General features: G+C 69.8%; 49 protein-coding genes (2 of these 49 cut by a window edge). 27 read left to right on the top strand and 22 right to left on the bottom strand.

Features of this window, described 5'->3' with window-relative positions; all coding sequences use genetic code 11:
* On the top strand, nucleotides 1-776 hold the 3' portion of the coding sequence (locus tag V5F61_RS12940) for a baeRF11 domain-containing protein (protein WP_393989400.1). 346 nt of this gene lie to the left of the window's left edge; the window shows 776 of its 1122 coding nt (coding positions 347-1122); its start codon lies beyond the left edge, outside the window; it ends in the stop codon at nucleotides 774-776.
* A gap of 142 nt (nucleotides 777-918) precedes the next feature.
* Here the strand turns inward: V5F61_RS12940 and V5F61_RS12935 are convergent, their stop codons facing one another.
* Complete coding sequence (locus V5F61_RS12935; RefSeq protein ID WP_393989399.1) at nucleotides 919-1350, bottom strand: hypothetical protein; 432 nt, start codon at nucleotides 1348-1350, stop codon at nucleotides 919-921.
* A gap of 146 nt (nucleotides 1351-1496) precedes the next feature.
* Complete coding sequence (locus V5F61_RS12930; RefSeq protein ID WP_393989398.1) at nucleotides 1497-2144, bottom strand: glutathione S-transferase family protein; 648 nt, start codon at nucleotides 2142-2144, stop codon at nucleotides 1497-1499.
* Between the two features lie 253 nt (nucleotides 2145-2397).
* Between V5F61_RS12930 and V5F61_RS12925 the strand changes: the two genes are divergently transcribed.
* From V5F61_RS12925 to msrP, 5 genes are all read left to right on the top strand, one after another.
* Nucleotides 2398-3600, top strand: a complete 1203-nt coding sequence (locus V5F61_RS12925; RefSeq protein ID WP_393989397.1) for a pyridoxal phosphate-dependent aminotransferase — start codon at nucleotides 2398-2400, stop codon at nucleotides 3598-3600.
* A gap of 133 nt (nucleotides 3601-3733) precedes the next feature.
* A complete protein-coding gene (locus V5F61_RS12920; RefSeq protein WP_393989396.1) occupies nucleotides 3734-4201 on the top strand; it encodes a DUF992 domain-containing protein in 468 nt (155 codons plus the stop codon).
* Between the two features lie 170 nt (nucleotides 4202-4371).
* Complete coding sequence (locus V5F61_RS12915; RefSeq protein WP_393989395.1) at nucleotides 4372-4896, top strand: DUF992 domain-containing protein; 525 nt, start codon at nucleotides 4372-4374, stop codon at nucleotides 4894-4896.
* A gap of 77 nt (nucleotides 4897-4973) precedes the next feature.
* Nucleotides 4974-5660 (top strand): DUF992 domain-containing protein, encoded by a 687-nt coding sequence (locus V5F61_RS12910; RefSeq protein ID WP_393989394.1) that lies wholly within the window; start codon nucleotides 4974-4976, stop codon nucleotides 5658-5660.
* 164 nt (nucleotides 5661-5824) lie between these two features.
* Complete coding sequence (gene msrP, locus V5F61_RS12905; RefSeq protein WP_393989409.1) at nucleotides 5825-6796, top strand: protein-methionine-sulfoxide reductase catalytic subunit MsrP; 972 nt, start codon at nucleotides 5825-5827, stop codon at nucleotides 6794-6796.
* A gap of 94 nt (nucleotides 6797-6890) precedes the next feature.
* Here msrP and V5F61_RS12900 read toward each other — a convergent pair whose 3' ends face one another.
* On the bottom strand, nucleotides 6891-8087 hold the full coding sequence (locus V5F61_RS12900; RefSeq protein ID WP_393989408.1) for an alanine racemase: 1197 nt from the start codon (nucleotides 8085-8087) through the stop codon (nucleotides 6891-6893).
* A gap of 312 nt (nucleotides 8088-8399) precedes the next feature.
* Here V5F61_RS12900 and V5F61_RS12895 point away from each other — a divergent pair, with 312 nt between their 5' ends.
* From V5F61_RS12895 to V5F61_RS12880, 4 genes are all read left to right on the top strand, one after another.
* A complete protein-coding gene (locus tag V5F61_RS12895) occupies nucleotides 8400-8909 on the top strand; it encodes a hypothetical protein (protein WP_393989393.1) in 510 nt (169 codons plus the stop codon).
* The gene (locus V5F61_RS12890) at nucleotides 8906-9646 is read left to right on the top strand and encodes a ribonuclease T2 family protein (protein WP_445329454.1); all 741 of its coding nucleotides are present in this window, start codon (nucleotides 8906-8908) and stop codon (nucleotides 9644-9646) included. Before V5F61_RS12895 ends, V5F61_RS12890 begins: the two co-directional genes overlap by 4 nt.
* A 114-nt stretch (nucleotides 9647-9760) precedes the next feature.
* Nucleotides 9761-10606, top strand: coding sequence for a 23S rRNA (adenine(2030)-N(6))-methyltransferase RlmJ (locus V5F61_RS12885; protein ID WP_393989392.1), 846 nt, complete (start codon nucleotides 9761-9763; stop codon nucleotides 10604-10606).
* 164 nt (nucleotides 10607-10770) lie between these two features.
* The gene (locus V5F61_RS12880) at nucleotides 10771-11364 is read left to right on the top strand and encodes a glutathione S-transferase N-terminal domain-containing protein (RefSeq protein ID WP_393989391.1); all 594 of its coding nucleotides are present in this window, start codon (nucleotides 10771-10773) and stop codon (nucleotides 11362-11364) included.
* Nucleotides 11365-11437: 73 nt separating this feature from the next.
* Here V5F61_RS12880 and V5F61_RS12875 read toward each other — a convergent pair whose 3' ends face one another.
* A complete protein-coding gene (locus V5F61_RS12875) occupies nucleotides 11438-12859 on the bottom strand; it encodes an aspartate aminotransferase family protein (RefSeq protein ID WP_393989390.1) in 1422 nt (473 codons plus the stop codon).
* A gap of 291 nt (nucleotides 12860-13150) precedes the next feature.
* Between V5F61_RS12875 and V5F61_RS12870 the strand changes: the two genes are divergently transcribed.
* Complete coding sequence (locus V5F61_RS12870; RefSeq protein WP_393989389.1) at nucleotides 13151-14074, top strand: hypothetical protein; 924 nt, start codon at nucleotides 13151-13153, stop codon at nucleotides 14072-14074.
* Between the two features lie 16 nt (nucleotides 14075-14090).
* Here V5F61_RS12870 and V5F61_RS12865 read toward each other — a convergent pair whose 3' ends face one another.
* The 4 genes from V5F61_RS12865 to V5F61_RS12850 form a co-directional block, all read right to left on the bottom strand.
* On the bottom strand, nucleotides 14091-15569 hold the full coding sequence (locus V5F61_RS12865) for an aldehyde dehydrogenase (RefSeq protein ID WP_393989388.1): 1479 nt from the start codon (nucleotides 15567-15569) through the stop codon (nucleotides 14091-14093).
* A gap of 333 nt (nucleotides 15570-15902) precedes the next feature.
* Nucleotides 15903-16127, bottom strand: coding sequence for a DNA gyrase inhibitor YacG (gene yacG, locus V5F61_RS12860; protein ID WP_393989387.1), 225 nt, complete (start codon nucleotides 16125-16127; stop codon nucleotides 15903-15905).
* Nucleotides 16124-16750: a Maf family nucleotide pyrophosphatase gene (locus tag V5F61_RS12855; protein ID WP_393989386.1), complete on the bottom strand. Its 627-nt coding sequence runs from the start codon at nucleotides 16748-16750 to the stop codon at nucleotides 16124-16126. The genes yacG and V5F61_RS12855 overlap by 4 nt, the downstream gene beginning before the upstream one ends.
* 107 nt (nucleotides 16751-16857) lie before the next feature.
* Nucleotides 16858-17982 carry a bile acid:sodium symporter family protein gene (locus V5F61_RS12850; RefSeq protein ID WP_393989385.1) on the bottom strand — a complete coding sequence of 375 codons (1125 nt, stop codon included), beginning with the start codon at nucleotides 17980-17982 and terminating at the stop codon, nucleotides 16858-16860.
* Nucleotides 17983-18552: 570 nt separating this feature from the next.
* Here V5F61_RS12850 and V5F61_RS12845 point away from each other — a divergent pair.
* The 6 genes from V5F61_RS12845 (at nucleotide 18553) to V5F61_RS12820 (ending at nucleotide 24277) form a co-directional block, all read left to right on the top strand.
* On the top strand, nucleotides 18553-19470 hold the full coding sequence (locus tag V5F61_RS12845) for an ABC transporter permease subunit (RefSeq protein ID WP_393989384.1): 918 nt from the start codon (nucleotides 18553-18555) through the stop codon (nucleotides 19468-19470).
* On the top strand, nucleotides 19470-20957 hold the full coding sequence (gene livM, locus V5F61_RS12840) for a high-affinity branched-chain amino acid ABC transporter permease LivM (RefSeq protein WP_393989383.1): 1488 nt from the start codon (nucleotides 19470-19472) through the stop codon (nucleotides 20955-20957). The genes V5F61_RS12845 and livM overlap by 1 nt, the downstream gene beginning before the upstream one ends.
* Nucleotides 20957-21886, top strand: a complete 930-nt coding sequence (locus V5F61_RS12835; RefSeq protein WP_393989382.1) for an ABC transporter ATP-binding protein — start codon at nucleotides 20957-20959, stop codon at nucleotides 21884-21886. Before livM ends, V5F61_RS12835 begins: the two co-directional genes overlap by 1 nt.
* The gene (locus V5F61_RS12830; protein ID WP_393989381.1) at nucleotides 21883-22620 is read left to right on the top strand and encodes an ABC transporter ATP-binding protein; all 738 of its coding nucleotides are present in this window, start codon (nucleotides 21883-21885) and stop codon (nucleotides 22618-22620) included. Before V5F61_RS12835 ends, V5F61_RS12830 begins: the two co-directional genes overlap by 4 nt.
* A gap of 1 nt (nucleotide 22621) precedes the next feature.
* The gene (locus tag V5F61_RS12825) at nucleotides 22622-23086 is read left to right on the top strand and encodes a DUF6867 family protein (protein ID WP_393989380.1); all 465 of its coding nucleotides are present in this window, start codon (nucleotides 22622-22624) and stop codon (nucleotides 23084-23086) included.
* A gap of 90 nt (nucleotides 23087-23176) precedes the next feature.
* A complete protein-coding gene (locus V5F61_RS12820) occupies nucleotides 23177-24277 on the top strand; it encodes a branched-chain amino acid ABC transporter substrate-binding protein (RefSeq protein ID WP_393989379.1) in 1101 nt (366 codons plus the stop codon).
* Between the two features lie 126 nt (nucleotides 24278-24403).
* On the opposite strand, the gene V5F61_RS12815 is transcribed toward V5F61_RS12820, so the two are convergent.
* On the bottom strand, nucleotides 24404-25135 hold the full coding sequence (locus V5F61_RS12815; RefSeq protein ID WP_393989378.1) for a cytochrome c biogenesis CcdA family protein: 732 nt from the start codon (nucleotides 25133-25135) through the stop codon (nucleotides 24404-24406).
* Between the two features lie 185 nt (nucleotides 25136-25320).
* Here V5F61_RS12815 and V5F61_RS12810 point away from each other — a divergent pair, with 185 nt between their 5' ends.
* Nucleotides 25321-26334: a P1 family peptidase gene (locus tag V5F61_RS12810; RefSeq protein WP_393989377.1), complete on the top strand. Its 1014-nt coding sequence runs from the start codon at nucleotides 25321-25323 to the stop codon at nucleotides 26332-26334.
* A gap of 414 nt (nucleotides 26335-26748) precedes the next feature.
* Here V5F61_RS12810 and V5F61_RS12805 read toward each other — a convergent pair whose 3' ends face one another.
* The 7 genes from V5F61_RS12805 to V5F61_RS12775 all read right to left on the bottom strand — a co-directional run bounded on the left by V5F61_RS12805 (nucleotide 26749) and on the right by V5F61_RS12775 (nucleotide 34842).
* Nucleotides 26749-29046, bottom strand: a complete 2298-nt coding sequence (locus tag V5F61_RS12805; RefSeq protein ID WP_394104042.1) for an FAD-dependent oxidoreductase — start codon at nucleotides 29044-29046, stop codon at nucleotides 26749-26751.
* A 160-nt stretch (nucleotides 29047-29206) separates the two neighbouring features.
* A complete protein-coding gene (locus V5F61_RS12800; RefSeq protein WP_393989375.1) occupies nucleotides 29207-30202 on the bottom strand; it encodes a branched-chain amino acid ABC transporter permease in 996 nt (331 codons plus the stop codon).
* A 10-nt stretch (nucleotides 30203-30212) separates the two neighbouring features.
* Nucleotides 30213-31094: a branched-chain amino acid ABC transporter permease gene (locus tag V5F61_RS12795; protein WP_393989374.1), complete on the bottom strand. Its 882-nt coding sequence runs from the start codon at nucleotides 31092-31094 to the stop codon at nucleotides 30213-30215.
* Between the two features lie 69 nt (nucleotides 31095-31163).
* Entirely contained in the window at nucleotides 31164-32375 is a 1212-nt protein-coding gene (locus V5F61_RS12790; protein ID WP_393989373.1) for an ABC transporter substrate-binding protein, read from the bottom strand.
* A 148-nt stretch (nucleotides 32376-32523) separates the two neighbouring features.
* Entirely contained in the window at nucleotides 32524-33237 is a 714-nt protein-coding gene (locus tag V5F61_RS12785; RefSeq protein ID WP_393989372.1) for an ABC transporter ATP-binding protein, read from the bottom strand.
* Between the two features lies 1 nt (nucleotide 33238).
* Nucleotides 33239-34012, bottom strand: coding sequence for an ABC transporter ATP-binding protein (locus V5F61_RS12780; RefSeq protein ID WP_393989371.1), 774 nt, complete (start codon nucleotides 34010-34012; stop codon nucleotides 33239-33241).
* A 287-nt stretch (nucleotides 34013-34299) separates the two neighbouring features.
* A complete protein-coding gene (locus tag V5F61_RS12775; RefSeq protein WP_393989406.1) occupies nucleotides 34300-34842 on the bottom strand; it encodes a peroxidase-related enzyme in 543 nt (180 codons plus the stop codon).
* A gap of 293 nt (nucleotides 34843-35135) precedes the next feature.
* Between V5F61_RS12775 and V5F61_RS12770 the strand changes: the two genes are divergently transcribed.
* Nucleotides 35136-39992, top strand: a complete 4857-nt coding sequence (locus tag V5F61_RS12770; protein ID WP_393989370.1) for an NAD-glutamate dehydrogenase — start codon at nucleotides 35136-35138, stop codon at nucleotides 39990-39992.
* Nucleotides 39993-40290: 298 nt separating this feature from the next.
* On the opposite strand, the gene V5F61_RS12765 is transcribed toward V5F61_RS12770, so the two are convergent.
* A complete protein-coding gene (locus tag V5F61_RS12765) occupies nucleotides 40291-40899 on the bottom strand; it encodes an NAD(P)-dependent oxidoreductase (protein WP_393989369.1) in 609 nt (202 codons plus the stop codon).
* Nucleotides 40900-41063: 164 nt separating this feature from the next.
* Between V5F61_RS12765 and V5F61_RS12760 the strand changes: the two genes are divergently transcribed.
* Entirely contained in the window at nucleotides 41064-41486 is a 423-nt protein-coding gene (locus tag V5F61_RS12760) for a winged helix-turn-helix transcriptional regulator (RefSeq protein WP_393989368.1), read from the top strand.
* 138 nt (nucleotides 41487-41624) lie between these two features.
* Here V5F61_RS12760 and V5F61_RS12755 read toward each other — a convergent pair whose 3' ends face one another.
* A complete protein-coding gene (locus V5F61_RS12755) occupies nucleotides 41625-43226 on the bottom strand; it encodes a PEP/pyruvate-binding domain-containing protein (protein WP_393989367.1) in 1602 nt (533 codons plus the stop codon).
* Nucleotides 43227-43239: 13 nt separating this feature from the next.
* Entirely contained in the window at nucleotides 43240-45168 is a 1929-nt protein-coding gene (locus V5F61_RS12750) for a coiled-coil domain-containing protein (protein ID WP_393989366.1), read from the bottom strand.
* On the opposite strand from V5F61_RS12750, the gene V5F61_RS12745 reads away from it, so the two are divergent.
* Nucleotides 45167-45394 carry a hypothetical protein gene (locus V5F61_RS12745; protein ID WP_393989365.1) on the top strand — a complete coding sequence of 76 codons (228 nt, stop codon included), beginning with the start codon at nucleotides 45167-45169 and terminating at the stop codon, nucleotides 45392-45394. The two genes, V5F61_RS12750 and V5F61_RS12745, sit on opposite strands and share 2 nt — an antisense overlap.
* A 292-nt stretch (nucleotides 45395-45686) precedes the next feature.
* Here V5F61_RS12745 and V5F61_RS12740 read toward each other — a convergent pair whose 3' ends face one another.
* Nucleotides 45687-47084, bottom strand: a complete 1398-nt coding sequence (locus V5F61_RS12740; protein WP_393989364.1) for a diguanylate cyclase domain-containing protein — start codon at nucleotides 47082-47084, stop codon at nucleotides 45687-45689.
* A gap of 289 nt (nucleotides 47085-47373) precedes the next feature.
* Between V5F61_RS12740 and V5F61_RS12735 the strand changes: the two genes are divergently transcribed.
* The 4 genes from V5F61_RS12735 to V5F61_RS12720 all read left to right on the top strand — a co-directional run bounded on the left by V5F61_RS12735 (nucleotide 47374) and on the right by V5F61_RS12720 (nucleotide 52925).
* Entirely contained in the window at nucleotides 47374-48750 is a 1377-nt protein-coding gene (locus V5F61_RS12735; protein ID WP_393989363.1) for an MFS transporter, read from the top strand.
* Nucleotides 48751-48791: 41 nt separating this feature from the next.
* Nucleotides 48792-49169, top strand: a complete 378-nt coding sequence (locus V5F61_RS12730) for a cupin domain-containing protein (protein ID WP_393989362.1) — start codon at nucleotides 48792-48794, stop codon at nucleotides 49167-49169.
* Nucleotides 49170-49275: 106 nt separating this feature from the next.
* Entirely contained in the window at nucleotides 49276-51756 is a 2481-nt protein-coding gene (locus V5F61_RS12725; RefSeq protein WP_393989361.1) for an ATP-dependent helicase, read from the top strand.
* Between the two features lie 269 nt (nucleotides 51757-52025).
* Nucleotides 52026-52925, top strand: a complete 900-nt coding sequence (locus V5F61_RS12720) for a 50S ribosomal protein L11 methyltransferase (RefSeq protein ID WP_393989360.1) — start codon at nucleotides 52026-52028, stop codon at nucleotides 52923-52925.
* Between the two features lie 449 nt (nucleotides 52926-53374).
* Here the strand turns inward: V5F61_RS12720 and V5F61_RS12715 are convergent, their stop codons facing one another.
* Together V5F61_RS12715 and V5F61_RS12710 are read right to left on the bottom strand one after the other, a co-directional pair.
* A complete protein-coding gene (locus V5F61_RS12715; RefSeq protein ID WP_393989359.1) occupies nucleotides 53375-53662 on the bottom strand; it encodes a hypothetical protein in 288 nt (95 codons plus the stop codon).
* Nucleotides 53663-53882: 220 nt separating this feature from the next.
* Nucleotides 53883-54392, bottom strand: a complete 510-nt coding sequence (locus V5F61_RS12710; protein WP_393989358.1) for a thioesterase family protein — start codon at nucleotides 54390-54392, stop codon at nucleotides 53883-53885.
* Between the two features lie 221 nt (nucleotides 54393-54613).
* Here V5F61_RS12710 and V5F61_RS12705 point away from each other — a divergent pair, with 221 nt between their 5' ends.
* On the top strand, nucleotides 54614-56026 hold the full coding sequence (locus tag V5F61_RS12705) for an FAD-binding oxidoreductase (protein ID WP_393989357.1): 1413 nt from the start codon (nucleotides 54614-54616) through the stop codon (nucleotides 56024-56026).
* A gap of 237 nt (nucleotides 56027-56263) precedes the next feature.
* Nucleotides 56264-56677 carry the 5' end (the start) of an AsmA family protein gene (locus tag V5F61_RS12700; protein WP_393989356.1) on the top strand. It continues 3621 nt past the right edge of the window, so 414 of the gene's 4035 nt are visible here — the first part of the coding sequence; the start codon lies at nucleotides 56264-56266; its stop codon lies off the right edge, out of view.

The following is a 56677-nucleotide window of genomic DNA, read 5'->3' as shown; positions in this document are numbered from 1 at the left end:
GCTTCCACATCGCCCCGCTCATCCGCTCGGTGACCTTCGCCCACGAGGCCTATGTGCTCGCCATCGGCGTCGGCCGCGCCCGCCTCATCGAGGTGTCCGCGGACCTGCCGCCCCACCACGTGCCGGTGCACGGCATGCCGCACAACTTCAGCGACGCCCTGGGCCGGCGCAGCCACCTGGAGCGCGACAGCGGCATGCGCAGCGGCGAGGGCACCAGCGAAAGCGCCCTGCTCACCCGCTACGCCCGTATCGTGGACCAGTCCCTGCGCGCGGTGCTCACCGGCGACGAGCGCCCGCTCGTCATCGCCGCCGCCGAGCCCATGGCCTCGGTCTATAAGTCGGTCTCGAGCTATCCCCACGTGGCCGAGGGCGTGATCTCCGGCAGCGCCGACGACACCCCCGACCACGCGCTCGCCGAAGCCGCCCGCAAGGTGCTCGACGAAGTCTACGCCGGGCAGATCCACGACTTCGGCGCCCTTTATGCCGCGCGCGAGGTCCAGGGCCGCGCCACCACGGACGTGGCCCAGGCGGCCCGCGCCGCCACCTTCGGTGCCGTGGATACGCTGATGGTGGACATGGATTCCACCCTCACCGGCCTCGTGGGCGAGGAGGACGGCGCCGTGACCTTCGACTCCAAGCCCGACGCCGTGAACTATGGCATCGCCGACGAGATCGTGCGCCGCACCCTCCAGGCCGGCGGTCGCGTGCTCTCGGTGCGCCGCGCCGACCTGCCCGGCAACGGCGACCTCGCGGCCATCCTGCGCTACGCCATCTGAGGGTGGCGGGGGCTCCGGCCGGCGGCCGGGGCCTTCCGGGCCGCCCGATGGGGCACAAGAGCCACACATCCCATGAAAAAGGCGCCGGAGGCTTCCTCCGGCGCCTTTGTTTTCAGCCTGAATACGAGAGCGCCAGGGCCGATCACCCCCGGCGGCGATCGCGCGCCCGCACCCGAACGCGCGACAACGTCATGCGCGCGGCAACGAGCAGTGCGCCCCCGGCGAGGGCCAGGGCTCCGAGGGTCGCGGCATGGCCCGCCACGTCCTGCGCCAGCAGGCCAGCGGCAGCCGCGCGCCCGGAGGAGAGCACGAACGCCACCGCGCCGATGGCGAGCATGAGGGCGATGGTGAGCGCTGCCTGGGCGAAGGCATCCCCCGCCTTGTGGGCACGCACCGCCCGGGCCAGGGTGTCGGGATCGGCAGCGGAGAAGGCGGGGGCCTCCCCCGGCCAGGGCGCGGACCACGACACGAAGCGGCGGTCGATGGACTCCCGTTCCGCGCGCACCGGCTCGCGGCGCGCGCCCGTGGCGGGACGGACGGTCGAGAAGGGCGTTTCGGCGGCGAGGGGGTTCATCTGGACGCTCCCACACGATTCGAAAATGTGGCTTCCGCCACGATCAGCCGGCGAATCACCTGTGCCGGCAAGATTGAAACTGGTCGAAGAGTGTGGCCCGTCCGCGGCGGCACCCCGGTAAATCATGGCCACATCATGACACTCGCTCACGGGCGCGCGAGTTCTCCCCGTTCTACCGCCGTGACAGATGGGCGCCACGCCATGTCCACATGGCCGGGGTCCGCCGCCACCCGTTCCAGCCAGGCGCGCACCAGGGGAAAGGCGGCGAGGCTGAACTCGCCCTCCTCCGCCACATGGGTGTGGGCGTAGAGGGCGAGATCGGCGATGGTGAGCCGGTCGGCGGCAAAGAAATCGTGGCGCGCCAGGTGCCGCTCCATGATGGCGAGGGCGGCGTAGCCCTCTTCCATCCAGCGGTCCACATCGTGGGTGCGCAGGTCGCGCCCGCCGCGCACCTGGGTGAGCCAGAAGCGGGCGGCGGCGATGCCGGGCTCGTGGCTGTTCTGCTCGAAGAACATCCAGCGCAGGGTATCCGCGCGGCCGAAGGCGTCGGCGGGCAGGAAGCGGGTGCCCTCCGCGAGGTAGAAGAGAATCGCGTTCGATTCGGCGAGCAGGCGCCCGTCCGCCTCCAGCAGGGGCACGCGCCCCTCCGGGTTCAGCGCCAGGAATTCCGGCGTTCTGTGCTCGCCCGCGAAGATGTCCACTTCCGCGAGCTGGAACGGGCGGCCGAGCTTCGCGAGCATCAGCCGCACCTTGTATGAATTTCCCGACGACTGCGTGGAATAAAGCTTCAGCACCGGCCCTCTCCCCGCCCCTCGCCGCCATGTGGCGTCTGCCGGGGCGCCCCGCAAGGGCCGTGGCTGGCCCCGGCCGATCCATCACGCGCGGGCGGGGGTTTCATTCATCATCGTCGCTTGTTCCGGCACGGCGGCTGAACTAGTGTCCGCGCGCGCCAGCTGAACCTGCGGCGCTCCATTCGTGCCAAACCTTTGCGCCCCGAGGCCGCCGCGGATCCGCCGCTGCGGGCGGGCGCGTCCGGAGCAACCGGCCATGAGCCTGATTTCGTCCGCCCTGAAGCGTATCAACCCCTCCGCGACCATCGCCATCTCCAACAAGGCGCGCGAGCTGAAAGCAGCGGGTCGGGACATCATCGCGCTGTCCGCGGGCGAGCCGGACTTCGACACCCCCGAGAACATCAAGGAAGCGGCCATTGCCGCCATCCGCCGCGGCGAGACCAAGTACACCGCCGTGGACGGCATTCCGCAGCTGAAGGCCGCCATCGTCCGCAAGTTCAAGCGCGACAACGACCTCGACTACAAGCCCTCGCAGGTGTCCGTGGGCACCGGCGGCAAGCAGGTGCTGTTCAACGCCCTGGTGGCCACCGTGGACGCGGGCGACGAGGTCATCATCCCCGCCCCCTACTGGGTGAGCTATCCGGACATCGTGCAGTTCTGCGGCGGCACGCCGGTGCCGGCTCCGACCCGCCTGGAGGACAACTTCAAGCTGCGTCCCGAGGTGCTGGAAGCCGCCATCACCCCGAAGACCAAGTGGCTCATCTTCAACTCGCCCTCGAACCCCTCGGGCGCGGCCTACACCTATGACGAGCTGAAGGCGCTCACCGACGTGCTGGTGCGCCACCCCCATGTCTGGATCCTCTCCGACGACATGTACGAGCACCTCGTCTACGACGACTTCAAGTTCGTCACCCCGGCGCAGGTGGAGCCCCGGCTCTACGACCGCACGCTGACCATGAACGGCGTCTCGAAGGCCTATTGCATGACCGGCTGGCGAATCGGCTACGCCGCCGGCCCCGAGGCCCTCATCAAGGCCATGGGCACGCTGCAGTCGCAGTCCACCTCCAACCCCTCCTCCATCGCCCAGTGGGCGGCGCTGGAGGCGCTGGAGGGGCCGCAGGACTTCATCGCCAAGAACAACGCCGTGTTCAAGGAACGCCGCGACTTGGTGGTGGCCATGCTGAACCAGGCCAAGGGCCTCACCTGCCCGAAGCCGGAAGGCGCCTTCTATGTCTACCCCTCCTGCGCGGGCGCCATCGGCAAGTCCACGCCGGCCGGCGTGAAGATCGCCAACGACGAGGACTTCGCCACCCAGCTCCTGGAGACGGAGGGCGTCGCGGTGGTGCACGGCTCCGCCTTCGGCACCGGCCCGGCGTTCCGCATCTCCTACGCCACGGCCACCTCTGCCCTAGAGGAAGCCTGCCAGCGCATCCAGCGCTTCTGCGCCGCCCTGAGCTGAGGATGCAACAGGGGCGGGAGAACGGAAGCTCCCGCCCCATAGAGGCGTTGGCGTTGGGGAGGAGTCAGGCTATGGCTTCGCTGTCGTCCGGCGCGGTCTGATACCCGCTGGCTTCCCCAGGAGGAACGACATCATGAAGACTGTTTTCAAGGCTGGTCTCGCCGCCGCTGCCCTCTGCGTCCTCGGCGCCCTGCCCGCTTCGGCCCAGTCCCGCGTGCAGGTGGGTGAGCTGCGCTGCACCCTCGCGCCCAACGTGAGCTTCATCCTCGGCTCCGTGCGCGACATGAGCTGCACCTTCCAGGGCCGCAAGGGCCGGACCCGGACCTACACCGGCACGATTCGCCGCCTCGGCCTCGACGTGGGCGTGAGCGGCAAGGGCGTGCTGGTGTGGACGGTGTTCGCCCCCTCGTCCTCGGCTCGCCCCGAGAGCCTGCGCGGCAACTATGTGGGTGCCTCCGCCAATGCCGCCATCGGCGCCGGCCTCGGCGCGAACGCGCTGGTGGGTGGCAACAACAACACCATCACCCTGCAGCCGCTGTCCGTGGAAGCCCAGACCGGGCTGAACCTCGCCCTCGGCGTCGCCGACATGTCGCTGCGCTGATCGGGTCCGTCCCGAAGCCTTGCATTTGTGCCACACCCCCGGGGAAACCCTCGGGGGTGAAGGCATTTCAAGCCCCTAGCGAAATTGCAGCCACGATCTCTCCTTAAGAGGGGGTTGCGCGTATCCGCGGGGCGTCCTTTCCTCGCTTCACCGCATCATTGGGGGATCCCATGCGTACCTTGTCCGGCCTCATCGGCCTCGCCGCTGTCGCGGCTGTCTCCGCCACTCCCGCCGCCGCCGTCGAGGCGCCGAAGGTGCAGATCGGCGTGCTCGTGTGCTCCGTGGCCCCGTCCGTGGGCTTCATCCTCGGCTCCGTCCGCGACCTCGCCTGCGAGCTGCGCACCTCGCGCATCGAGCCCTACACCGTGCAGGCCGCCTACAAGGGCACCGTGTCGCGCTTCGGCATCGACCTCGGCATCACCTCGGCCAACACCCTGTCGTGGGCCGTGTTCGCCCCCTCCACCAGCGTGGGCCCCGGCGCTCTCGCCGGCCAGTATGTGGGCGTGTCGGCCAATGCGGCCTGGGGTCTCGGCGGCGGCGTGAACGTGCTGGTCGGCGGCTCCACCCAGACCGTCGCCCTCCAGCCCCTGTCCCTGGAAGGCCTGACCGGCGCCGCCGTGGCCGCCGGCGTCGCCGACCTGAAGCTGGAGCAGATCGCCGCTCCCAAGGCCGTGAAGGCCAAGATCACCAAGTGATCCGAAAGGGTCGCGGCGCAGCCTGAAGGGTCACCAAATGACCTGAAAGGCGTGCAAGATCGGGGCAGGAGATGATCATGAACAGCTTCCGCCCCGTCCTTCTCGCCGCCATGGCGAGCCTGCTGACGACGACCGCCGGGGCCCAGGGCCTCGGCAGCGTCCCCGCCCAGGGCGGCACCCAGCCGACGGGCCCGGCCACCGCCCAGGCCACACCCGCGGTGCAGGCCCTACCGCAGATGAATGTGACGCCGCCGGCCTCAAGTGCCGCGCCCGCGCCGCCCTCCACGGCGACCGCCCCTTCGGCCACCGGCCCCAGGATGCCGGCGGTGTCGTCGGGCCTCCTCGAATGCCGGGGAGACCTGGCCACAGCCACCGGCTTCGGCTCCACCCGCCGCGTGCGGTGCGAGTACCGCCCAAGCATGGGCCAGAATCACTATTACATCGGCACCCTCAACCGCACCGGCCTCGACATCGGCGTGTCGGACCAGGGCAGCATGCTGTGGGGTGTGCTCTCCACCTCACAAAGCCTTGATCGCGGGGCGCTGGCGGGGACCTATGTGGGCTTCACCTCGGGCTTCGCGCTCGGCCCCGGCTTCTCCGCGAACGTACTCGCAGCCCAGGACCCGGCCAAGCAGGTCACGCTCCAGCCCCTCAGCGTCTCCTCCGACAGCGGGCTCAGCCTTTCCATTGCCGGCGCCACCCTGGTGCTTGAGCCATCGACCCCGCTGGTCGCGGGCGATCCGCCGCCCCAGCCCGCGCGCTGAAACGCCCGCCCGCCCGCCGCCTCCCATGGCGGAGCCACACGACGGTGTGACTTGCGCCCGGCGCCGCGTGTCCCGATCCTCCCGCCGTGCCCGCCCGATGGGAAGTCCGCGCCTTGCCGGCGCGTCGCTCGGGAGGCCGGAACTGCCCCTTCCGGGAGGCCATGATGCTTGTGCGACGCCGGCGCGGCTGGGAGCTTCCCGAAGCCGCCGCTACCCCTGAATCGATCTATCTCAGCCGCCGTGCCCTCATTGGAGCCGGCGCGGGCCTCATCGGCGCCGCCGCCTTCGGCATTCCCGCCACGGCAAGCGCCGCGGCCGAGCCGGCCGGTGATCCCTCCGCCGCCCTCTACCCGGCGCCCATGAACCCGCGCTACACCCTCGACCGGCCGGTGACGCCGGAGGCCAAGTCCTCCGTGGTGAACAATTATTACGAGTTCAGCTACGCCAAGAACGTGGCGCCGGCCATGGGCCGCTTCCAGCGCCGCCCCTGGCGCATCGCCATCGACGGCCTGGTGGAAAAGCCCCAGGAGATGGACATCGACGACCTCCTGAAGAAGGTCCACCTGGAGGAGCGGCTCTACCGCCACCGCTGCGTGGAGGCTTGGTCCATGGCCATTCCCTGGACCGGCTTCCCCATGTCCGCTTTGGTGGAGCTGGCCCGGCCGACGTCAGCAGCAAAGTTCATCCGGATGGAGTCGTTCCGCGACCCCAAGATGGCGCCCAACCAGCGCGATTTCCGCTACCCCTGGCCCTATGTGGAGGGCGTGACCCTCAAGGAGGCGCAGAACGAGCTGGCCTTCCTCGTCACCGGCGCCTACGGCAAGCCCGCCCCCGGCCAGTTCGGCGCGCCGCTGCGGCTGGCGCTGCCGTGGAAATACGGCTTCAAGTCCGCCAAGGGCATTGTGCGCTTCACCTTCACCGACACCCAGCCGGTGAGCTTCTGGGAGGAGGTGCAGGGCGCCGAATACGGCTTCTGGGCCAATGTGAACCCCCGGGTGCCGCACCCGCGCTGGAGCCAGGCCAGCGAGGAAGACATCGCCACCGGCGAGCGCCGCCCAACCCTCCTCTTCAACGGCTATGCCGACGATGTGGCGCCCCTCTATGCGGGCATGGAGAGCCAGCGCATCTGGTATTGAGAGCCGAGGGCCGGTGGAAAAAACCCACAGGCCTTCGGCCAAGCCCGCTCAGCGTTGAGCGAAACCTGCCTGGTGCCTGCCGAAGGCGTGACATCTATTCCGGCGGCCCACCGCGATATTCCGGCTCAGCGAAGCCCTGCGGCGCGTCGCCCGCGTCGAAGGGCTCGTCCACCTCCACGAAGGTGTCGGGATAGAAGCCGTTGAAGCGGGTGCGCAGGGAGAGAGAATAAGCGCCCATGTGGCCGATCTCGATCCAATCGCCCGTCTCCACGCCCTGCGGCAGGTAAAAGGGGCGGGAGAGCACGTCCACGCTGTCGCAGGTGGCGCCGTAGATGCGAAACGGCTCGATGGCCTCCCCCCGCCCCGGCCGGCGGCGCCGGGCGGGATCGGGAATGTGCCGCACCGGCAGCAGGATCTTGCCCGTCCACGAATCCGAGAGCGAGGCCCAGATTCCGTCATTGATGTAGAGCCGCTGCCCCTTCTTCAGCAGCACCCGCACGATGACAGAGAAGGCGCGCGCGACGATGACCCGGCCGGGCTCCGCCACCAGCGGCACGCCGGAGAAGCCGTGGCGCTCCACAGCCTGCATCAGGCCGGAGACGATCTCCCCCAGGGGCGGCATCGCCCGCTCCTCCCGGCGCGGATCGCGGGCATAGGCGGCCGGAAAGCCCCCGCCCACGTCGAGCCCGTGAATGGGCACGCCCGCTGCCGCGCGCACCTCCGCCGCCATGGCGACGGCGCGGGCATAGGTGCCCGTATCCTCCACCTGGCTGCCCACGTGGAAGCACAGGCCGCAGCGGATGCCGAGGCCGTGGATGCGCCGCAGCAGCTCCGCCGCGTGGCCGGGCGCGGCGCCGAACTTGCGCGACAGCTCGTAGGCGGCCTCGCCCTTGGTGGCGAGCCGCACGAAGAAGGTGAGGTCCTGCGGATCGAGATCGAGCGCGCGGACCACGCGCAGGATCTTCGCCACCTCGTCCTCGTGGTCGAGGGCGGTGACGCGGATGCGGTAGCGCTCCAGCGCCAGCCGGATGTCCGACTGCGCCTTCACCGGGTGCATGTAGAAAAGCTCGGCGTCCGGCGCCAGGGCGCGCACGGCGGCGAACTCGGCGGGGCTCGCCACATCGAAGGCACTGATGCCGGCCCGCGCCAGGGTTTCGAGCACCATCGGCTCGCCGTTGGTCTTCACCGCATAGGCGGTCCTTCCCGGAAAGGCTGCGAGGAAGGCCGCCGCATCCGCCCGCAGCACCTGCGGCCGGAAGCAGTAGAGCGGATGATCGGGCCGCAGCTCCATCGCCGCCGCCCGCCCGCTGGCGAAGCGCGGCAGGCCTCCGGCGGGCAGCCCCTCGCGCGCGGCGCCGGGGCCACCGAAAGCGAAACGGGACTGGGACATGGGAGCCACCCTCCTGCGCGCCGCCGTGCTTTCTTCCTTATCCCAGCTTTCCGGCCGCGGCGCGACGGCCGCGGCGGGTAACGGGGGCCGGAAATGCGCATTGACGTTTTCTCAAGAAGTGTGGCACCCCTGCGCTTGACCGGCGTGGGTGGGGGCTCCATCGTCCGTGGCGACATGGCCGCGCGAGCGCGGCACAGACCAGTGGAGACGACCATGGGGATTGGGGTGCGCACCGCGAAAGCCAAGGCGGGCCGCACGGGCCTCGCCCGTCTGGCGGGCCTTGGAGCCGCCGCCCTCGGGCTCGCGCTGTCGCTCGGCCTCGCCGCTCCCCGCGCCCAGGCGGCGAACCTGCTGGAACTGAACTTCTGGCTCTCCGGCCCCAATTATTCCGGCAACGTGCCGGCCTGCGACGAGCAGGCCGCCCTCGGCCTCATCGCCCAGCGCTTCGGGGAGACGGAACAGCGGTTCTGGTCCTCCAATCTCACCATTACCCAGTTCGAGCGCCTGAGCGAGATCGCCTTCCGCCCCTGGGGGCCGGAATACCTGCCGCGCCGCTACTGCCACGGCACCGTCTACACCTCCGATGCCCGCAAGCGGCAGATCTATTACGCTATCGTCGAATCGGGCGGCCCCATCGGCGCCACTTGGGGCGTGGAATGGTGCATCGTCGGCCTTGATCGCGAATACGCCTTCGCCCCTTCCTGCAAGATGGTCCAGCCGTGAGGGCTGCGGCGGCCCCGCAGCCGCAGGGGCCCGCCGCATTCCAGGCGCCGGCCGCGCGCACGGGCACCGTGAGGCGCATGCTGCGCGGCGCCGCTCTGGCCGGAATGGCGCTCATCGCCGCGGCGCTCGCGCAGCCCGCGGCGGCCGAGGCTGATGCCTCCGGCTTCGATTTCTACGTGCTCTCGCTCTCCTGGTCCCCCACCTATTGCGAGGCGCGGGGCGCGCGGGCGGCCGACGAGCCGCAATGCGCTCTCACCCGCCCCTACGCCTTCGTGGTGCATGGCCTGTGGCCGCAGTACGAGCGCGGCTTTCCCGAATATTGCGAGAACCCCGCACCCTACGTGCCGAACGGCCTCGTCCGCTCCATGCTCGACATCATGCCCAGCAAGGGGCTGGTGATCCACGAGTGGAAGAAGCACGGCACCTGCTCCGGCCTCGACGCCACCGGCTACTTCAAGGCGATCCGCGCCGCGCGCGACAAGGTGGTGGTGCCTCCCGCGTTCCAGCGCCTCGACGACTACCGCATGGTGTCGCCGGCGCAGATCGAGGACGCCTTCCGCGCCGCCAATCCCGGCCTGCAGCCGGACATGATCTCCGTGGACTGCGACAAGCGCCGCCTGCGCGAAGTGCGCATCTGCCTCTCGCGCGAGAACCTCGCCTTCCGCCCCTGCCCGGAGGTGGACCGGCGCGCCTGCACCCTGCCGAGGATGGTGATGCCGCCCGTGCGCGGCAATTGAAGCCGCCTCGCCCGCATTTTCCCGCCGGAGCGGATCGAAAATGCCGCCCGCGCGCCGTATAGAGGCGGCAGCTTGAGCACCCCTCGCTCGAAACCGCCGCGGTGAACCACCCTCATGAATTATCGCCACGCCTTCCATGCCGGCAACCCGGCCGACGTGATGAAGCACGCGGTGCTCGCCCGCATCCTCGCCTACCTGGGGAAGAAGGACGCGCCCTACCGCGTGCTGGACACCCATGCCGGCGCGGGGCTCTACGACCTCGACGGCGCCAATGCCCAGCGCACGCTGGAGGCGGAAAGCGGCATCGAGGCGGTGCTGGCAGCCCAATTGCCGGAACAGGCGGCGGCGCTGCTGGCGCCCTATCTCGACACGGTGCGTGCCGTCAGGGCGGAAGGGCGGCGGCTCTATCCCGGCTCGCCGGCGCTGGCGCTGGCCCTCTCCCGCCCGCAGGACCGCTTCCTGTTCTGCGAGTTGAACAAGGAGGAGCGCGCCAAGCTGGAGAAGCGCGTGGGCGAGGACCATCGCGCCAAGATCCTGCCCCAGGACGGCTGGCAGGGGCTGGCCGCCCACCTGCCCCCGCGCGAGCGGCGCGGCGTGGTGCTGGTGGACCCGCCGTTCGAGGAGCAAGGCGAGTTCCACCGCATGGTGGAGGGACTGAAGGCCGCCCACGCCCGCTTCGCCACCGGCATCTTCATGCTGTGGTACCCCATCAAGGACCTGAGGGCGGTGGATGCCTTCCGGCGCGAGGTCGCGCAGCTCCAGATGCCCAAGACGCTGCGGGTGGAGATCGACTTCGCCGAGGTGCGCAGCCTCGACACCCTGTCCGGCAGCGGACTCATCATCGTGAACCCGCCGTTCACCCTGGCGGACGAGGTGCGCACCATGCTGGCGCCAGTCACCCCGCTGCTGGCGCGCGACGGCAAGGGGCGCCTGCGCGTCTCCTGGCTGACGGCGCACTGAGGCTCCCTTCCGAAAGTGGGCAGGCAAAGTGGAACGATCTCCCCTCCCACGCACGCCAGCCCGGTTTGCCGAACCGCAAGGCGTTCTTCCCGCAGACCGGATTCCCCTTCACCTGGAAACGCCGTAACCGGGGCCGCCACGGTCCCTCCAACCGGATGCCCCTCATGCTCCTGCGCTATTCCGCCACCTCGCCGTTCGCCCGCAAGGTGCGCCTCGCCGCCGCCGTCGCCGGCGTGCCGCTCGAACTCGAGCTCGCCGACACCACCAATCCGGACGACACGCTGCGCCTGCAGAACCCCCTCGGCAAGGTGCCGACGCTCATCACCGACGACGGCGACTGCCTTTATGATTCGCGGGTCATCCTGAGCTATCTCAACATCCTCTCCGGCGGTCGCCTGCTGCCCACAGAGCCGAAGGCCCTCATCCGCGCGATGAAGCTCCAGGCACTCGCGGACGGAATGACGGATGCGGGCGTCCTCGTGCTCTACGAGGCGCGCTTCCGCCCCGTGGAGAAGCACGAGCCGCGCTGGCTCGACCACCAGCGCCAGAAGATGGCCCGCGCGCTCGCGGCGCTGGAGGCGGCCCCGCCGCCTGCCGATGGCCCCATCGACGCGGCCGGGATCACCCTCGCCTGCGCCCTCGGCTTCCTGGATTTCCGCTTCGGCGGGGAATGGCGGGCGGGCCACCCCCGGCTGGTGGCCTGGCAGGCGGCGTTCGCCGCCCGCTGCCCCATGTTCGAGGAAACCGCCCCGCGCTGAACCGGCGATCGCGAAAAACAAAAAGGGCCGGCGGGAGATGCTCCCGCCGGCCCTTTTTGCTGTGTCCGGCCCCTCAGGCCGCAGCGTCGACGCGCGGCACCGGCACCATGAGGCCGCGGCTCTTCAGCTCGGCATAGGTGAGGTCCAGCACCTTCCAGGCGATGGCCACCAGCGCGTCCGCCTCGGCGTGGGAGAGGGTAAAGGGCGGGGCGAGGATCATGCCGTCGCGCACCGCGCGCATCACCAGCCCCTCGCGGAAGGAGAAGTCGCGGCAGATGAGGCCGACCGTGCCCTCCTCCGCCGCGAAGGCGGCGCGAGTGGCCTTGTCCGGGGTCAGCTCCAGCGCACCGATGAGGCCCACCATGCGCGCCTCGCCCACCAGCGGATGCTCGGCGAGCTTCAGCCAGCGCTCGCGAAGGTAGGGGCCGATATCGTGCTTCACGCGCGACACCAGCTTCTCCTCGTGCATGATCCTGAGGTTGGCGAGGGCCGCCGCGCAGCCGCCGGGATGGCCGGAATAGGTATAGCCGTGGTTGAAGTCTCCGCCGTTCTCGATAAAGCCTTCCGCCACCTTGTCGCCGACGATGACGCCGCCGAGCGGGAAATAGCCGGAGGTAATGCCCTTGGCGAAGGTGATGAGGTCCGGCTTCACCCCCATGAGCTGGGAGCCGAACCATTCCCCGGTGCGGCCGAAGCCGCAGATGACCTCGTCGCACACCAGCAGCACGTCGCGCTCGCGGCAGATCTTCTCCACCTCGGGCCAGTAGCTGGCCGGCGGGATGATGACGCCGCCCGCGCCCTGGATCGGCTCGCCGATGAAGGCAGCCACGTTCTCCGGCCCCGCCTCATCGATGGCGCGGGCCACCTCGCGGGCGGCAAACAGGCCGAATTCGTCGGGCTCCATGGCGCCGCCCTCGGCCCACCAATAGGGCTGCTGCACATGGATGATGCCGGGAATGGGCAGGCCGCCCTGGGCATGCATCGGCCCCATGCCGCCGAGCGAGGCGCCGCCCATGGTGGAGCCGTGGTAGGCGTTCTTGCGCGAGATGAAGATGGACTTCTGCGGTCGCCCCATGGAGGCCCAGTAGTGCCGCACCAGGCGCAGCACCGTGTCCACCGCCTCGGAGCCGCCGGAGGTGAAGAACACGCGGCTCATGCCCTGCGGCGCCACGTCCGCGATGGCGGCGGCAAGCTCGGCGGCGGCCGGGTGGGAGGTCTTGAAGAAGGTGTTGTAATAGTCGAGCTGGTGGAGCTGGGCGGCGATGGCATCGACGATCGCCTTGCGCCCGTGGCCCACCTGGGAGCACCACAGGCCGCTCATGCCGTCCAGGATCTTGTTCCCGTCGCTGTCATACACATAGACCCCTTCCGCCCGGGTGATGACGCGCACGCCTTCCGCGTTGAGCGCCTTCGTGTCCGAGAACGGATGCAGATGGTGGGCGGCGTCAAGCGCGCGCCAGTGGGCCGTCGAGTTGGACAGGGGGGAGGATGGCACGATGGAGAGTCTCCGTTTCGGTTTCAGACCGACGCCGGCCGGTTCGCGGGCGGAAGGACGGAACAGCTCCCGCCTCCCCGGCGCAGGGGAGAAAACGAGGCCTCCCGCAGCGTCCCGGCCCGTTCAGAAGATGTGAATTCCGCTTTCCCGTCAAGAAAGCCGCACGCGCCATCTCGACCGGACGCGAGCACCTTTCCCGTGCGGAAAGCGCGTTGGTTCAAGATCTTATGGCGCGCGTGCGAAGCCCGTGCGAACGATGAGGCTCCCACCTCCTCCGATTCGCAGCCCCCGATGATCGATCTGCCCCAAGCCTCCGGCTCCGCCATCGCGGCGCACGCGCCCGCAGGCTCTGCCCGCCGCGACGCCACCACACCGGCGGTGCGGATCGTCGTGTATGGCACCCACTCGGAGGACTGGAACGAGTCTCTGGCGCCGACGGCGCCGGTCTGGGCCCAGGTGGACGGCGTGCGCGAGGTGCTGCTGGCGGCGGACACGACCGCGCCCCTGCCCCCGCCGCGCGACGACATGCGCACCATCGTGCTGCCGCTGATGGAGCCGCACCTTCTGGCCTGCCCGCGCGCGGAACACGAAGGGCTGCTGCCCAGCCACGAGGCGGTCCGCACCCTCTCCGACAAGGGCGCCTTCGCCGCCTATGCCGCGCGCGAGGGGCTCGCCCACCACTGCCCGCCCGTCTTCGCCTCGCCGGAGGCGGCCGAGCTGCCGTGCGTCGTGAAGCGCCTCGACCTCAACGCCGGCGTGGGAGTGGAGGTGGCCGCCACCCGCAAGGCCCTGCGCGAGATGCTCGACACCGCGCCATGGAGCGGCTTCCCGGTGCTGATCCAGGGTTACGTGCCGCATGCGCATGAATTCGCGACGCACACCGTATGCCGGAAAGGGCGGATCGTGCTCCATCGCACATTCCGCAAGACGCTGCACGCGCAGGCGCGCATCCAGCGGCCGGGCAGCAGCGTCACCACCGCCGCTCCGCCGCCCGCGGACCGGCACCTGCGGGTATTGGAGAGCTTCCTGGCGCCGCTGCGCTACGATGGCCCCTGCAATTTCGACTACATGATCCGTGAAGACGGCTCGCCGTGCGTGTTTGAAATCAACCCGCGGCTCGGCGGCTCGCTGATGAAGACACCAAACCGCGCGGCGCTCGCAGCCGTGCTGAACGCCATCGTGCGCGGCGCCGGGCCGCTGGCCAGCGGGGCCTGACCCGCCGGCCAGGCCTTCACAGCCGCGTCCACACGGTCTTCAGGTCGCTGTATTTCTCCAGCGCGTGCAAGGACTTGTCTCGCCCGAAGCCGGATTGCTTCACGCCGCCGAAGGGCGTGGTGATGTCGTCGGCATCGAAGCAGTTCACATAGACGATGCCGGCCTTGAAGCGCCGTGCCACGCGGTGGGCTGCGGCAAGGTCCCCGCTCCACACCGCCGCGCCGAGGCCGTAGACGGTGCCGTTGGCGATCTCCACCGCCTCCTCCAGCCCATCGAAGCCGATGGCGGAGAGCACCGGGCCGAAGATCTCCTGCTGCGCCAAGGAGGAGCCCGGCGCCACGTCGTCGAACACCGTGGGCGCCACGAAGGCGCCGCCCGTCTCCTCCAGCACCGCCGCGCCGCCGGTGACGAGCCGCGCCCCCTCGGCGATGCCGCGGTCGATGGCGGACAGGATGCGCCGCTGATGCTCCCGGCTCACCACCGCGCCGGCCGGCGCCGCCGGATCGAGCGGGTTGCCCGGCATCCAGCGCGGGGCCAGGGCGGCGATGCGCGCCACCAGCTCGGCGCGGATGCGATTGTCCACCAGCAGCCGCGAGGCGGCGGTGCACATTTCGCCCTGGTTGAAGAAGATGCCTCCGGCCACCGCCTCCGCCACAGCGTCGAGGTCCGGCACGTCGTGGGCCACCACGAAGGCGGTCTTGCCGCCCAGCTCCAGGTAGACGCGCTTGAGGTTGCTGTCGGAGGAATAGCGCATGAAATAGCGCCCCACCTCGGTGGAGCCGGTGAAGGCGAGCGCATCCACGTCCATGTGGAGGCCCAGCGCCTTGCCGGCCTCCACGCCCAGGCCCGGCACCACGTTGAACACCCCGTCAGGAATACCGGCCGCGTGCGCCAGCTCGGCAAGGCGCAAGGCGGTGAGGGGCGATTCCTCCGCCGGCTTCAGCACCACCGAATTGCCCATGGCGAGGGCGGGGGCCACCTTCCAGGCGGCCATGATCATGGGGAAGTTCCAGGGCGTCACGCAGCCCACCACGCCCAGCGGCTCGCGCAGGATGAGGGCGAGATTGTCCGCGGTGGTGGGGGCGATCTCGCCATACACCTTGTCGGCGCACTCGCCGTAATAGGCGAAGCAGTCGGCCGCCGCGCGCACATCGACGGCGCGGGCGTCCGAGATGGGCTTGCCCATGTTGAGCGTCTCGGTGAGGGCCAGCTCGTCGCGGTGCTCGCGGATCAGCTCGGCGAAGCGCTGCAGGGTGCGCTTGCGCTCCAGCGGGCGCAGCCCGGCCCAGCGGCGGTCCTCGAACGCGCGGCGGGCGGCGGAAACGGCGCGGTCGATGTCGGCGGTGTCTCCCGCAGCCACCTCCGCCAGCACCTCCCCCGTGGCCGGGTTCACGGCGCTGAAGGTGCGCCCCGAGGCGGCCGGCGCGAAGGCGCCGTCGATGAAGGCCTGGGTACGGAAGGCGGGACGCTCTGCGGATTCCGCGGTCGCGGTCATGATGGCTCCTCGGCCGCGGGACGGGCCTGAAGCCTCGAAACTGGCGCGCCGGCGCGGGCGGCGTCAAGGCACCGCGGCGCCGTTCACAGCCCTTGGCCGGCAAACCTCCGTACTACGTTCCGTCACCGGAATGCCCCGATGCCGGCCCATCCGGGCGCCCGGCACAACCGACGGCGCCCACGCCGATTTGCCGGCGAAGCTTAAATTTCCCTTCATTAATCAATGAAACGTAAACAGCCGGCGCGCGTGCGCACAGCCGTTCGCCGCCCACGGCGGGGCTTCGGCGGAAAGCAGCGAGAGCCGCGTTGGAGATGAAAAGGCGCGCGCGGCGCCTCAGCGGCCCATTTCCGGCGGCTCCCCGTCCTCGTCCTCCTCAGCGGTGACGGGAATGGCATAGGCGCCGGAGAGCCAGCGATTGAGGTCCACGTCGGCGCAGCGCTTGGAACAGAAGGGGCGATACTTCTCCACCGGCGGCTTGCCGCAGATGGGGCACGGCTTCGACGCAGGCAGATTGGATTCCGGCACCTTGGGCGCGTCCTTTTCCGGATCGCCGCTCACTGGGCCAGCTCCGCCCAGCCGGCACGCACGGGATAGCCCTCGCCGGAAAGTAGGCCCACTGCCTCGATCAGCGGCAGCCCCACCACATTGGTGTAGGAGCCCACCAGCTTCACCACGAACGAGCCGGCGATGCCCTGGATAGCATAGCCACCGGCCTTGCCGCGCCACTCGCCGCAGTCGAGGTAGTCGTCCATCTCCGCCCGAGAGAGGCGCTTGAAGCGCACCCGCGTCTCCACGAGGCGCGTGTGGTCGCGGCCCCTGCGGTCCACCACGCACACGCCGGTGAAGACCCGGTGGCTGCGGCCCGAAAGCAGGCGCAGGCACTCTTCCGCCTCATCGCGCAGATCCGGCTTGGGCAGGATGCGCCGGCCCACCGCCACCACCGTGTCGGCGGAAAGAATGATGGCCTCGAGCCCCGCCTCCCGCGCACGCGCGGCGACGATCCGGCCCTTCTCGACGGCGAGGCGCTGGGCCAGCCGGCGCGGCAACTCGCCCCGCTCGGGGCTTTCATCCACGTCGGCGGGCATCAGCAGATCGGGCTCGATGCCCACCTGGTTGAGCAGCGCCAGCCGGCGCGGCGAGCCGGACGCCAGGACAAGCTTGAGCTGATCGGTCACACCCATCTCCTGATTCCGCCGGATGCCGGGGCGGCGAACCGCGCCGTCCCGACATCGCGCTCCCACGCTCTAGCGGAAAGGGCCGGCGCTGTGAACGGCGCGCAGCGCACCCCTCAATCGCGCTTCGGCGCATCCTGTGAACCCGTGCCGGGATCATCCGCCAGGAGCGAGGGTTCTGCGGCCTCCTCCTCGGCGATGGCCTCCAGCACCTCTCCCCTGGCGGCGCGGTTGCCGGCGATGACGCCGATCACCACCAGCTGGAGGAAGTGATAGATCATGATCGGGGTGATGATGAGCGAGAGCTGCGGCGAGGTACCAAACATCACCTTGGCGATGGGAAGCCCCGTCGCCAGCGACTTCTTGGACCCGCAGAACAGCACCGCCGTGGTGTCCGCGTGGTTGAAGCCCACCAGCCGGCAGAACAGGCCGATGAGCAAGTAGACCACCACGAACAGCAGGCCGACGCCCGCCACCATCTCCACCAGCAGCGCCACGCTGTGGCCGCTCCACACCCCTTCCGCCACGCTATCGCAGAAGGCGTTGTAGACGATGGCGAGAATCACCGCCCGGTCGGCGATCTTCACCACCACCTTGTGCTTCTCCACCAGCTTCAGCAGCAGCGGGCGCAGCATCTGCCCGACCGCAAGCGGCAGCAGGACGATGAGGACCAGCTTCAGGATGACGTCGCCGAGCGCCATGGTGCCGCCGGTGGCGTGCAGGTACCAGGCCATCAGCAGCGGCGTCACGAACACGCCGATGAGCGAGGAGACGGAGGCGTTGAAGATCGCCACCGGCACGTTGCCCCGCGCCAGCGAGGTCATGGCCACCGAGGACGACACCGTGGACGGCAGCGCCGCCAGGAAGAAGAAGCCGATGCCCACCTCCTCCGGCATCAGCCGGTTGATGAGCGGCATGGCCAGCACCACCACCAGCGGGAACAGGGCAAATGTGGCGAGCTGCACCACGAGGTGGAGCTGCCAGCGGGTGGCGCTCTCCAGCAGCCGCCGGGTGGCGAGCGAAATGCCGTAGAGGAAGAAAATAACGCCGATGCCCCAGGTGGCCGCGCGATCGGCGTGGAGGAAGCCGCCGGTGACGCCGGGCGCGGGCCAGAGGATGGCAAGCACGACCACGCCGACCAGCGCCGGCAGGAAGGGATCGATTTTGAATCGCGCGGACGCGGGCTTGGAAGGCGCGGAGCTGGGAGGCGTGGACTTCGGCGGCGTGGATCTGGAGGACATGGCTTGGGGCAGACGTGAGAAAGAGGAAACTTCGAAGCGGCGCTCGCCCGCGGCGACAGCGCAGTCACGAAGCAAGGTGCCGGTCGCTGCCCTGGATGCTCGGGCACGCGGACACGGGGTCCGGGCCCTGCGGGCAGGCCGCCATCCCGTGCGGGACGGGCCGGCGCAAATTGGTCTGCCTTTCCCCACCGGTCAACCTTCGCCGAACCGGGGCAAGGGAAGCCCGCGCCCCGGAAACGAACTCCCCTGGAATTGCGTCCACCAGCCAAGCCTTTCGCGCAACGGGAGAAATCTCACGCTGCGGACGCAGCCGGCGCGGGCGCCAGCAGACCAGGGGGCGGCGGGGGCGCGCCACGCGCCCGTGCATTTTTCGAAGCCGGGACAAGAACACGCGGGCGTTCGCCGCCCCACCGGGCGCCGATGGCGCGCGACGACTGCAGCGCACGCGCCATTCCGAGAATTGTCTCGGCCGCCGGGGCGGGCTATGAGTTGAAAAAACGTGCTTCGCCCAAACATCGTGCAGGATGAATTTGTAGGCGCAGCCACCAGAGCAGAGGGGTCCAGCGGCGGATGGAGATCTTCCTCCAGCAGCTCATCAACGGATTGACCCTGGGGTCGATCTACGGCTTGATCGCCATTGGCTACACCATGGTGTTCGGCATCATCGGCATGGTCAACTTCGCCCATGGCGACGTGTTCATGGTGAGCGCCTTCATCGGCCTCATCTGCGTCCTGCTGCTCACCACGGTGGTCGGCATCAGCTCCATCTTCCTGGTGCTGGCCATCACGCTGGTGGTGGCCATGCTGTTCACGGGGCTGACGAGCTGGGCCATCGAGCGGGTGGCCTACCGGCCGCTGCGCGGCTCGTTCCGCCTCGCGCCCATGATCTCCGCCATCGGCATGTCCATCTTCCTGTCGAACTTCGTGCAGGTGGCCCAGGGCCCGCGCAACAAGCCGCTGCCCCCCATGGTGCCGGACGTGATCGTGCTGATGGAGCGCGACGGCTACGCGGTCACGCTTGCCTATAAGCAGATCATCATCATGGCCGTCACGGCGGGCCTTCTCGTCGGCTTCTGGTGGCTGGTGCAGAAGACGCCGCTCGGCCGCGCCCAGCGCGCCTGCGAGCAGGACCGCAAGATGGCCGCGCTGCTCGGCATCAATGTGGACCGCACCATCTCGCTCACCTTCGTCATCGGCGCCGCCCTCGCCGCCGTGGCCGGGGTGATGTACCTGATGTATTATGGTGTGGTGAATTTCGCGGACGGCTTCGTGCCGGGGGTGAAGGCGTTCACGGCGGCGGTGCTCGGCGGCATCGGCTCGCTGCCCGGCGCGGTGCTGGGGGGCCTGCTGATCGGCCTCATCGAGACCTTCTGGTCCGCCTACTTCTCCATTGAATACAAGGATGTAGCTGCATTTTCCATCCTCGTGGTGGTGCTCATCTTCATGCCCCAGGGACTGCTCGGCAGGCCGGAAGTGGAGAAGGTGTGATGGCGGCCCACAGATCCGACCTGTGGGAGCGTGAGGAAGGTCCGCCGGAAGGCGCCGCGCCGCCGGCCGCCCCTGCCCCGCCCCCGGCCGAGGCGGTGCTGCTGCCGGCCCTCAAGGATGCGGTCGCGAGCGGCATCATCACCGCCCTGCTGCTGCTGCCCCTGGTGGGCTTCCGCGCCACCGAATCCGGTTCCGGCCCCCTCACCCTCACCTACCGCTTCGGCCTGGTGGCGGTGTTCGCGGGGCTGGTGACAGTGCTGCGGCTGATGCTGAGCCTCACCTTGTGGCGGCCGGGCCGCAGCGCGGCACCGCGGCGCTCGCCCCTGCTGGCCGGGCTCGCGGGCAGGCTGGGACCGGCGGCCAAGCCCGCATTCCTCCTGGTGGCGCTGGCCTACCCCTTCCTCGCCATCGGCCTCTCCGGCGGCCTTTCGCCCAGCCGCTACTGGGTGGACCTCGGCATCTACATCCTCACCTATGTGATGCTCGGCTGGGGCCTCAACATCGTGGTGGGCCTCGCCGGCCTGCTGGATCTCGGCTACGTGGCCTTCTACGCGGTGGGGGCCTACACCTTCGCTCTGCTCGCCACCAGCGTGCCGCTCAACGCCTTCCTCGACGCCCATCTGGCGGAGGGGTTCTGGGCGGCGTGGTCGTTCTGGGTGTGCCTGCCGGTGGCGGGCATCCTGGCCGGCCTGTGGGGGCTCATCCTGGGCTTTCCGGTGCTGCGGCTGCGGGGCGACTACCTCGCCATCGTGACCCTGGCGTTCGGCGAGATCATCCGCCTCGTGCTCATCAACTGGGTGTCGCTGACCAACGGCGGGGCGGGCATCTCCTCCATCCCGCCCATCACCTTCTTCGGCGTGCCCTTCAGCAGCGGCGACGACGGCTTCGCCGCCCGTGTCGGGCTCGAGTATGATTCGATGCACCGGATGATCTTCCTCTATTTCGTCATCCTGGGGCTCGCGGTGCTCACCGCCCTCGCCACCTTGCGGCTGCGCCGGATGCCGGTGGGCCGGGCCTGGGAAGCGCTGCGCGAGGACGAGATCGCCTGCCGCTCGCTCGGCATCAACACCACGCTGACCAAGCTCACCGCCTTCGCCACCGGCGCCATGTTCGGCGGTTTCGCGGGCGCTTTCTTCGCGGTGCGGGTGCGGTTCGTCTCGCCCGAGAGCTTCACTTTCATGGAATCGGCGGTCATCCTCGCCATCGTGGTGCTCGGCGGCATGGGCTCGCAGATGGGGGTGGCGGCGGCGGCAGTGCTGCTCATCGGCGGCATGGAGATGCTGCGTAACCTCAGCTTCCTGAAGGCGAGCTTCCTGTTCGGGCCGGATTTCGACCCCTCGCTCTACCGCATGCTCATCTTCGGCTTCGCCATGGTGGCGGTGATGGTGTGGCGCCCGCGCGGCCTGGTGGCGAGCCGCATGCCCACCATCTTCCTGAGGGAGCGCAAGGCGGTCTCCGGCGCGCTCGTGAAGGAGGGCCACGGCTGATGGCCGAGCTCGCCCTCCCCCGCAGCTGGGACCGCAACCCGCTGCTGCAGGTGGACCACCTGTCCATGCGCTTCGGCGGCCTCGTCGCGGTGGGCGACGTCTCCTTCCGCGCCGGGCGCGGCGAGGTGACGGCGGTGATCGGCCCGAACGGCGCCGGCAAGACCACCGTGTTCAACTGCATCACCGGCTTCTACAAGCCCTCCACCGGTCGCCTCGCCCTGATGCACGGCGGCCCGGCCACCGCGCAGGAGCTCGACGCCCTCACCACTGGCGGCCTCCCGCGGGCCAGCACCTCCGCCGGCGCCGCCTATCTGCTGGAACGCCTGCCGGACCACAAGGTCTCCTCCTGGGCCAAGGTGGCGCGCACCTTCCAGAACATCCGCCTGTTCTCGGGCATGACCGTGCTGGAGAACCTGCTGGTGGCGCAGCACATGTCGCTCACCGAGGCCGGCCTCATCAATCCCGCCGCTTTGCTCAACCTGCCTTCCTGGCGGCGCCGGCAGAAGGAGGCGGTGGACCACGCCCTCTACTGGCTCGACAAGATCAAGCTCACCGCCCGCGCCGACGACCCGGCCGGCGACCTGCCCTATGGCGACCAGCGGCGGCTGGAGATCGCCCGCGCCATGTGCACAAGGCCCGTGCTGCTGTGCCTCGACGAGCCGGCGGCGGGCCTCAACCCACGCGAATCCCACGAGCTGAACACCTTGCTGCTCGCCATCCGGGCCGATCACGAGACCTCCATCCTGCTCATCGAGCACGACATGAGCGTGGTGATGGAGATCTCCGACCATGTCGTGGTCCTGGAATACGGCCGCAAGATCGCCGACGGCAGCCCCAGGGAGGTGCGCGACGACCCCAGGGTCATCGCCTCCTATCTCGGCGTCGAGGACGAGGAAGAAGCCGTCGCCGCGACGGGGGTGAGCGCATGAACACCCCCGCGAAGGCCGCCCCCCTGCTCGCCGTGCGGGGCGTGAAGGCCTACTACGGCAACATCATCGCCCTGAAGGGCGTGGACCTCGACATCAACGCGGGGGAGATCGTCACCCTCATCGGCGCCAACGGGGCCGGCAAGTCCACGCTGATGATGACCATCTGCGGCTCGCCCCAGGCGCGCGAGGGGCGTGTGACCTTCGCGGGGCGCGACATCACCCGCCTGCCCACCCACGAGATCATGCGCCTCAGGATCGCCCAGTCGCCGGAAGGCCGGCGCATCTTCCCGCGCATGACCGTGTACGAGAACCTGCAGATGGGCGCGGCGGTGGAGGGCGGCACCCACTTCGCGGAGGATCTCGAGCGCATGTTCGAGATGTTCCCCCGCCTCAAGGAGCGCATCGGCCAGCGCGGCGGCACCCTCTCCGGCGGCGAGCAGCAGATGCTGGCCATCGCCCGCGCGCTCATGAGCCGGCCGCGCCTGCTGCTGCTGGACGAGCCCTCCCTCGGCCTCGCCCCGCTGGTGGTGCGGCAGATCTTCGAGGCCATCCGCACCCTGAACGCGGCCGAGGGCCTCACCGTCTTCCTGGTGGAGCAGAACGCCTACCACGCCCTGAAGCTCGCCCACCGCGGCTATGTCATGGTCAACGGCGTCATCACCATGAGCGGCACGGGCGCGGACCTGCTCGCCCGGCCGGAGGTGCGCGCCGCCTATCTCGAAGGAGGGCATTGAGATGGCGCGCGATCCGGGCAACCCCTCCTCCCCTCTGCTGGTGGTCCCCCTCGTTCTCATCGCCCTGTTCGTGCTCGCGGCGGCGCTGGCGCCGCAGGAGGTCACGGGAGGCTCGCTGGGAGACTTCCTGCTGGTGTCGCTGGTGATGGGCGGCTCAGCGGCCTGGCTCACCGGCAAGGCGGTGGCGCGGGCCTGGCGCTCGCCGGCCTCCCTCGCGCTCTATTGCGTGCCGCTGGCGGCGGCGGTGCGCTTCTGCCACTTCGCTCTGTTCGCGGACGATCTCTTTTCGCCCGCCGCCTCGCTGGCGGAAATCGTCTTCCTGTTCGCGGTGGCGGCCCTCGGTTTCCGCGCGGTGCGCCGGCGGCAGATGAGCGTTCAGTACGGCTGGATGTTCGCGCCCGCAGGCCCCCTGTGCTGGCGTCGCCTCGACGGCGACGAAGCGGCGGACGGCCCGCCGGGGCCGTGACAGGTTCATGAATTGCGGCACAATGCGCCGCGGCAGTTCCATTCCGGACGGACACCGTGTTCCGGTCCGGCACACGAGGGGAGAAACGAGATGAAGAAACTCCTGTTGGCGTCGCTCGCGCTCGGCGCCAGCCTCGCCTTCGCGGCCGGGGCCCAGGCGCAGGTGAAGATGGGCGTGGGCGGCCCCATGACCGGCGGCGCGGCCGCCTTCGGCGCCCAGCTCAAGACCGGCGCGGAACAGGCGGTGGCCGACATCAACGCCCAGGGCGGCATCCTCGGCCAGAAGGTCGAGCTTTCCGTGGGCGACGATGCCGGCAAGCCCGAGCAGGGCAAGTCCGCCGCCAACAAGTTCATTTCCGACGGCGTGAAGTACGTGGTCGGCCACTTCAACTCGGGCGTCTCCATCCCGGCCTCGACCGACTATGAAGAAGCCGGCGTGCTGCAGATCAGCCCCGCCTCCACCAACCCGACCTTCACCGAACGCAAGATGTGGAACACCTTCCGCACCTGCGGCCGCGACGACCAGCAGGGCTCGGTGGCCGGCGACTACATCGTCAAGTCGTTCAAGGGCAAGAAGGTTGCCATCGTCCACGACAAGACCCCCTACGGCAAGGGCCTCGCGGACGAGACCCAGAAGGCCATGAACAAGGGCGGCATGAAGGAAGTCCTCTACGAGGGCATCAACCCCGGCGAGAAGGACTATTCCGCCCTCGTCTCGAAGCTGAAGGCCAACGGCGTCGACCTCGTCTATTACGGCGGCCTGCACCCCGAGGCCGGCCTGATCGTGCGCCAGATGCGCGACCAGGGCATGGACACCGTGCTGTTCGGCGGCGACGGCATCGCCGACAAGGAGTACTGGACCATCGCCGGCCCCGGCGCCGCCGGCACGCTGATGACCTTCGGCCCCGACCCGCGCAACAACCCGGCCGCCAAGGACATCGTCGCCGCCTTCAAGGCGAAGGGCATCGATCCGGAAGGCTACGTGCTCTATTCCTACGCCGCCGTGCAGGTCATCAAGCAGGCGGCCGAGGCGACCAAGTCCCTCGACCCGAAGAAGCTCGCCGCCGAGATCCACTCCGGCAAGGTGTTCGATACGGTGCTCGGCCCGCTCTCCTTCGACAAGAAGGGCGATATCACCAAGATCGACTACGTGGTCTACGAGTGGAAGGACGGCGCCTACAAGCAGCTCTGAGGCGCGCCCGCCCCATGAAAAGGAAAAGCCCGCGCGGGTCGCGCGGGCTTTTTTCGTTTCGGCCGCCAGCGCGCGGGGCTTGGGCGAAGCCCGCTCGGCGCCGACCGAGGACCGGAGCCGAGGGTGTCAGCCGATGGTGGCGAGGCCGGGAAAGGTCTCCAGCAGCCAGTAGCTCGCATGGGCGATCCAGCCGGACATGAAGGCGATGCCGGTGAGCACCAGCAGGGCGCCCATCACCTTCTCCATCACCGGCAGCAGCTTGCGCACGTGCACGAGGCTCGCCAGGAACGGGCGCACCGCCACCGCCGCCAGCAGGAACGGCACGCCGAGCCCCAGCGAATAGGTGGCGAGCAGCAGGGCCCCCTTGGAGACCGTGCCCTCCGAGCCGGCAACCGCCAGGATGGCCCCCAGCACCGGGCCGAGGCAGGGCGTCCAGCCGAAGGCGAAGGCGAGCCCCATCACGAACGCGCCCCACAGGCCAGCCGGCTCGTTCACATGCGGGCGCGCGGTGCGGTGCAGGAGCTGGATGCGGAACACGCCCAGGAAGTTCAGTCCCATCACCAGGATGGCGAGCCCGGCCACCATGGACAGCACATCGAGGTGCGCCCTCAGCAGGTCGCCGATGGCGGAGGCGCCCGCGCCCAGCAGCACGAACACCAGGGAGAAGCCGCCGACGAACAGCGCCGCGCCCAGCATGGCCCGCCGCCCCACCTCCTTCACCGGTTCATCCCCGGCGAGGTCCTCCAGCGTGCTGCCGCCCAGGAAGCACAGATAGGGCGGCACCAGCGGCAGCACGCACGGGGACACGAAGCTCACGAGGCCGGCCAGGAAGGCGGCGGGAAAGGTGACGTCGGCCATGGAACCCTTAGGGCAATCTCAGTTCAAGTCGGCCCCGTCATGGTCCCGCCGCGCGCCCGCGGCAAGCCGCACTTCGCCGCGCTCCCCGCCTTGTGAGCGCCGGGGCCGGCCGAGACCGCCCTTTCCCGAAAGGCGGAAAGCCATCTACAACGCTTCCATGGCGGCATGAGCCGAAGGGGGAAGCCATGCGCAATCTCATCACCGACGTGCCCGGCCTCAAGGTGGGCCACGCCCAGGACGCGCGCCGGGCCACCGGCGTTACCGTGGTGCTCTGCGAGGCGCCCACGGTGGCAGCCGTGGACGTGCGCGGCGGCGGGCCCGGCACCCGCGAGACCGATCTTCTCTCCCCCGCCGCCACCGTGGAGCGGGTGGATGCCATCGTCCTCTCCGGCGGCTCGGCCTTCGGGCTCGACGCGGCAGCCGGCGTCATGGCCGCCCTGGCCGAGGCCGGGCGCGGCTTCGCGGTGGGCTCGGCGCGGGTGCCCATCGTGCCCGGCGCGGTGCTGTTCGATCTCCTGAACGGCGGAGACAAGGCCTGGGGCGCCGAGCCGCCCTACCGCGCGCTCGGGCGCGAGGCGCTCCTCGCCGCCGGGCTCGATTTTCCCCTCGGCACCGCCGGGGCAGGCTATGGCGCCACCACGGCCACGGTGAAGGGCGGGCTCGGCTCGGCCTCGGCCGTGCTGCCCTCGGGCCACGTGGTGGGCGCGGTGGTGGCCGTGAACGCCGTGGGCAGCCCGCTGGTCGGCGCCGGGCCCCACTTCCGCGCCGCGCCCTATGAGCGGCAGGCGGAGTTCGGCGGGCTCGGCCTGCCCGCGGCCTTTCCCGACGAAGCCGCAGCCCCCGCCCTCAAGGGCCATGTGCCGCTCTCAGCCACCACCCTGGCGGTGGTGGCCTGCGACGCCGTGCTGACCCCGGCGCAGACCCAGCGGCTGGCGGTGATGGCGCAGGACGGCCTCGCCTTGTCGCTGTTTCCCGTCCACACGCCGCTCGACGGCGACTGCGTGTTCGCCCTCGCCACCGGGGCGCGGCCGCTGGCCGAGCCGCTGGCCGACCTCGCCCGCATCGGCGCCTGCGCCTCCGCCGTGCTGGCGCGGGCGGTGGCGCGGGCGGTGTTCTGCGCCAGGGCGCTGCCCTTCCCCGGCGCCCAGCCGAGCTGGCGCGACCGCTTCGGCGCCCCTGCGGCTCCGCTCCAGCCGTAAGGCGCTGCCGGTGGGCTCCGGCGCGGTCCCCGCCATCGCGCCCTGGGGAGCGGGCCCTTCGCGGGTGAAGGGCAATATTGCGGTGATGTGCGTTTCAGGATGTCAAAGGAAAGCCGCACCGAAGTGAATGCAGTATCCTCCGGCACGCCTCCAAACCCCACATTATGGAACCTTCACTTCTTTTCCGACGTGCATCGCCTTGCTAAAACAATCCCAGCGCGAATGCCCCCCTCCGAGCGAACCGGTTGACCGGCCGCGGCTCCCGCCGCCACCGCCCTCGGAAAACGAGCTACCCGTGCCAAGCCCTGACCGGCATGGGATGGCGGGCCGGATGGTATGCCCTTCGGGGCCGCCGTCCGGCCTGTCGCCGCAGGTAGCCGCCCCACGCCGCACCGGGCGCGGGGCCGGGAAACCTTAAGCCCGGCGGAGCGTGCGCTTGGCCTCGGCATAGCCTTCGGCGGCGTTGGTCTCGATGGCGAGGTCGGAGAAATCATAGTCGCGCGAGGCGTGCTCTCCCGTCTGCCCGGCGCGCACGATGCGGGTGATGGTGCTCATGGCGCCATCGCCCATGAGCTGGATGTAGGCCGGAAGGCGCGTCACCTTGGCGGCCTCCACCTCGTCGAGACGGCTGACCAGGTGGTCCACCAGCTTTCGATAGTATTCGATCTGCGCACGATAGTGCAGGTCACTCTGCACCCGCTCCGAATACACGATCTCATCGCGCCGGGCGAACACCTCCATCATGTTGGAGGGCAGCGCACGGCGGCCTGAAAAGAGATCGACGATGAAGACGCGCTTGCCATCCGGCCCACAGCGCTCCAGCAGCAGGTCGAGCGGCGAATTGCTGATGATGCCGCCATCCCAATAGGCCTTGCCGTCAATGATGGTCCAGGGAAAGCCAGGCGGCAGGGAGCCGCTGGCGAGGACGTGGTCGGCGGTGAGGTCGTCCACATAGCTGTCGAACACGTCGAGGGTCGCGGTGGTGACGTTCACCGCGCTCACGAGCAGGCGCACCGGGCTGTCCTTGAGGGTGGAGAAGTCCACGTATTTCGAGAGCAGCGCCTTCATGGGCGAGGTGTCGTAATAGCTGGTCCAGTTGGCGGGCCAGTCCTCCGGCCCCTTGGGCGGAATCACCCAGCGCGGGGTGAAGAAGTTGGGCACCCCCATGGCCAGGATCTTGGAGGCCGCCGCCGCGCGCCGCAGCTCCACGAACGGCAAATGCGGGGTCGTCACTGAAAGGTCGTTCCAGAAAGACTCAAGCGCCTGGGTGGCGTGGCGGGGATTGCCGGCGATCACCACCCCGTTGAGCGCGCCGATGGACACCCCGGCCACGATATCCGGATAGATGCCCTCTTCTTCCAGCGCCTTCACCACCCCGAACTCATACGCACCGAGCGCGCCGCCACCCTGCAGGATGAGCGCGGTCTGAGTGGGGATGTGGTCGAGCACGAAGCCCGGCTCGGGCAGGCGGTGCTTCACCGCGCCGAGGGCCACGCGGTAGCGGATGAGGCCCTCCGTCACCCGGATCTCGTCCGGCGGGCGGCCCACGGAGAACAGCGCGCGCGGCACGTCGCCCTTCAGGTAGAACAACGCGAACGAGCCTTCCTCCAGCGAGCCGCGGGCGATCCAGTTGTCCGCTTCCTCCGTGGCGCCGAGCACGTTGAAGCCGATGTCGCCCACCTCGCAGAAGAAATAGGAGACCTCGTCATAGCGCAGCCGTCGGCCCAGCATGTTGCGGGCGGCGAGCCGGCCCTGCTTCAGCGCGTTGTCCCAGTGCTGCAGGTGGCGGCGGCGGGCGAACACGGGATCGTGGAAATTGGTGATGTCGCCGGCGGCGAACACATCGGGGACGCCGGTGCGCAGCTGCTCGTCCACCAGCACGTATCCCTCCTCATCGAGGGGGATGCCGCTGCCTACGAGGAAAGAGGTGGCGGGCGTCACGCCGATGGAGACGATCATCAGATCGCACGGTACGAGCCGCCCGCCTACGGTTTCCACCGCCTCCACGCGCCCCTGCCCGCGCACCCTGGCGGCGGTGTCGCCCAGCATCAGGGTGGCGCCGCGGGACTCGGCATATTGCTCGAAATATTGCGACAGGCGCGGCGCCTCGAGGTGAGGCAGGAGGCGCGGCCCCTTCTCGATGATGGTGACCTTGAGCCCGCTCTCCAGCAGCGACATGGCGATCTCGAGACCGAGGTAGCTGCCGCCCAGCACCACCGCCCGCTTCGCCCCATGCATGGCCGCGCGGATGGCGTCGGCATCGCTCTTCTGGCGCAGGGTGAAGACGCCCGGAAGGCCGGCGCCGGGCACGGTGAGCGGACGGGGCTTGGCACCGGCCGCGATCAGGAGCTGGCCATAGCCGATGCGCTCGCCGGAGGTGGTGACCACCGCCTTCTTCGCGGTGTCCACACGCGAGACCTTGGTATTCAGCTCCAGCCCGATCTGGTTCTCGGAATAGAAGCTCGCGGGGTGGATGTAGATCCGCCCGTCGGGGTCGTCGCCCAGGAGCAGGCCCTTGGAAAGCGCGGTGTGGTGATAAGGCGGCACCTCCTCGGCGGAGAGCACCATCACCGAGCCGCCACCCCCCTCGGCCCTCAGGGTCGCCGCGGCGGAAGCGCCCGCGATGCCGCCTCCGAGCAGAAGGAAATCAGCGTAGCGGGTGACGCCCCCCTGCGCCGGTTCCTGCGCTGGCACGCCTGCATTCATGGCCATTCCTCGCCCTTGGACGCGGAGGCCGGCGCCCCCCGGCACCGGCCTCGTGCGGCTGATCCGGACAGTGGATAGCGCAGAGACATGACGTGCAATCGAAAAATGAAGCGAAAACCTCCGCGCCCCACAGCCGGCCCCCTCACCCGGCGGCGGAGTGCCACGCTCAGCCCGCCTTGCGGGCCCCGTAGTATTTCACCAGCGCGATGATCTCGCCCACGATGCCCCTGCGGAACAGCGATACCGCGAGAACGAAGATGGCACCCTGGATCACCAGCACCCATTCGCCCAGGCCGGCGAGGTAGTTCTGCATGGTGACGATGACCGCCGCACCCACCACCGGCCCGAGAATGGTGCCCATGCCGCCCACCAGCGTCATCAGGATCACCTCGCCCGACATCTGCCAGGCCACGTCGGTGAGGGAGGCGAGCTGAAACACCAGCACCTTGGTGGAGCCCGCAAGCCCCGCCAGCGCCGCCGAGAGCACGAAGGCGAGCAGCTTGTACTGGTTCACCCGGTAGCCCAGCGAGATGGCGCGCGGCTCGTTCTCGCGGATGGCCTTGAGCACCTGCCCGAACGGCGAGTGGATGGCACGGTGAATGACCACGAAGCCGAACAGGAAGATGGCGAGCACCACATAGTAGAGGTGTCGGTCCTGGGCGATGTCGATGAGACCGAACAGCGGCCGGCGCGGCACGCCCTGCAGGCCATCCTCGCCGCCGGTGAAGGGCGCCTGAATGCAGAAGAAGAAGAACATCTGCGCCAGCGCCAGGGTCACCATGGCGAAGTAGATGCCCTGCCGGCGGATGGCGAGCAGCCCCGCCACCAGCCCGAGCGCCGCGGCGAACGCCACGCCGGCCAGGATGCCCAGCTCCGGCGAGAAGCCCAGCACCTTGATGGTGTGCGCGCAGATGTAGGCGGACCCGCCGAAGAACATGGCGTGGCCGAAGGACAAAAGCCCGGTGTAGCCCAGCATCAGGTTGAAGGCGCACGCGAACAGCGCGAAGCACATCACCTTCATGAGGAACACGGGATAGACGCCGAAGGGCGCCACCAGGAGCACGGCCACCGCCAGCAGGCCGAGCACCGTGAACGTGGAGGAGGATGCCGGCGCTGCGGCGCCGCGCGCGGAGGCGGGGGTGGAGCTGGAAGACGCGTTCATGGCAGCCGCCTCACTTGGCCGTGCCGAACAGGCCGGCGGGCTTCACCATGAGCACGAGCGCCATGATGACGAAGATGACGGTGGAGGAGGCCTCCGGGTAGAACACCTTGGTGAGGCCCTCGATGATGCCGAGGCCGAAACCGGTGACGATGGCGCCCATGATGGAGCCCATGCCGCCGATCACCACCACCGCGAACACCACGATGATGAGGTTGGAACCCATGGTGGGGCTCACCTGGTAGGCGGGCGCCGCCAGCACGCCGGCGAGCGCGGCAAGGCCAACGCCGAAGCCGTAGGTGAGCGTGATCATGCGCGGCACGTCGATGCCGAACGCCTGCACCAGATCCGGCCGCTCGGTGGCGGCGCGCAGGTATGAGCCGAGCTTGGTGCGCTCGATCACGAACCAGGTGGCGAAGCACACCACCAGGGACGCCACCACCACGAAGGCGCGGTAGTTGGGCAGGAACATGAAGCCGAGGTTGGTGCCGCCCGGCAGGGGATTGTTATAGGGCAAGCCCGAGGAGCCGTACTGCCGCCGGAACAGCCCCTCGAAGATGAGGGCGAGGCCGAAGGTGAGCAGCAGGCCGTAGAGGTGGTCGAGATTGTACAATCGCCGCAGCAGCGTGCGCTCTATCACCATGCCGATGATGGCGACCAGGATCGGCGAGATGACCAGCGCGCCCCAGAACGGCACGCCCAGGTAATTGAGCAGCATCCACGCCCCGAACGCGCCCATCATGTATTGCGCGCCGTGGGTGAAGTTGATGACGTTCAGCAGGCCGAAGATCACCGCGAGCCCGAGGCTCAGCATGGCGTAGAACGCGCCGTTGATGAGGCCGAGCAGCAATTGCCCGAACAGCGCCTGGGGGGGAATGCCGAGAAGCTCGAACATGGGGGATCCGTCTCGTCAGGGGAAAGCGGGCCGGCCTGCGGGGGAAGGCCGGCCCGGCCTCAGTTGGCCTCAGCCCTTCTTCACCAGCGGGCAGTCGCTCTCGCTCAGGGGGCGGAACGCTTCATTGGCGGGAATGGTGGCCTTCAGGGTGTAATAGTCCCACGGCCCCTTGGATTCCGACGGCTTCTTCACCTCATAGAGATACATGGGGTGGATGTGGCGGCCGTCGATGCGCACCTCGCCCTTGCCGAACAGCGGGTCGTCGGTGGGGAGCTTCTTCATTTCGGCCACCACGGCGGCACCGTCCTTGGCGGACTTCAGCGCCTCGACCGACTTCAGATAGTGCAGCACGCCGGAATAGACGCCCGCCTGCACCATGGTCGGCCGCTTGCCGCCATTGGCCTTGGCGAATTCGTCGGCGAACTTGCGGTTGGCGTCGGTCTGGTCCCAGTACCAGGCGCCGGTGAGGTTCAGCCCCTGGGCGGTCTTGAGGCCGAGGGAGTGCACGTCGGTGAGGAAGATGAGCAGGCCGGCAAGCTTCTGGCCGCCGTCCACGATGCCGTATTCGGACGCCTGCTTGATGGAGTTGATGGTGTCGCCGCCGGCATTGGCGAGGCCGACGATCTTGGCCTTGGAGCTCTGCGCCTGCAGCAGGAAGGACGAGAAGTCCGCGTTGTTGAGCGGCACCTTCACCGCGCCCACCACCTTGCCGCCGTTGTCGGTCACCACCTTGGCGGTGTCGCGCTCCAGCGCGTGGCCGAAGGCATAGTCGGCGGTGAGGAAGAACCAGGTGTCGCCGCCGGTCTTCACGATGGCCTTGCCGGTGCCGTTAGCGAGCGCCCAGGTGTCATAGGTCCAGTGCACGGTGTTGGGCGTGCAGGCCTTGCCGGTGAGGTCGGAGGTGGCGGCGCCGGAATTGATGAAGACCTTGTTCTTCTCCTTGGTCACGCCGGAGACCGCGAGCGCGACGCCCGAATTGGGCGTATCGACGATCAGGTCCACCCCGTCCACGTCGAACCACTGGCGGGCGATGGAGGTGCCCACATCCGCCTTGTTCTGGTGGTCGGCGAAGATGACGTCCACCTTCAGGCCCTTGGCGGCGGCGCCGAAGTCTTCCACCGCCTTCTTGGCAGCCCACACCGAGCCCTGGCCGCCGAGATCGGCATAGAGGCCGGACTGGTCGTTGAGCACGCCGATCTTCACGGGGACAGGGTCGGCCGCCTGGGCCGCGCCGATGCCGGCGAGGCTGGTGGCCGCCAGCAGAATGGCAGCAAAACGCATGATGTTTCCTCCGTGCCGGACTTTTGCCGGCGTTTGTTATTTCGGAACTTCAGAACAGCGGCGGGCGCGAAGGACCCCGCACGCGCAAGGTGAACACGCCCGATGCGCCCCAGGAAAAACGCTCCGCGCGGCCGGTACCGCGAGTGCCTCACACGCCCAGGAGCGCTTCCAGACGCGCCGCGTTCTCCGCGATCTTGTCATTCTCCACCATGTCCACCACGCGGCCGTGCTCGACCACATAGTGCCGGTCGGCGACAGTGGAGGCGAAGTGGAAGTTCTGTTCCACCAGCAGTACCGTGAACCCCCTCTTCTTGAGGTCGCGGATGATCTGGCCGATATGCTGCACGATCACCGGGGCGAGGCCTTCGGAAGGCTCGTCCAGCAGCAGCAGCTTGGCCCCCGTGCGCAGGATGCGGGCGATGGCCAGCATCTGCTGCTCGCCGCCCGAGAGCTTGGTGCCCTGGCTGTTGCGCCGTTCCTCAAGGCGCGGGAACAGCTCGTGGACCTCGTCCACGGAAAGCCCGCCGGGCAGCACCACCGGCGGCAGCAGCAGGTTCTCCCGCACCGAGAGCGAGGCGAAGATGCCGCGCTCCTCCGGGCAGATGGCGATGCCGAGGCGGGCAATCTTGTTGGGCGCGAGGCCCACCGTCTCGGTGCCCTCGTAGCGGATGGAGCCCGAGCGCTTGCGCAGCAGGCCCATGATGGCCCGCATGGTGGTGGTCTTGCCGGCGCCGTTGCGGCCGAGCAGGGTCACCACTTCTCCGGGGCGGACGTCGAAGGTCATGCCGTGCAGCACGTGGCTCTCGCCATAGTGGCCGTGCAGGTCCTTCACCGCGAGCAGGGGCGCGTTGGTCTCCGACATGTCAGTGCGCTCCGTGCCCGGTGCCCATGTAGGCCTCCACCACCTGCGGGTTCTTCGACACCTCCGCGTAGGGCCCCTCGGTGAGGATCTCCCCGCGCGCGAGCACGGTGATCATGTCCGAGAGATCGGCCACCACGGAGAGATTGTGCTCCACCATCAGGATGGTGCGGTTCTCCGATACGCGGCGGATAAGCTCCGCCGTGCGGGCGATGTCCTCCCGGCCCATGCCGGAGGTGGGCTCGTCGAGCAGCAGCATCTCGGGGTCGAGGGCGAGCGTGGTGGCGATCTCCAGCGCGCGCTTGCGGCCGTAGGGCAGCTCCACCGCGAGGTGGTCGCGGTAGGAGACGAGGTCCACGTCGGCGATCAGCTCCATGGCGCGGTCGTTGAGCACTTCGAGCGTGCTCTCGGACTGCCAGAAGCGGAAGGAATTGCCCAAGGGACGCTGCAGCGCGATGCGCACGTTCTCCAGCACGGTGAGATGCGGGAAGGTAGCGGAGATCTGGAACGAGCGGACCATGCCGAGCCGCGCCACATCGGCCGGCGGGGTGCGGGTGATGTCGCGCCCGTTGAGCCTGATGGTGCCGCGGGTGGGCTCCAGGAACTTGGTGATGAGATTGAAGCAGGTGGTCTTGCCCGCGCCATTCGGCCCGATGAGGGCATGGATGGTGTGGCGACGGATCTTGAGATTCACGTTCTTGACGGCCGCGAACCCCTTGAACTCCTTCGTGAGACCTGATGCTTCAACGATGTAGGGCACGTCTGCGACGGTGTCCATGATCGGTGGGCGCCCTCGTGTTGAAGCCATGGGCGCGCACGCACGCATGCTGGCGCGCGACCCTGGCGGTTTCCTCCGGACGGCACCTTGAGCGGTGCGCTATCTCTTGCGACGCACCCTAGCATGCGATGCCTTGGCTGCGTCAACTGGTCCTTCCCTGGCGTCGGCTTGTCCGCCGGGCGGCCAACCTCTTCATACCACATTGCGGAATAGAACGAGCGTACGCTCGGAAAATTTTTTGTGAGCAGGTTGGCCCCCGGCCCGCGCCGCCGGCCGGGGGTCGGCCCTCAATCGGCAAGCCCGCGCGCTTCGGCGTGATAGGCCGTGTTGGGGCGCATGTCGGTGGCGGAGGCGAGGCGGTTCGTCATGTTGAAGAAGCCGGTGACGGCGCCGATGTCCCAGATGTCGCGCTCGGAAAAGCCCGCCTTGCGCAGGGCGGCGCGGTCTTCCTCCTCCGCCTCGTGAGGGCGCTCGGTGAGCTTCACCGCGAAGTCGAGCATGGCGCGCTGGCGCGGGTCGAGCCGGGCGGCGCGATAGTTCATCACCATCTGCTCGCCCAGAACCGGATCGCCCGAGAGCTGGCGCACGGCGGCGCCATGGGCGGTGAGGCAGTAATAGCAGCGATTCACGCTCGAAACCGCCACCGCGATCATTTCCCGCTCCAGCTTCGAGAGGCCGGAGGGCGCGAGCATCAGGTCGTTGTACATGGCCGTGAAGGCGGAAAGCTTGGCGAGGTCGAAGGCGTAGGCCTGAAGAACATTGGGCACGAAGCCGATCTTGGTGCGGCACTTCTCGAAATAGGCGTCGGTCGCCGGGTCGAGCGCGGCCATGGGCAGGTCGAGCGCGATGGCCGGCGTGTCATCGGGCGCGCGGGCCGCCACGGGAGCGGCCGCCGGCGCCTGCCGGGCCTTCGGCGCGGTCGCCGCCCGCTTCGCAGGCGTGCCGGTTTTTTCGGCGACCGCGCTTTTGGTCTTTGAGCCGGCGGTGGCGCGCTTCACTGTGGGGGCCATAGGCGTTCCTCGTCATCGTTGCGTCGTGGCTCGTGACCGAACTTCGGCGGACGAGACGGACGGTTCCGCGAGGAACCGGCGCGGCACGAGGGCGTCCATTCGGGGGAGTGGCCATGACTGTTCAAGGCTTTCAGACTGCCGAAACCGATCACGACCTGCAAGGACGCATCGAGGCCATCCGCACGGCCCTTGCCGCCGCGGGCGCCGAGCTGCCGGACCTGTTCACCCGCACCTTCCTCGCCGCTATCGCCCCCGAGGACCTGATGCCCCTCGACCCGGCGCTGGTGGCAGGCGTGGTGCGCGATGCCTGGGCCCACCTGCTCGCCCGCCCGCGCGGGGCGGCGGACGTGCGCGTGCTCGATGCCGGCGCGGGCAGCGCCGCCATCACGGTGATCGAGGCCATCAACGACGACATGGCCTTCCTGTTCGATTCGGTGGCGGGAGAGCTTGCCGACCGCAAGCTGGAGCTGAAGCTCGCCGCCCACCCCATCTTCCACGTGACGCGCGACCGCGACGGGCGCGCCGCCGGGCTCGCCGAGCCTTCCGCCAGGGAGGCAGAGGACAATCGCGAAAGCCTCATCCATTTGCATGTGGCGGCCATCGAGCCCGCCGCGCAGGCGCACCTGAAGGCGGGCATTGAAGCGACGCTGGCCGATGTCCACGCCATCAACGAGGACTTCCAGGCCATGCGCCGGCAGGTGAAGGCCCTCGCCAAGGCCCTGCGCAAGGAGAAGACCCCCTACGCCGACAAGGACCGGCTGGAGGCAGCCGACGTCCTCACCTGGCTCACGGAGGACAACTTCACCTTCCTCGGCCTGCGCGCCTACGCGCTCGACGCCGCCGGCGAACTGGCGGCCGAGCCGGGCTCGGGCCTCGGCGTGCTGCGCGACCCCGTGGTGCGCGAGCTGCGCCTCGGCGACGCGCCGGTGGTGACCACGCCGGAGATCCGCGCCTTCCTCGAAGGGCCGCAGCCGCTGATGTTCTCCAAGGCGAGCCTGCGCTCGCGCGTGCACCGCCGCAACGTCATGGACTATGTGGGCATCAAGACCCATGATGAGAAAGGCCGCCTCACCGGCGAGGTCCACCTCGTGGGCCTTCTGACCTCCACCGCCTACACCCATTCGGTGCGGGAGATCCCCTACCTGCGGCTCAAGGCCGAGGCGGTGGTGCGCGGCTCGGGCCTGGAGCCGGAAAGCCATTCGGCCCGCGCCCTGGAAACGGTGCTGGAAACCTACCCGCGCGACGACTTCTTCCAGGTCGACACCGCCACCCTCGCCGCCCATGCGCGCGACATCCTCTCGCTCTACGACCGGCCACGGGTGCGGGTGCTGGCGCGGCTCGACCGCTTCGGCCGCTTCGCCTCGGTGCTGGCCTATGTGCCGCGCGAGCGGTTCGACGCCGCCGTGCGCGGGCGCATCGGCGCGCTGCTGGAGGAAGCGTTCGAAGGCACCGTCTCTGCCTGCATGGAAAGCTTCCTGCCGGGCGTGCCCCTCGTCCGCGCCCACTACACGGTGGATCGCCGGGGCGGCCCGGCGCCCGCGGTGGACCTCGCCGCCCTCGAACGGGCGGTGGCCGCCTCCACCCTTTCCTGGAACGACCGCCTGTGCACCGCCATTGCCGCAGCGCCGGCGCTGGCGGGAGCGGACGCCGCCCTGCTGCGCCATCGCTACGGCCCGGCCTTCGGCGCCGGCTACCAGGCCGCCTTCGACGTGGCGACCGCCCTCGCCGACATCGAGCGCATGGAGCGCCTCTCGCCGGAGCGGCCCATCGCCATCGACTTCTACCGCCGGGCCGAGGACCCGGACACGCGCATCTCCCTGCGCCTGCTCTCCTACGGGGCGCCGCTGCCGCTCTCCATCCGCGTGCCCATGCTGGAGAACATGGGCCTCAAGGCCATCAACGAGCGCACCTACCGCATCGAGCCGCAGGACGGCGACGAGGAAATGGGCGCGGAGGCCGGCGTCGCGCGCTGCTGGCTCCACGACATGTCGCTGGAGCGGGCCGATGGCGGCGCCATCGCCATCGCCGGCTCGGACGAGCGGCTGGAGGACTGCCTGAACGCGGTGCTGCGCGGCGCCGCCGAGGACGATGGCTTCAACGCTTTGGTGCTGGATGCCGGCCTCTCCTGGCGCGAGGCGGCGCTGGTGCGCACCCTCGGGCGCTACCTGCGGCAGGCCGGCATTCCCTTCAGCCCCGACTACCTCTGGCGCACCCTCGCCGCCCACGAGGCCATCGCGCGGGACATCGTGGCCCTGTTCCATGCCCGCTTCGACCCCGCCCACGACCCAGCCCCGGACGCGCGCGCCGCCCGCGAGACGCCGCTGCGCGAGGCTCTCGCCAATGCCCTCGGCCAGGTGTCCAGCCTCGACGAGGACCGCATCCTCAGGCGCTTCGTCAATCTGGTGGACGCCGCCGTGCGCACCACCTTCTACCAGTGCGACGAGGAGTGCCGCCCACGGGAGGCCATCGCCGTGAAGTTCGAGAGCGCGAAGGTGGAGGGCCTGCCCCTGCCCCGCCCGCTCTACGAGGTGTTCGTCTACGCCCCGCGCGTGGAGGGCGTGCACCTGCGCTTCGGCAAGGTGGCGCGCGGCGGCCTGCGCTGGTCGGACCGGCCGCAGGACTTCCGCACCGAGATCCTGGGCCTCGTGAAGGCACAGCAGGTGAAGAACGCGGTGATCGTGCCGGTGGGCGCCAAGGGCGGCTTCGTGCCCAAGCGCCTGCCGGCCGGCGGCAGCCGCGAGGCCATCCTCGCCGAGGGCACGGCCGCCTACGAGGTGTTCGTCTCCAGCCTGCTCGACCTCACCGACAACCTGAAGGACGGCGCGGTGGTCCACCCCGCCGACACCGTTCGCCTTGACGGCGACGACCCCTATCTGGTGGTGGCGGCCGACAAGGGCACCGCCACCTTCTCCGACACCGCAAACGCCATCTCCGCCCGCCACGGCTTCTGGCTCGACGATGCCTTCGCCTCCGGCGGCTCGGTGGGCTACGACCACAAGGCCATGGGCATCACCGCGCGCGGCGCCTGGGAGGCGGTGAAGCGCCACTTCCGCGAGATGGACATCGACATCCAGACCACCCCGGTCACGGTGGCCGGGGTGGGCGACATGTCGGGCGACGTGTTCGGCAACGGCATGCTGCTGTCGCGCGCCATCCGGCTGGTGGCGGCGTTCGACCACCGCCACATCTTCCTCGATCCGGACCCGGACACCGAGCGCGCCCACGCCGAGCGCCTGCGCCTGTTCAACCTTTCCCGCTCCTCCTGGGCCAATTACGACCCGACCCTGATCTCGGCCGGCGGCGGCGTCTTCCCCCGCACCGCCAAGAGCATCGCGCTTTCGGACCAGGTCCAGGCGCTGCTGCGCTTCCCCAAGGCCCAGGCGACGCCGGCCGAGCTCATCAATGCCATCCTGAAGGCGCAGGTGGACCTGCTCTTCTTCGGCGGCATCGGCACCTATGCGCGCGCCTCCACCGAGACCGATGTCGACGCCGGCGACCGCGCCAATGACGCGGTACGCGTCGCCGCCTCGGAGCTGGGCGCCAAGGTGATCGGCGAGGGCGCGAACCTGGGCATGACCCAGCGCGCGCGCATCGAGGCGGCGCGGCGCGGCATCCGCCTCAACACCGACGCCATCGACAATTCCGCCGGCGTGAACACCTCCGACGTGGAGGTGAACATCAAGATCGCCCTGTCCCGCCCGCTGGAGAGCGGCGCCCTCACGGCCGCCGAGCGGGCGGCCCTTCTCAAGCAGATGACCGGCGAGGTGGCGCGCCTCGTGCTGCGCAACAATTATGCGCAGACCCTCGCGCTCTCCCTCGCCCAGCGCGCCGGCGCCCACGACATCGCCTTCCAGCAGCGCCTGATGCAGATGCTGGAAGCGCGCGGCGAGCTGGACCGGGCGGTGGAATTCCTGCCCTCCGATGCCGAGATCGCCGACCGCCGCTCGCGCGGGGAATGCCTCACCCGGCCGGAGCTGGCGGTGCTGCTCGCCTATGCCAAGCTCACGCTCAACGCGCACCTCGTCTCTTCCGGCGTGCCTGACGACCCCTATCTCGCCGGCGAGCTCGCCGCCTACTTCCCGCCCGAGATCGAGGCGCGCTTCCCGGAGGCTGTCACCGGCCACCGGCTGAAGCGGGAGATCATCGCCACCGGGCTCTCCAACGCCATCGTGAACCAGTGCGGCCCCTCGGCCTTCGCGCGCATCGCGGACCAGACCAGCGCCGATGCCGCCGCCATCGCCCGCGCCTTCGCGGCGGTGCGCGACAGCTATGGCCTGCCCGGCCTCATGGCGGAGATCGACGCCCTCGACAACAAGGTGAAGGGCGCCACCCAGCTCGCCCTTTATGCGGCGGTGGAAGAGCTGACGCTCAGCCGCATCGTCTGGTTCCTGGCCAACGTCTCCTTCGCGGAGGGCATCGCGGCGGTGGTGGAGCGCTATCGCGCGGGCATCACGGCGGTGTCCTCCGCCCTCGACGAAAGCCTGCCCGAGGCGTGGCGCACGGCCCGTCAGGCGCGCATCGCCGCGCTCGTCGCCCAGGAGGTGCCGGAAGACCTCGCCCGGCGCATCGCCTCCACCCAGGCGCTGGCCGCGGCCTCGGACATCGCGCTGCTGGCCCAGACCACGGGCCGGCCCATTCCCGATGTGGCCAGCACCTTCTTCGCCGCCGGGCGCTACTTCGGCGTGGACGACCTCGTGGGGCAGGCCCGCGCCATCGCCGCGCCCGACTATTACGACCGTCTCGCCCTCGACCGCGCCCTCACGCAGCTCGAAACCTTCCTGCGGCGCATAGGCGGCCGCATCCTGGAGGAAGGCGGCGCCGGCGCGGCCGGGCTCGAAGCCTATGTGGCCGCCCATTGCGACGAGGTGGAGCGCATGCGCGGCACGGTGCGCGACATCGCCGCCTCGGGCCTCAGCCTCTCCAAGCTGACGCTGGCGGCGAGCCTGCTCGGCGACCTCGTGCGCGGCTGAAGCCGGCAGCGGGGCGCCCGCGGGAGCCGAGGAACCGCGCGGAACGACTCTTGCCGTTCCGACACCTCTCTCATGCCCCAGGCCCCCGAGCCCTGCTCCTGGGCCTGGGGCCTGGGGCATGGGCCTTGGGCTCGACCCGTGCGGCGTTCGAGCGAAACCCGCGCGGCTCCGGTCGCCGACCGGAGCCGATGTCTTCAGACCGAAGGCCCGTGAGCATGACGCGCGGGCCTTCGGTCAAGCCCGCGCGGTGTTCGGGCGAAACCTGTCCGGCTCCGGCCGAAGACCGGAGCCGCCGGCCTCAGTAGCCCACCGTCATGCGTGCGCGGACATGGGCCGGCTTCTCAAGCTCGTCCACCAGCGCCACCGCGTAGTCCTCGACCGAGATGGAGCTGCGCCCGTCGGCGCCCACCAGCAACTGGTCACCGCCGACGCGGAACACGCCGGTGCGCGCGCCCGGCTCGAAGAAGGCAGAGGGGGAGATGAAGGTCCACTCCAGCTCCTTCTCGCCGCGCAGCGCCGCGAGGAAATCCACGCCGGGACGGGCGAACGGCTTCCACACATCGGGGAATTCCGGCGTGTCGATGAGCAGCACACCCGGCGCCACCTCCAGGCTGCCGGCGCCGCCCACGATCAGGACACGGCTCACGCCGGCCGCTTTCAGAGCCGCCGCCAGCGTGGGCTCGGAAACGACGTCGAAATGAAGCGCGCTCACCACCGCGTCGTGGCCGCGCAACAGGTCGGCAAGGGCGGGCGCCGAGACGTCCGCCGCCACCTTGGTGAGGGCGGGGTGGTCCTTCAGCCCCTCCGGCTTGCGGGCGATGGCGGTCACCTGGTGGCCCCGCGCCAGCGCCTCGGCCACGATGCGCGAGCCGGCCATGCCGGAGGCTCCGAGAACGGCGATCTTCATGAAATGCTCCCTGTTGCGGATGCCCGCGCGCCCGCCGCCGGAAGCGGCCCATGCGCGGGTACGCGGGCCCGCCGATTGGCGGTTCCCGCTGGGAACCATATGCTCATCGGGAACCTGGTTTGAAGAAGGCACCGTCTCCTCACCAGGTCACACCGGAGGAACCCATGTCCACCCATGACGCCCTGCGCACGCCGCCGGCCGCGCCCGTGCCGGAGGAGTACCTTCCCGCCTTGGCGCAGGCCAACGCCGGGCGCTGCCCCACCCGCGACGTGCTGGACCGCATCGGCGACGCCTGGAGCGTGCTGGTGGTGGTGAAGCTGGTCGCCGGCCCCTGCCGCTTCAACGCCCTGCGCCGGCAGATCGGCCCCATCTCCCAGCGCATGCTGACGGTGACCCTGCGCGCCCTGGAGCGGGACGGGCTGGTGTCCCGCGCCGTCTTCCCCACCACGCCGCCGCAGGTGGAATACGCGCTGACGCCGCTCGGCCTCTCGCTGGCCCTGGTGCTGGAGGCGCTGAACCGCTGGGCCTTCACCCATGCGGAGGAAGTGGCTGACGCGCGGCGCCGGTTCGACGCCGCATCGGCGTGACATTCTGGGGCTCCCGGCCGTGCCGCAGGGGCCTTTGGCCAAGCCCGCCGGACTTGGCGTCACTGAACCGGCCTCGATCTGAGACCGGAATCAACGAGATAGGCTCGATACCGCGCGCCGGGTAGCCGGAAGCCGCGCTCAGGCCTTGGCGGGAAGGGCGCGCCAGCGCTCCACTTCGCCCAGCTCGTCGTCCAGCCGGTCCACCGCCACGCGCCCGCGGCCCAGATAGACGGCACCGGCGACGCCATCCACGGAGAGCCAGTCGCCCTCCACGATCCGGGTGTCGCCCACTCTCGCCTCTCCGGCCTCCGGGTCCACAGCCAGCTCCACGCAGCCGGCCACGCAGGGCTTGCCCATCTGCCGCGCCACCAGCGCCGCATGGGCGGTGCGCCCGCCCACCGCCGTCACGATGCCCGCCGAGACGGAGAAGCCCGCGACATCGGAGGTGGAGGTGTCCGGCCGCACCAGGATCACCGGCTCGCCGCCATCGGCGAGGCGCTGGGCACTGCGCGAGGAGAAGGCCGCCCGGCCCACCGCCACGCCCGCCGAGGCACCGGTGCCGTGCAGCAGCGGATCGCCCACGTTGCTGAGGCGCGCCTCCACCAACGCCTGCGGATCGAGCGCGCCCACGCGCGCCAGTCCCTCCTGAGGCGTGATGACGCCTTCATGGACGAGATCGATGGCGATGCGCAGGGCCGCCCGCGGCGTGCGCTTGGCGGCACGGGTCTGCAACATCCACAGGCGCCCACCCTCGATGGTGAACTCCACGTCCTGCACGTCGCGGAAGGCGCGCTCCAGCACGACAAGGATGCGGCGCAGCTCGCGCGCCGCCATGGGCACCGCGCGCACGAGGGCCACCTCGGTCTGTGGCGAGCGGGCGCCGGAAACCACATCCTCCCCCTGCGCCTCGAACAGCACGTCGATGACCGGCTCGGGCGCCCCGCTGGAAGGGTCCCGCGAGAAGGCGACGCCGGAGCCGGAGGTCAGCCCGCGATTGCCGAACACCATGGCCTGCACCGTCACGGCGGTGCCCTCCAGGTGCTCCAGGTGCTCCAGCGTGCGGTAGGTGCGCGCGCGCTCGCCCATCCAGGAGCGATAGACGGCCTGGGCAGCGGCCTCCAGCTGTGCCATGGGCTCGGCCGGGGCGGCATCGCCGTCGTCGTCGAGCGCCTCGGAATAGGCGCGGGCGAGGCGCTCCAGAGCCTCGCAGTCGAGTTCGTCCAGGCCGTCCACGCCCTCCTCGGCCAGTACGGCGTCGCGGGGCGCCTCGAGCACGGCGGGCGCAACCGCCAGCACCACGCTGCCAAAGCTTTCCAGGAAGCGGCGACGACAATCCCAGGCGAAGCGCGGGTTGCCGGTGCTGCGGATGAGGCCGTGCACCGCCTCCGGCGTCGCGCCCACGTCGAGCACCGTGTCCAGCATGCCGGGCATGGAGCGCGCGGCGCCGGAGCGCACTGAAACCAGCAGCGGCCGGCGCCGGTCGCCCAGCACCCGGCCGGTGGCCTCCTCAAGGAAGCGGATGCCCTCGGTCAGGCCGGCGCGCAGCTTCTCTCGCGCATCCCCGTCGCCACGCACGATGGCGGCGCACAGGCTCACGGGCAGCACGAAGGCCGGCGGTACCGGCAGGCCCAGGGCCGCCATCTGGGCGAGGTTGGCGGCCTTTGCCCCCACTATCTCCGCGGACGGCAAAGCGGTGGGCTCGGTCGCGGCGCCCGTGGCGCCGATGCGCACGATCTTCATGGGGGTGCCCTTCCTATCGGGTGAGGTCGGCCAGCACGTGGGCGTGAAGCAGGTGCCCGAAGCGGGCAAGCTGGTCGGAGGCTCGCTCCAGCGCGCGCGCCAACTCCAGGGCGCTCAGGGCCACCCGGGTCTCGTAATCGCCCTGCAGCACCCGCGTGGTCACCGCCCGCTCGGCGGCGTCGCCCTCGTGCTCGATCTCCACCAGCCGGCCGAAGGCGGCGAGGGCGTCTTCGCTGTCCACGCGGTTGCCATCGGGGATCTCGGCGGCGGCGGCGACGCCCATGGCCGCCGCCTCGCTGCCCGCCACCGCCAGATGGCCGAGGCGCACCAGCAGCTCCGCGAGGGCGGCCTCGAACCCCGCCGGCACCAGCGAGGCGATGAAAGCCGCCTGCTCCAGCTCGTCGATGGCCTCCTCGATGCAGTCGGCGAGCCGCTCCACGCCACGGTCGGCGTCGAGCCGGGCCACCTCCCCGCGCACTTCCAGGGCGATGCGGTCCGCCTTCTGCTCGATGCGGCGGGCGCGGGCGGCGAGCGCGGCGCCATCCGCCTCGCGCCCGCTGGCGAGCGCATCCACATGCTGGGCGATGGCCACCGACACCTCGCGGGCGAGCCCCGCCTGGCGGATCACCACTCCGAGCAGCGCGGTATCCACCCGCTCCAGGCGCCAGACGAGATCCGCCTCGATGCGGTCACGGGCGAGGCGCAGGGAGCTTCCGTCCAGCAGCGCCTCGGCGGAGATGCGCAGCACCGCCTCGAGGAAGCCGACCGCCGCCTCGCGGCCGAGCACGGCGTCGAGCCGCTCGCCGAAGCCGATGCGCGTGGGCGCGGCATGGTGCACCGCCGCCGAGACCAGGTCGCTGCCGCCGAGTTCCAGGAAGGCGCGATGGCCCACCCGGCTGCGCGCCGCCCACTGCAGGATGCGCACGGCATCGGCCTTCGGCACCCAGGCGCGCAGCACCTTGCGTGCCTTGTTCCAGTCGATGAGGAACACCAGCGAGGCCCCGAGCGCCTCCAGGAAGGCAAAGCGCCGCCCCTCGTCCGCATCGGTGAAGCGGCCGGACACGAGATAGAACACGCCGCCTTCCGCCAGCCCCTCCGCCCGCCGGGCGTCGAGGTCGCTCCACTTGGCGGGGAAGCCGTCGAGGCAGGAGACGAAGAACTTGGCCCGCGGGCGGTGCACATCGGAATAGGTGACGCTCACGGTGTCATTCTCCACCACGATCACCACCACATGGGCATCGGTCTCGCCGATGTCGTTCTGGATGGTCAGCCGGGTGCCCGCGCGGGTGGAGATGGTGGCGAGGCCGGGATGGTCGAACTTCAGCGGGCGCGTCGCCTCCACGCCGCGCATGAAGGCCTCCACCACAGGCCGGTCCTCGGGTTTTAGCCCATAGGCGTGGGCGCCGGCCACCACCTCCTCCGCATGGGCGGCGGCGAGGCGGTTGAGGTCCTTGTGCAGGTCCATGACAAGGCGGTGCACGCTGTCGCCGCCATTGGCCGAAAGGCTGGAGAGGGCGAGGATCTCGGCCTCGGAGAGGGTGTCGCTGTTGCCGAGGGCGGTGCGCTCGCGCATCCCCGAGAGGCGGCGCTCGGCCACCTTGCCCGCCTCCGGATCGCCGGCCGCCACCGCCCGCGCCATGGTTTCCACGTCGTCCCAGATGCCGACGCCCAGGGCGCCGATGCCCGGCGCGCTCACCTCGTCGGCGGCGGCGCGACCGGCCCGCGTCACCAGCGCATCCATGGCCACGGGGTCGAGCCCCACCTCGCGGCATTCCTCTGTGAGCGCGAAACGCGGCGGGGCGGGAGCGCGGACCCGGCGGCCAGCGTCCTGCAGCACGCTGAGGCGCACCTTCACGCGGTCGTTGGCCCGCAGGCCGTCGGCGATGAGAGAGGGCAGGAGCACCTCGGCCTGGCCGAGCTCTTCGACAATCTGGGACTTCATGCGCACCCCCGCTCTTGCCGCCCGCACCCTTGCCGCCTCCGGCCAGTGCCGGAACGCCGCGAAGGCCCGCCCTGGAGACATAACCGCCCGCAATGCAACGGCCTATTACATCATGGTCGAGTCACGAAAAAAATTTTCAAGGTATCTCATTATTGCTTGTCATCAAACCGTCATGACTAAGCAGGGCGCCAAACAACTTCATATTGCCAGATCTACCGGCCAGTGAAAGACACAGATCGATGCGGTTGCATGGCTTGCCGGCTGCGCAATGAGGGCCACCGGATACCGCGCTCATGTTCCGCGACATGGCGAATGCTTGCGCCCGCGCGGGGCGCGCCATTCCGGGCGATGGCACGCGCAAAGAAAAAGAAGTAGAAAAAGGGGCGCGGCAGCACCCCGCCGTACGCCCCGCGCGCGAGGCCCGCCACAGACGCGGGGGGAAGACAACAAGGCAAGCGCCACATGCGGCCGGACCTGCGGCAGCCGCCGCGCTATCCCCCCCTCCGCGAGGCAAAAGCTCAGGCGCGGCGCGCCTGGCGTGCGGCGGGCACGGCCGCGCCTGAGCGGACCGGCTTCGCCCTGGACAGCGCTACATCCGCGCGCGCGAACAGGCCGCCGCCGGCGTCCCCGCCGCGCGCGACGGCAAAGGACACGCCGAGGCGGATCTCCCGCCCCTCGACGGAGACGGGGGCGGAAATCGCCGCCACGGCCGCCGCGGCCCGCCCATCCAGATCCGCCACCGGCGCGAGGCCGCGCACCAGAACGGCGAACTCGTCGCCGCCGACGCGCGCAACCAGCTCCGCCTCCCGGAACGTCCGCCGCAGGCGCACGGCGACCTCGACAAGGCAGGCGTCACCGGCGGCGTGGCCGAAACTGCTGTTCACCGCCCGGAAGCCGTCGAGCCCCAGCAGCAGCACCGCCTCCGGCTCGGAACCGCCATGCGCCGCGAGGGCGCGCTCGAACGCGGCGCGATTGGCGAGGCCGGTCAGGGCATCGCACTCCGCGTGCCGGTGCAGGCGGTCGTGGAGGTCGCGCTCGGCGGTCATGTCCTGCATGAGGCCGAACAGGCGCGCGGGCCGGCCGCTCTCTATCTCCACCTCCGCGCTCACGCGCACCCATTTGAGCACGCCGCGCAGGTCCCGCACCCGCACGTCGAGGGTGAAGCCGTCTCCGGTCTCCATCGCACGCTGGCGCAGCCGCTCCAGCTCGCGGCGCGAGGCGTGGTCGTAGAGCGGCAGCACCATGTCGCGGCTGACGCGCCCGCCGCGCGGCAGGGCGAAGATGTCATAGATGCCGTCGGTCCAGGTGTGGCGCTGGGTGGCGAGATCGCACTCCCACACGCCGATGCGGGCGTGAGAGGCCACCCGCTCGTATATCTTCCGATAGCGCTCACCCACCGCAGCATGGACCCGCGCCTCGCCCTCGGCCCGCGCGAGGTCGAGACCAGTCCGGGCCGCTTCGGCGCCGGCGGCCTTGGCCGCCAGCAACGCCAGCAGCACCGGGGCGCCATCCTCCAGCCGGGCCACCGGAGCAGCCATGTCGTCGAGCATGCGGGGTTCCGGATCGAGCGCGCACAGGGCGCCAAGGCCAACGCCCTCCGGCGAGAGCAGGGGCACGCTCGCGAAGAAGCGGAGGGGGCGCGTCACGCCGGGAAGCGTGGCGCCGCCGAACTCCGCGCTCGCCTCCAGGTCCTCGATGGCAAGCCGCTGGCGCAGCGCGGCAGCCACCCGGAACAGGCGGGATTCCCCCGCCGCCTCGTACCCCTCCGGCCCCTCGCCGCCCGCCACCAGCAGCCGACCGCCGGGACGAGCGAAAACGACGAAGCCGACGCCCGCCGCGCGGCGCAGCATGTGCAGGAAATGCCCCATCTCCCTGCTCGCGACGGGGTGGTCACGTTCCGGAACGATCTGCCGCATGGCCCAGGAACCTTCGCTCGGCGCCGACGCGGCGCCATGGACAGCCCGGAGGACGCCGGCATTCGACGGCGGCTCCACCCGGCACACGCCGGCAACACGCCGGCGCGAACGGACTCGGTATTCGTGACGGAGCAGGCGGGAACGTGTACGAAATGCCCGCTGCGTTCGACGCAAACTAGACCCTATATTTAACGGAATGCTGACTCCGTACCCGTCACTGGCCATTTGATCCCGACAAGGCCAAAAAGCCGCACCGACGCATCCTTCCTCAACGGCAAACGACACCGCCATGCCCGTGCTCAATACTGACTCGGAACGACGCCGGGCCGCCTTCGGCTGGATCCTGTTCGATCCCGCGTGCCAGCCCTACTTTACGCTCATCACCACATTCATCTTCGCCCCCTATTTCGCCTCCGCGGTCGCGCCGACCCCGGCGGACGGGCAGGCGCTGTGGGGCTTCGCCACCGGCGCGGCGGGCCTCGTCATCGCCCTGTGCTCCCCGGTGCTGGGGGCGATCGCGGACGCCTCTGGCCGACGCAAGCCCTGGATCGCAATGTTCGGCGCCATGCTGATGGCGGGCTCGGCGCTGCTGTGGTTCTCCCCGCCCGGCGACGCAAGTCGCATCCCGCTCATCCTCGCCGCCTTCGCGCTCGGCACGATCGGGGTGGAATTCGCCACCGTGTTCAACAACGCGATGATGCCGAGCCTCGCGCCGCCGGAGCGGCTCGGGCGCCTCTCGGGCATCGGCTGGGCGGCGGGCTACTTCGGCGGGCTGATCTCCCTCGCCATCATGCTCGCCTTCTTCTCCACCCGGCCGGAGACGGGGCTGACCCTGCTCGGCCAGCCGCCGGCCCTGGGGCTCGACGCAGCCGCGCGCGAGGGCGATCGTCTCGCCGGGCCGTTCACCGCGGCCTGGTTCGCGCTGCTGGTGCTGCCCATGTTCCTGCTGGTGCCGGACGCGCCCGCCGCCATGCCCATGGCAGTGGCGGCGCGGACCGGCCTCTCCCGCATCCGCGCCCTGCTGCCGCGCCTGCGCGAGCGGCCCATGCTGGCGCGCTTCCTCATCGGCAACATGATCTATGCGGACGGGCTGGTCGCGCTGTTCGCCTTCGGTGGCATCTACGCGGCCGGCGTGTTCGGCTGGGGCGCGGTGGAAATCGGCATCTTCGGCATCCTGCTCACCATCACCGGCACCTTCGGGGCGCTGGCGGGCGGCTGGCTGGACGATCGCGTGGGCTCGCGCGCGGTCATTCTCACCGCGTTGTGCTGCCTCATCGCCGCCTGCGCGGGGCTGCTCTCGCTTGCTCGGGATTCGGTGCTGTTCGGACTGGTGCCCACGGCCCCCGCCACCGGCCTGTTCGCCACCGTTCCGGAGCAGGTCTATCTCGGCCTCGGACTGCTCATCGGGCTGGTGGCGGGCCCGCTCCAGGCCGCCTCGCGCACGCTGCTGGTGCGGCTCGCCCCGCCGGAGCACCTCGCCGAATGCTTCGGGCTGTTCGCCCTTTCCGGGCGCATCACCTCCTTCGCCGCGCCCACCACGGTGGCGGTGGTGACGGCGCTGACGGCCAGCCAGAAGGCGGGGGTGGCGGTGCTGCTGGCCTTCTTCGGGCTCGGCGCCGTCCTCATCGCCGGCCTGAAGGAACCGCCGCGGCCGGCGGCCCGCTGAGCACGGCGGCCTTCTCCTTGCCCCCGCCGGAATCCTCGGCCATGGATGCGGCACGACACGCCCTCACCGCCGAGACCGCCATGACCCTGCGCTCCATCCGTTTCAACCCCGTGCCGCCGGTCGACCCGGCCTCCGCCACCACCGTCCACGAATGGTACCAGGACAAGACCGGAGCCTTCTCCGCCGGCTTCTGGGCCTCGGAAAGCTCAACCCTCACCGTGCACTACGAGGAAGACGAGTTCTGCGTGCTGCTGGAAGGCACCGTGGAGCTCACCGATGCCTCCGGCCATTTGGAGACCTACAAGGCGGGGGAATCCTTCCTCATCCCCGCAGGCTTCACGGGCATCTGGCGCAGCGTGACGCCGGTGCGCAAATTCTACGTGGTGCACCTGCCGAAAGCCGCCGCCCCCGCGCCGTGACTCCGGCCCACGCCATGAGGCCAAACGCCCCGCCTCTCGCTTTCCAGGGGCATGAGTGCCATTTTGTTCTCCTGCGAGATTCGCGGAGCGAGACGAGATCACCGTTTTGAGCACGCCTTCCGACCCAGCCCGCCGCCCCACCGAGCCCGCTCCCGCCCCGGCGCCCCGCCCCGGCGGCATCGCGGCCCGCGCGCGGGCGGCCATGGCACCCCCCTCTTCAGCCTCCACCGCAGGCCCCTCATATCTCGACGGCCTCAACCCCGAGCAGCGGGCGGCGGTGGAAACGCTGGAGGGGCCGCTGCTGGTGCTGGCCGGCGCCGGCACCGGCAAGACGCGCGTGCTCACCACCCGCATCGCCCACATCCTCGCCACCGGGCGCGCCTTTCCCTCGCAGATCCTGGCCGTGACCTTCACCAACAAGGCCGCGCGCGAGATGAAGGAGCGCATTGCCAGCATCGTGGGCGACCAGGTGGAGGGCATGCCCTGGCTCGGCACCTTCCACGCCATCGGCGTGCGCCTGCTGCGCCGCCACCACGAGCTGGTGGGCCTGAAGAGCGGCTTCACCATCCTCGACACGGACGACCAGATCCGCCTGCTGAAGCAGCTTCTCGCCGCCGAGAACATCGACGAGAAGCGCTGGCCGGCGCGCCTTTTGGCCGCCACCATCGACGGCTGGAAGAACCGCGGCCTCTCGCCCAAGGACGTGCCAGCGGGAGAGGGCGCCGTATTCGCCAATGGCAAGGGCGGCGCGCTCTATGTGGCCTATCAGGCGCGCCTGAAGGCGCTGAACGCGGTCGATTTCGGGGACCTGCTGCTGGAAGGCATCCGCCTGTTCCGCGAGAATCCGGACGTGCTCGCCGAATACCACCACAAGTTCAAGTATCTGCTGGTGGACGAGTATCAAGACACCAACGTCGCCCAGTATCTGTGGCTGCGCCTGCTCGCCCAGGGCTCGAAGAACGTGTGCTGCGTGGGTGACGACGACCAGTCCATTTATGGCTGGCGCGGCGCGGAGGTGGACAACATCCTGCGCTTCGAGAGCGACTTTCCCGGCGCCACGGTGATCCGCCTGGAGCGCAACTACCGCTCCACCGGCCACATCCTGGCCGCCGCCTCCCACCTCATCGCCCACAACGAGGGGCGGCTCGGCAAGACCCTGTTCTCGGAAGGCGAGGACGGCGAGCACGTCACCGTCACCGGCGCCTGGGATTCGGGGGAGGAGGCCCGCGCCATTGGCGAGGAGATCGAGGCGCTCCAGCGCGCCGGCCATCCCCTCTCGCAGATCGCTATCCTGGTGCGCGCCTCGTTCCAGATGCGCGAGTTCGAGGATCGCTTCGTCACCCTCGGCCTCAACTACCGGGTCATCGGCGGCCCGCGCTTCTACGAGCGGGCCGAGATCCGCGATGCGCTCGCCTATCTGCGCTGCGTGAATTCGGGTGCCGACGACCTCGCCTTCGAGCGCATCGTGAACGTGCCCAAGCGCGGCATCGGCGACGCGACCCTGAAGCAGATCCACGATGTGGCCCGCGCGGCCGGGGTGCCGCTGCAGGAGGCCGCCCGCGCCCTCACCGAGAGCGAGGAGCTGAAGCCCAAGGTGCGCGGCACCCTGCGCGGCCTGATGGAGATGTTCGCCCGCTGGCGCGAGCAGGCCCGCGTGCTCTCCCACACCGAGCTGGCCGAGATCGTGCTCGACGAGAGCGGCTACACGGAGATGTGGCAGAAGGACCGCTCGGCCGAGGCCTCCGGCCGCCTGGAGAACCTCAAGGAGCTGGTGCGCTCCATGGAGCCGTTCGAGAACCTCGGCGGCTTCCTGGAGCACATCTCCCTGGTGATGGACACCGACAATGGCGCCGGCGAGGACGCAGTGCAGGTGATGACACTGCATTCCGCCAAGGGCCTGGAATTCGATACCGTCTTCCTGCCCGGCTGGGAGGAGGGCCTATTCCCCCACCAGCGGGCGCTGGACGAGCAGGGCAAGGCGGGCCTGGAGGAGGAACGCCGCCTCGCTTATGTGGGCATCACGCGGGCGCGGGCCTCGGCGCGCATCTATTTCGCCTCCAACCGGCGCATCCACGGCCTGTGGAACTCCACCGTGCCGAGCCGCTTCCTCGACGAGCTGCCCGATGCCCACGTGCGCGTGGAGGAAAGCCGCGGCGGCATGGGCTGGGGCGGCTCCGGCTACGGCGGCTCCAGCTATGGCAACGCCGGCTACGGCGAGAGCCGGTTCGACCGCATGGGCGGCGCCTCGGGCGGCGGCTCGTTCGGCAATTCCTCTTATTCCACCCCCGGCTGGCAGCGGGCGCAGAGCGTGCGCAGCGAGAGCTCCGGCTTCGGCGAACGCGGCGGAGGTGGTTACGGCGCGGGGCGCGGCGGGCGCGGGCCCCAGCGCGGCGCGCCACCCGTGATCGAAGGCACGCTCCTCGCCACCTCCACCGGGGCGGCCTCCGCCTTCAGCAAGGGCGAGCGGGTGTTCCACATCAAGTTCGGTTACGGCGAGGTCGTCGGCATCGACGGCAACAAGCTGACGGTGCAGTTCGACAAGGCCGGCGAGAAGCGGGTGCTGGAGACCTTCGTGGAGAAGGCGTGAGATCAAGCCCGTGGGCTTTTCTCGCAGGACTGCGGTCAGGCCGGCACGGTGCTTGGGTGAAGCCCGCTTGTGCGCGAAATCCATGTGCCGCCGCTCGCAGACCGGGGCCGACGGCATGACGCCGCCGACGGCGCGCCCGCCGCCGGGGCCTTGACGGACCGGCGCGGGGTGGCCGACAAGCGCCCCATGCGGCCGATGCCGCCGGGCCCGGCACCTCTCGGCGCCGCCCGTGCGGCCGGGCCGCCCCCGAAGCCGGATACCCGCCCCCGATGCTCGAAGGCCTTCCTCCGAACGACGCCTCCCATGTCATGCGTGTGGCCGCCTCGCGCGCCGCGGCGATGCGCATCGCCGACCTCATCTCCGAGACCTTCGACCCCGCCGAGGTGGCCGTGACCCACTTCGAGCGCGCGGAGGACGACTGGGAGGTGGAGGTCTATGCCGGCGAGGCCTTCGACGCCGACCGCCTGCGCGAGCTGGTGGCCCTGGCGGCCGGGGAAGAGGTGGCCGCCGGTGCGGTCTTCTCCACGGTGGAGAAGAAGGACTGGGTGGCCGCGAGCCTGGAGGGCCTCGCCCCCGTGAAGGTGGGCCCCTTCATGGTGCATGGCGCCCATGACCGCGCGCGCGTTCCGGCGAGCGCCATCGGCATCGAGATCGAGGCCGCGCTCGCCTTCGGTACCGGCCACCACGGCACCACCCAGGGCTGCCTCGCCGCCATCACCGACGTGGCGCGGCGCAGCCGGCCGCAGCGGGTTCTGGACGTGGGCACCGGCACCGGCGTGCTCGCCATCGCGGCCGCCCGCTGCTTCCACACCCAGGTGGTGGCGAGCGACATCGACATCGTCGCGGTACGCACCGCGCGCGCCAATGCCCGCGCCAACAAGGCGGGACCCGGCGTGACGCTGCTGCATGCGGCGGGCGCGGACGCCCGCACCATCGTCGAGGGCGGGCCCTATGACCTCATCCTGGCGAACATTCTCCTGCCGCCGCTGAAGCGGCTCGCCCGGCCGCTCGCCGGCCTGCTGGCGCCGGGCGGATGGATCGTCCTCTCCGGCCTCCTGGTGTCGCAGGTGCCGGCCGCCCTCGCAGCCTATCGCAGTCAGGGCCTGCATCTGGTGTCGCGCCGCCATATCGAAGGCTGGGCAACGCTGGTGGTGGCGGCAGACCGCTGACGCCGAAGGCGGGCGACGCCGGCTTCGTGCCGGCGCCCAGCCACGTGCCACGCTTCGAAAACACGACCGTCGGGAATCCGCCGCGCCGCCCGAACGGCAAAGCGACACTCCGCCACCATGATCAGCCCGGCTTTTCGAGTGCTGTTCGGGTTTCTCTCGGCCACCACGTCGACTCAGGGGCGAGACCGCTGCGCCGGGGAAATCGGGGAGGGAGCGACAACGCGGAGCATGTCCGAGGTGACCGCCTCCCCTCCCCGACCTTCCCCCGCAGGAACATTCGCCGCCGCATATGGCAGCTCGCGCCGCGCCCCCTCAGGGAGGCGCGGCGACGATGAGACGAGGGGCCTAGCATTCCGGCCCGGCGCGGCCACGCGACCGGCCTTGGCAGGTCACCGATGGCGCCCGGCAGCGACGCCGGACGCCATCGGCTGCGCATGGTCGCGCCCCGTTCAGTAACCCGGATCGTGCGGGTCTCGCCCGCGGAACGCGAGATGGCGGGCAACCTCGCGCTCCGCCTGGGCGGCGCGCGCGGTGATGACGGCTTCGAGCATGCGCGCAAGAAGGCCGTTTGCCGGCTTCCCCGCGCCCGAATGGGCCGCGCTGGAGAGGGTGAACGACTTCGCGGGATAGGTCACGGCGCTCATGGAGGCCTCCTGTTCCGGGTCATCCCGGGCGATTGCCCTTGATGACCCCAGGATATGCCACGCCGGGCGCTCGGCAAGAAAATAGGTCAGCATAGCTGCCCTGCATTGCACGCAATGGCAGCACGACCCCTTCGGCCCGCTCTTTGCAGGGACGATGGATCTCACATTTTCAGGGGGTTCCGCGTGAAAGCCCGGAAATGAGGCAGGCGGTGGCGCGGAGATACAAGCCACCGCCCCGCCTGTCAACCACGTACCACCGCGACTGACGCAGCCCGTCGTCGCGGCGGCTCCGAAGGGAATCGCGCGGCCGCTGTCAGCAGCGGGCGGCCATGCACACGCGCCGCCCCACCCCTTCGGGCGCGGGAAGCGCGGCATGGGTGGCGCGCATGAGCGCGATGCGCTCCAGCACGTCATCCGGGAAGGGGGTGACATGACGCCGCCTCAGGTCCACGTGCAGCGCCACCTGCTCGCAGATGGCGGAGGCCCAGCCTTCGACGGCATGATGCAGCACCTGGTAGAGGTGGATGCGCTTCTCGTCATAGTCCAGGAGGCGCAAGGTGACCCGCACCGGACATTCGGGCGTGATCTCCCGCAGGTAACGCACATGCGCTTCTGCAGTGAAGAAAGACGAGCCACGCTGTTGCGCATAATCCGGCCCCAGGCCGAGAAGATTTAGCGCCTCGTCCATAGCCTGGTCGAAGAGAAGATTATAGTAAGCCATCTTCAAATGGCCGTTATAGTCGATCCACGCCCGCTCCACCTTTCTGGCGGATGAGACAAATGGGGCGAAGAATACGGGCTCGAAGTCGATCCGATCCAGCATGGCAGTCGCGCCCTGTCTTGGAGTTGCTTCCTGGCCGAGCACTGTGCCGTGATTAGCGGCCATCGTCACCCCGGAAATGGAGCAAAATCTGGCGGACGGAGCGATTCGGAAATATCACTGTCAAACTGAAAACACCTCCGGATGGCCATCTCCTACCACTTCCGCCGGAAGCCGAATCACCCCTCCTTCCGGGGACGGGGACCAAAGTTAAGGAAAAGTAAATGCTTGCCGCAGAAGCGAACTCCCGGCCCCTCCACGGTGATCGTGTCGTCTCCGCCACAGCGGAACTGAAATCGGCTCTGGGTCACAAGGTCGTGACCAATGCGGCCATCCGCGAGCAGCACGCCAATGTGACCACCTACCTGCCCAACGAGCCCGCAGACGTGGTGGTGTTCGCGGAATGCGCGGAAGATGTGCAGGCCGCCGTGCGCATCTGCGCGGCCCGGCAGGTTCCGGTCATCCCCTGGGGCGCGGGCACCTCCCTGGAGGGACAGGTGAATGCCCCGCGCGGCGGGGTGTGCATCGACCTCTCGCGCATGAACCGCATCCTCGCGGTGAACGCCGCCGACCTCGACTGCGTCATCGAGCCCGGCGTCACCCGCAAGCGCCTGAACGAGGATCTGCGCGACCAGGGCCTGTTCTTCCCCATCGACCCCGGCGCCGACGCCTCCCTGGGCGGCATGGTCTCCACCCGCGCCTCGGGCACCAATGCGGTGCGCTACGGCACCATGAAGGACAATGTGCTGTCCCTGAAGGTGGTGACCGCCGACGGCAGCCTCCTCACGACCGCCACCCGCGCCCGCAAGTCTTCCGCCGGCTATGATCTCACCCGCCTGTTCGTGGGCGCCGAGGGCACGCTCGGCATCATCACCGAGATCACCCTCAAGCTCTACGGCATCCCGGAGGCCATCTCCTCCGCCGTATGCCCCTTCCCCAGCATCGCCGCCGCCTGCGACACGGTCATCGCCACCATCCAGAGCGGCATTCCGGTGGCCCGCATCGAACTGCTGGACGAGGTGCAGGTGAAGGCGTGCAACGCCTATGCGAAGCTCGGCCTTGCCGAGACGCCCACCCTGTTCCTGGAGTTCCACGGCACCGAGGCCGGCGTGCACGAGCAGGCGGAGCGCTTCGGTGCCATCGCCGCGGAGTTCGGCGGCGGCCCGTCCGAATTCTCCACCCGGCCGGAGGAGCGCTCGCGCCTGTGGCAGGCCCGGCACGACGCCTATTGGGCGGCGCTGCTGCTGCGGCCCGGCGCGAAGGCGGTGGCCACCGACGTGTGCGTGCCCATCTCCCGCCTCGCCGACTGCGTGGAGGAAACCAAGGCCGACATCGACGCCATGGGCCTCATCGCCCCCATCGTCGGCCATGTGGGCGACGGCAACTTCCACACCGTGCTGATGGTGGACATGGAGGACGCCGCCGACCTCGCCAAGGCCAAGGACTTCATGGGCCGGCTGGTGGAGCGCGCGCTCGCCATGGGCGGCACCTGCACCGGCGAGCACGGCATCGGCCAGGGCAAGATGAAGTACATGGCCGCCGAGCACGGCGCCGAGGCGCTCGCGGCCATGGCCGCCATCAAGCGCGCGCTCGACCCGCTGGACATCATGAATCCGGGCAAGATCATCACGGTCTGAGCGCCGCCGCGCGCAAACGCGCCGGATGTGCGAAAAGGGAGCGCCGGCCCCTTTTCGCACCGCAACATCGACGCGAAGATGCGCCACACTGGAGCGTTTTCGAGCGAAGTGGAAACCGGTTCGCGTGAAGAAAACGCGTCAACGCAGGAATCAGGAGCGTTTCCCCGATTTCATGAAACGGGGAAACGCTCCGGCGCCGAAACGACCCGCCGCCGGCGGGCCACCGGGGAGACGGGCGTGCAAGGGATCCTCATCAGCCTCGCGACTGCGGTGACGCTCGCCATCCTCGGCGCCTTCGCGGCGCCGCTGGTGGTAGACTGGAACGCCTGGCGCGGCACCTTCGAGCGCGAGATCGCCCGCACCCTGGGCATCCCGGTGGTGATCCGCGGCTCCATTGAGGCCGAGATCCTGCCCGCCCCGCGCCTCACCCTCGCGGACGTGACCCTGGGCGATGTGGTCTCCACCGGCGGCACGGTGCGCGAGTTCAAGGCAGAGCTTTCCCTCGGCGCCCTCATGCGCGGCGAGGTGGAGGCCACCGGCGTCACGCTGGTGGAACCGCGCATGCGCATCGTCATCGACAGCAACGGCCGCATCGCCCTGCCCACCGGCGCCGGCCGCGCGGCGGAGCTCGGCATCGCGCGGCTGGAAGTG

It is taken from the genome of Xanthobacter sediminis (assembly GCF_043195015.1).
Classification (GTDB): Bacteria; Pseudomonadota; Alphaproteobacteria; order Rhizobiales; family Xanthobacteraceae; genus Xanthobacter.
The sequence above is the reverse complement of the archived record's forward strand: the minus strand, read 5'-3'. Positions and strand labels throughout refer to the sequence as shown.

Excerpts from the sequence above, each read along its gene's own strand:
- V5F61_RS12935 (WP_393989399.1), bottom strand. The coding sequence starts at position 1,350 with ATGAACCCCCTCGCCGCCGAAACGCCCTTCTCGACCGTCCGTCCCGCC.
- V5F61_RS12925 (WP_393989397.1), top strand. The coding sequence starts at position 2,398 with ATGAGCCTGATTTCGTCCGCCCTGAAGCGTATCAACCCCTCCGCGACC.
- V5F61_RS12920 (WP_393989396.1), top strand. The coding sequence starts at position 3,734 with ATGAAGACTGTTTTCAAGGCTGGTCTCGCCGCCGCTGCCCTCTGCGTC.
- V5F61_RS12915 (WP_393989395.1), top strand. The coding sequence starts at position 4,372 with ATGCGTACCTTGTCCGGCCTCATCGGCCTCGCCGCTGTCGCGGCTGTC.
- V5F61_RS12910 (WP_393989394.1), top strand. The coding sequence starts at position 4,974 with ATGAACAGCTTCCGCCCCGTCCTTCTCGCCGCCATGGCGAGCCTGCTG.
- msrP (WP_393989409.1), top strand. The coding sequence starts at position 5,825 with ATGCTTGTGCGACGCCGGCGCGGCTGGGAGCTTCCCGAAGCCGCCGCT.
- V5F61_RS12900 (WP_393989408.1), bottom strand. The coding sequence starts at position 8,087 with ATGGAGCTGCGGCCCGATCATCCGCTCTACTGCTTCCGGCCGCAGGTG.
- V5F61_RS12895 (WP_393989393.1), top strand. The coding sequence starts at position 8,400 with ATGGGGATTGGGGTGCGCACCGCGAAAGCCAAGGCGGGCCGCACGGGC.
- V5F61_RS12885 (WP_393989392.1), top strand. The coding sequence starts at position 9,761 with ATGAATTATCGCCACGCCTTCCATGCCGGCAACCCGGCCGACGTGATG.
- V5F61_RS12880 (WP_393989391.1), top strand. The coding sequence starts at position 10,771 with ATGCTCCTGCGCTATTCCGCCACCTCGCCGTTCGCCCGCAAGGTGCGC.
- V5F61_RS12870 (WP_393989389.1), top strand. The coding sequence starts at position 13,151 with ATGATCGATCTGCCCCAAGCCTCCGGCTCCGCCATCGCGGCGCACGCG.
- V5F61_RS12865 (WP_393989388.1), bottom strand. The coding sequence starts at position 15,569 with ATGACCGCGACCGCGGAATCCGCAGAGCGTCCCGCCTTCCGTACCCAG.
- V5F61_RS12855 (WP_393989386.1), bottom strand. The coding sequence starts at position 16,750 with ATGGGTGTGACCGATCAGCTCAAGCTTGTCCTGGCGTCCGGCTCGCCG.
- V5F61_RS12850 (WP_393989385.1), bottom strand. The coding sequence starts at position 17,982 with ATGTCCTCCAGATCCACGCCGCCGAAGTCCACGCCTCCCAGCTCCGCG.
- V5F61_RS12845 (WP_393989384.1), top strand. The coding sequence starts at position 18,553 with ATGGAGATCTTCCTCCAGCAGCTCATCAACGGATTGACCCTGGGGTCG.
- livM (WP_393989383.1), top strand. The coding sequence starts at position 19,470 with ATGGCGGCCCACAGATCCGACCTGTGGGAGCGTGAGGAAGGTCCGCCG.
- V5F61_RS12835 (WP_393989382.1), top strand. The coding sequence starts at position 20,957 with ATGGCCGAGCTCGCCCTCCCCCGCAGCTGGGACCGCAACCCGCTGCTG.
- V5F61_RS12830 (WP_393989381.1), top strand. The coding sequence starts at position 21,883 with ATGAACACCCCCGCGAAGGCCGCCCCCCTGCTCGCCGTGCGGGGCGTG.
- V5F61_RS12825 (WP_393989380.1), top strand. The coding sequence starts at position 22,622 with ATGGCGCGCGATCCGGGCAACCCCTCCTCCCCTCTGCTGGTGGTCCCC.
- V5F61_RS12820 (WP_393989379.1), top strand. The coding sequence starts at position 23,177 with ATGAAGAAACTCCTGTTGGCGTCGCTCGCGCTCGGCGCCAGCCTCGCC.
- V5F61_RS12815 (WP_393989378.1), bottom strand. The coding sequence starts at position 25,135 with ATGGCCGACGTCACCTTTCCCGCCGCCTTCCTGGCCGGCCTCGTGAGC.
- V5F61_RS12810 (WP_393989377.1), top strand. The coding sequence starts at position 25,321 with ATGCGCAATCTCATCACCGACGTGCCCGGCCTCAAGGTGGGCCACGCC.
- V5F61_RS12805 (WP_394104042.1), bottom strand. The coding sequence starts at position 29,046 with ATGGCCATGAATGCAGGCGTGCCAGCGCAGGAACCGGCGCAGGGGGGC.
- V5F61_RS12800 (WP_393989375.1), bottom strand. The coding sequence starts at position 30,202 with ATGAACGCGTCTTCCAGCTCCACCCCCGCCTCCGCGCGCGGCGCCGCA.
- V5F61_RS12795 (WP_393989374.1), bottom strand. The coding sequence starts at position 31,094 with ATGTTCGAGCTTCTCGGCATTCCCCCCCAGGCGCTGTTCGGGCAATTG.
- V5F61_RS12790 (WP_393989373.1), bottom strand. The coding sequence starts at position 32,375 with ATGCGTTTTGCTGCCATTCTGCTGGCGGCCACCAGCCTCGCCGGCATC.
- V5F61_RS12785 (WP_393989372.1), bottom strand. The coding sequence starts at position 33,237 with ATGTCGGAGACCAACGCGCCCCTGCTCGCGGTGAAGGACCTGCACGGC.
- V5F61_RS12780 (WP_393989371.1), bottom strand. The coding sequence starts at position 34,012 with ATGGACACCGTCGCAGACGTGCCCTACATCGTTGAAGCATCAGGTCTC.
- V5F61_RS12775 (WP_393989406.1), bottom strand. The coding sequence starts at position 34,842 with ATGGCCGCGCTCGACCCGGCGACCGACGCCTATTTCGAGAAGTGCCGC.
- V5F61_RS12770 (WP_393989370.1), top strand. The coding sequence starts at position 35,136 with ATGACTGTTCAAGGCTTTCAGACTGCCGAAACCGATCACGACCTGCAA.
- V5F61_RS12765 (WP_393989369.1), bottom strand. The coding sequence starts at position 40,899 with ATGAAGATCGCCGTTCTCGGAGCCTCCGGCATGGCCGGCTCGCGCATC.
- V5F61_RS12760 (WP_393989368.1), top strand. The coding sequence starts at position 41,064 with ATGTCCACCCATGACGCCCTGCGCACGCCGCCGGCCGCGCCCGTGCCG.
- V5F61_RS12755 (WP_393989367.1), bottom strand. The coding sequence starts at position 43,226 with ATGAAGATCGTGCGCATCGGCGCCACGGGCGCCGCGACCGAGCCCACC.
- V5F61_RS12745 (WP_393989365.1), top strand. The coding sequence starts at position 45,167 with ATGCGCACCCCCGCTCTTGCCGCCCGCACCCTTGCCGCCTCCGGCCAG.
- V5F61_RS12750 (WP_393989366.1), bottom strand. The coding sequence starts at position 45,168 with ATGAAGTCCCAGATTGTCGAAGAGCTCGGCCAGGCCGAGGTGCTCCTG.
- V5F61_RS12740 (WP_393989364.1), bottom strand. The coding sequence starts at position 47,084 with ATGCGGCAGATCGTTCCGGAACGTGACCACCCCGTCGCGAGCAGGGAG.
- V5F61_RS12735 (WP_393989363.1), top strand. The coding sequence starts at position 47,374 with ATGCCCGTGCTCAATACTGACTCGGAACGACGCCGGGCCGCCTTCGGC.
- V5F61_RS12730 (WP_393989362.1), top strand. The coding sequence starts at position 48,792 with ATGGATGCGGCACGACACGCCCTCACCGCCGAGACCGCCATGACCCTG.
- V5F61_RS12720 (WP_393989360.1), top strand. The coding sequence starts at position 52,026 with ATGCTCGAAGGCCTTCCTCCGAACGACGCCTCCCATGTCATGCGTGTG.
- V5F61_RS12715 (WP_393989359.1), bottom strand. The coding sequence starts at position 53,662 with ATGCTGACCTATTTTCTTGCCGAGCGCCCGGCGTGGCATATCCTGGGG.
- V5F61_RS12710 (WP_393989358.1), bottom strand. The coding sequence starts at position 54,392 with ATGCTGGATCGGATCGACTTCGAGCCCGTATTCTTCGCCCCATTTGTC.
- V5F61_RS12705 (WP_393989357.1), top strand. The coding sequence starts at position 54,614 with ATGCTTGCCGCAGAAGCGAACTCCCGGCCCCTCCACGGTGATCGTGTC.